Below are 57,671 nucleotides of genomic sequence, written 5' to 3' on the forward strand. Positions count from 1 at the left end.
AGCCCGTCGGTGTCGCGCGGGTAGATCGCCCCGGCCCGCTCCACCATGCCGTCGGAGGCGGAATCCACGGTTTCGACGATGTACAGCGCGGCCGTGAACAGCAGCATGATCGCCGCGGCCCGTGCCGGAGCGGGCGGGAGCACGCGCACGCGAGCACGGCCGGACGGGAGAGCGGTCATGGCCTCGACGGTACCGACGACGGGTGCGGCCGATCGGGCGAATCAGGCGTGCACCCGGCAACGCCGGGACGGTGCGTGACGACCCCGGGCCGGACGGGCTCCCCGGGGAGGAGGGCGGGCGCGATGGGATACGGCCTGGCCGTCGACATCGGTACGACCTGCACCACCGCCGCGGTGGAGCGGGACGGCCGGGTCGGGACGGCGACGCTGGGCGACCGGACCACGGCCGTGCCGTCGGTGGTGCTGCTGCGTCCCGACGGGACCGTCCTGACCGGTGACGCGGCCGAGCGCGGGGCCGCCGGTGCACCGGACCGGGTGGTCCGCGGGGTCGGGGCGCGGCTCGGCGACCCGGTCCCGGTGCTCGTCGGCGGTACCCCGCACCCGGTGCCGGAGCTGATGGCCCACCAGCTGCGCGACGTCCTCCGGATGGTGGGGACGCAGGAGGGCGCCGCCCCGGACACCGTCACCCTGACCCACCCGGCGGCCTGGGGCCCGTACGAGCGGGAGCGGTTCGGGCAGGTGCACCGGGCGGCCGGGATCGACGACGCCCGGGTGCTGACCGAGCCGGAGGCGGCCGTCGCGCACCTCGCCTCCACCGGCCGGGTGCCCGACGGTGCCCTCGTCGCCGTACACGACCTGGGCGGCGGGAGCGTCGACGCGACCGTGCTGCGGGTCGGCGGTGCCGGGGCCACCGTCCTCGGCGTGCCCGGGAGCGCACCGGGACTCGGCGGCGCGGGCCTCGACGACGTGGTGTTCGCGCACGTCGACCGGGCACTGGACGGTGCGGTCTCCGCGCACGATCCGGCCGACGCCCGGGCGGCCGCCGCCGTCGTCCGGCTCCGGCAGGACTGCGTCCTCGCGAAGGAGGCGCTCTCCACCGACACCGAGACGGTGATCCCGGTGGTACTGCCGTCGGTGCAGACCGCGGTCCTGCTGACCCGCGGCGAGCTGGAGGAGATGATCCGGCCCTGGGTCGGTGCGACGGTCGCGGTGCTGCGCCGCGCGCTCCGCTCGGCGGACGTGACCCCGGACGACCTGGACACGGTCCTGCTGACGGGTGGCTCCGCCCGGATCCCCGCGATGGCCGGGGCCGTGGCCGGGCTGGGCAGGCCACCCTCGGTGGGCAGGCACCCGGAGCACGCCGTCGCGCTCGGGGCCGCGTCGTGGGGCGCCGAGCGCACCGGTGCCCCGGGACGTGCCGGTGGCCCGGGGAGCGCCGATCGTCCGGGCGGTGCCGGCGGCCCGGGTGGTGCCGGTGGAACGAGGGATCCGGGTGAGGCCGGTGGAACGAGTGGTGCCGGGAGCGGGGCGGCCGCGCCGGACCGCCGTCGTCGCGGCCGGGTCGTCCTCGGCGCGGGCGTGCTCGTCGTGGCGGCCGCCGCCGGTGGCGGGCTGCTCTACGGCACCTCCGGCGGGACGCCGCCCGGCGCCGTCGTCGTCACGAGCGAGGCGCCCACCGTTCCGGAGGCCGGGATCCCCCCGGCCGGCGGGAGCCCTGCCGTCCCGGTGCCCGCCGTCCCGGCCGAGCCGGCCGCGCCCGGGTCCGACGGCGTCCGGCCCACCCCCGCAGCGCCGCTACCGGGCGCCCCGGCGGCGGTCCCGCCGCCGGCGCCGGGCGGTGCCGGGGCCGGACACGACCACCACTAGGGCGGCGGTCAGGCCCAGAGGTGCCCGTCGATGCCCTGCGCGGCCGAACCGAGGTCGCCCGAGTAGGCGCCGGTGGACAGGTACTTCCAGCCGCCGTCACAGATGACGATCACGACGTCGGCGCGTTCCCCGGCCTCGAGCGCCTTGTTCGCGACGCCGAGCGCGGCGTGCAGGATCGCCCCGGACGAGATGCCCGCGAAGATCCCCTCCTCCTCGACGAGCTGACGGGTGCGGCGCAGCGCGTCGTAGGAGCCGACCGAGAAGCGGCCGGTCAGGACGGTCTCGTCGTACAGCTCGGGGACGAAGCCCTCGGACAGGTTGCGCAGGCCGTAGACCAGCTCGCCGTAGCGCGGCTCGGCGGCGACGACCTGGACGTCGGGCTTCTGCTCGCGCAGGTAGCGACCGGCGCCGACGAGGGTCCCGGTGGTGCCGAGCCCGGCGACGAAGTGGGTGATCGAGGGCAGGTCACGCAGGATCTCCGGGCCGGTGCCGCGGTAGTGCGCGTCGGTGTTGGCCGGGTTGCCGTACTGGTAGAGCATCACCCAGTCGGTGTGCTCCGCGGCCAGCTGCTTGGCGACGGCGACGGCCTGGTTCGAACCGCCCGCCGCCGGCGACGAGATGATCTGCGCGCCGTACATGGCGAGCAGCTGCCTGCGCTCCTCGGAGGTGTTCTCCGGCATCACGCAGACGAGCTGGTAGCCCTTGAGCCTCGACGCCATCGCCAGCGAGATGCCGGTGTTGCCCGAGGTGGGCTCCAGGATGGTGCAGCCGGGGGTGAGCCGACCCTGCTTCTCCGCGTCCTCGATCATGGCCAGCGCGGGCCGGTCCTTGATCGAGCCGGTGGGGTTGCGGTCCTCCAGCTTGGCCCACAGCCGCACGTCCTCCGACGGCGACAGCGACGGCAGCCCGACGAGCGGGGTGTCGCCGACGGCGTCCAGCAGCGAGTCGTAACGCACTGACGATCTCCTCACGGGGCGGTGCCGGGCGGGCGTCGCCGCCCGGCACCCGCCGACGATGGGCTCAGCGACCGCCGGCGACGGCCGGGAGGATCGTGAGGGTCGAGGACTCCTTGACCGGGGCCTCGAGGCCACCGGCGAAGCGGACGTCCTCGTCGTCGACGTAGATGTTGACGAAGCGGTGCAGCTTGCCGTCGGTGATCAGGCGGCCCTTGATGCCGCTGTGCCGCGACTCCAGGTCGTCGATGACTCCTGCGACGGTGTCGCCCTTCGCCTCGACGGTCTTCTCGCCGCCGGTGTGCGTGCGAAGGATGGTGGGGATGGAGACGGAGACGGCCATCTCGGTGATCACTCCTGGGGGTTGCGTTGCCGTGGACGTTTCGTCACGCGACAACGCAACCGGAGTACGGCGACATTCCCGCGTGACCTCCGGCGCGGGTGCGCGGGAGGGTCGTTCAGGCCCGGTCGGGCACGTCGTCGGAACCGGTGTGGGAGAACATGTAGGACTCCACCACCTGCAGTGCGTCCTCCACGATCTCGCCACCGGCGAGGTGGTACGACCGCACCTCGGGCTCGCCGTCGGCCGTGGCCAGCCCGACGATCAGCCAGTGCTGGTCGGGGGTCCACTCCATCTGCGCGACGTCCTTGACCGAGGGGTACGCCTCGGGCAGTCCGGTGTCGGTCAGCGGACGGCGCGGGACACGGGTGTGCGAGTGGACGACGAGCATCCGGCGTTCCCCGGCGGCGTCGAGCGCGCGCTCCAGCCTGATGTCCTCGACGGGGGAGAACGCGAAGTCGCTCTCGATCTCGTCGGCGTTGGTCATCGGGACGTAGCGCTCGGCGTGCTCGCCGTGCTCCGGCCCCACGAGCTGACCGCACGCCTCCAGCGGGAAGTCCCGCCGGGCGTGCGCGACGATCTCGTCGACGAGGTCCGCTCGGATGGCCAGCACGCAGCCGAGGATACGGGCCCGGTCCGCGCCGTCGCACATCGCTCGGCGCGGCTCACAACGTTCATCCGCCGGACGCCCCCGTTCGTGACCCACGCCACGGTGCCGGCGGGCGCGCCGCGGCGATACTGCGCGGCGTGCCCGCCTCCTCCTCCCGCCGGACCGGCATCGTCCTGGCAGCGGTGTTCGCGTCGGTCCTCGCGGTGGCCGTCGCCGCCGAGTCCCGCACCCTGGCCGGCCGTCCGGACGCCGGTGGCGATCCCGGCACGGTCCGGGTCATCGCGTTCAACGACCTGCACGGCACCCTCGAGCCGCCGACGGGGTCCTCGGCCAGGGTGACCGGCGACGACGGCGCCGAGGTCGACGCCGGCGGCGCCGCCTACCTGGCCGCGCACGTGGAACGGCTGCGCGCCGAGGAGCCGGACTCGGTGCTGCTCTCGACCGGCGACAACATCGGCGCCTCCCCGCTGGCGTCGGCGCTGTTCCGCGACGAGCCGACGATCGAGGTGCTCGACGGGATGGGCGTGGCGGCCTCGGTGGCGGGCAACCACGAGTTCGACGAGGGCATCACCGAGCTGCGCCGCATCGCGGGTGGTGGCTGCCACCCGTCCGACGGCTGCCGGTTCACCCCGTCCTTCGACGGCGCGTCCTTCCCGGTCCTCGCCGCGAACGTCACCGAGGACGGCGGCGGCCCGGCGCTGCCGGCGACCCACGTCGTCGAGGCCGGTGGCACCCGGATCGGGATCATCGGCGCGACGCTCACCGAGCTGCCCGGGCTCGTCTCGCCGGACGGCCTGCGCGGCCTGGAGATCGGCGACGAGGTCGCCGCCGTGGACGCCGCGTCCCGCGACCTCACCGCGCAGGGGGTGCGGGCCCAGGTGCTGCTGCTGCACCAGGGCGACGACTCCGACGGCGGCCCGGACTCCTGTGCGCTGGAACCGGGCGGGCCGGGCTCGCGGATCGCCGCGGCCGTCTCCGCCGACGTCGACGCCGTCCTCTCCGCCCACTCGCACCAGCAGTACGTGTGCAGCGCCACCGACCCGGCCGGTGCACCGCGCCCGTTCGTGCAGGGCCTGTCGTTCGGCAGGCTGCTGTCCGTCCTCGACCTCACGATCACCGCCGACGGCGACGTCGACCGGGCCGCCACCACCGCCCGCAACGAGATCGTGTCCCACGACGTGGAGCCCGACCCGGCCGCGCAGGAGATCGTCGACCGGGCCGTTGCCGGGTCGGCCCCGCTCGCAGAGCGCCCGGTCGGCACCCTCGCCGGACCGCTCCCCCGGGCGGCGGCGCCGTCCGGGCTGTCCCCGCTCGGCACCGTGATCGCCGACGCGCACCTGGCCGCCTCCCGCGGCGACGGCGCGCAGCTCGCGCTCACCAACCCCGGCGGCGTCCGCGCCGACCTGGTCCCGGACGCGGAGGGACGGGTGACCTACGGGCAGGCCTACACCGTCCAGCCGTTCGGCAACGTCCTGCAGACGATGACGCTGACCGGCGCGCAGCTGCGGGCCGTGCTGGACCAGCAGTTCACGGTGGAGGACGGGCCGACGGTCCTGCAGACGTCGTCGAACGTCCGCTACGCCGTGGCCGGGGAGCGGGTGGGCCGCGTCGAGGTGGACGGCGTCCCGATCGCGGACGACCGCCCGTACCGGGTCGCGGTGAACAACTTCCTGTCCGCGGGCGGCGACGGATTCGACGCCTTCTCCGCGGGCACCGACCTGGTCGGCGGCCCGGTCGACCTGGACGCGCTCGTCGCCCACCTGGGGGCGGCGCCGCGGCTCACCGCACCGCCGACGGACCGGATCGGGCGCGGCTGACCCCCGGTCAGGCGCGGAGGCGCACCCGCACCAGGGAGTCCTGGACGAAGGTCAGCCAGTGGTAGACGCCCAGGTGCTGGCCCCGCGGGTCGTCGTCGGGCAGCTGGTCGGGCATGTCCTCGCTGACGTCGAGCGCGGTGCCCAGCGCGAGCCGGACGTCGTTGAGCGCCGCCAGCCAGGCGTCGGCCTGGTCGGGCGACAGCTCGAGCCGGCCGCCGGACTCGGGGAGGGTGTCCAGCACCGTCTCCGCCGCCTTGTCCTTGGCCTCGATCAGCTCCGGCTCGTGCAGCGAGCGCAGTCCGCCCGCGAGGTCCGAGTCCTCGGTGGTGAAGTCGGGCAGCAGCCGGGCCAGCACCCGGTCGGTGGGCCGGCTGGTGGGCCCGGTGCGGATGCCGGTGAGGGTGGCGAGCTCGTCCTCGGGGGCCAGCGAGGCCCGGTCGGCGAGCATCTGCCGGACCTCGGTGAACAGGCCGCGGAGCACCGCGGCCTCCTCCCCGGAGAAGCCGGAGGTGAACCGGACGCGGTCGCCGCGGCCGCTGCGCTTCCAGCCGTTCATGTGCGCTGCATGGTGGCCCACAGGCCGGCCGCGTGCAGCTTCGCCACGTGCACCTCGACGGTGTCCTTGTCACCGGAGGAGACGGCGGCCTTGCCCTTGTGGTGCACGTCGAGCATCAGCGCGTTCGCCGTCTGCTCGGGATAGTCGAAGACCTTCTGCAGGACGTACGTGACGTACGACATCAGGTTGACCGGATCGTTCCACACGATCGCCTGCCACGGGGTGTCAGGACTGGTGGCATCGTCCGTGTCCGGCGAGACCTGCTCGGTGGGCGACGGGGACGGCGCGGTCATGCGCACCATGGTGACACAGGCGGGCATAGGCTCCGTCCCATGACCGGCTCCGTCCCCCCGCCCGCCCCGGCACCGGGCACGGCACTGCTGACCGACCGCTACGAGCTGACGATGGTGGCCGCCGCGCTCGCCGACGGCACGGCCGACCGGCACTGCGTGTTCGAGCTCTTCGCCCGCCGCCTCCCGGACGGCCGCCGCTACGGCGTCGTCGCCGGGACCGGGCGGCTGCTCGAGGCCCTGCGCGGGTTCCGGTTCGGCCCCGCCGACCTGGAGACGCTGGCGACCGTCGTCGACGACGACACCCTGGGCTGGCTGCGCGACTACCGCTTCACCGGCGACGTCGACGGCTACCCCGAGGGGGAGCTCTACTTCCCCGGCTCCCCGGTCCTCACCGTCACCGGGACGTTCGCCGACGCCGTCCTCCTCGAGACCCTCGCGTTGTCGATCTTCAACCACGACAGCGCGATCGCCTCCGCCGCGGCCCGGATGGTCACGGCCGCGGCCGGACGCCCGCTGATCGAGATGGGGTCCCGGCGCACCCACGAGGAGGCGGCCGTGGCGGCCGCCCGGTCGGCGTACCTCGCCGGGTTCACCACGACGTCGAACCTCGCCGCCGGGCAGCGGTTCGGCATCCCGACCGCCGGCACCGCCGCGCACGCCTGGATCCTGCTGCACGACGACGAGCCCGCCGCGTTCCGCAGCCAGGTCGCGGCACTGGGGACGGGCACCACCCTGCTCGTCGACACCTTCGACATCCGCAAGGGCATCGCGAACGCCGTCGAGGCGGCCGGGACCGGTCTCGGCGCGGTCCGGATCGACTCCGGCGACCTCGGCGAGCTCGCGCGGCAGGCCCGGGACCAGCTCGACTCGCTCGGCGCGACCGGCACCCGGATCGTGCTCTCCGGTGATCTGGACGAGTACGCCATCGCGTCGCTGCGCGCCGAGCCCGTCGACTCCTACGGCGTCGGGACGTCGCTGGTCACCGGGTCCGGTGCCCCGACGGCGGGGATGGTCTACAAGCTCGTCGAGGTCGACGGGCGCCCGGTGAGCAAGCGGTCCAGCGCGAAGGAGTCGCGGGGCGGGCGGAAGTCGGCGCTGCGCCGGTTCAAGCCGACCGGCACCGCGGTGGAGGAGGTCGTGTTCCCGCACGGCTCCGAGCCCGAGCTCGGCGACCACGACCGCGTGCTGCCGGTGCCGCTCGTCCGCGGCGGTGAGCTGGTCGACGGGACGGGCTCGCTGCCCGACGCCCGCGAGCGGCTCCGCGCGGCGCTGGTGGCCGTACCGTGGGAGGGTCTGAAGCTCTCCCGCGGCGAGCCCGCGATCCCGACCAGCTTCGTCACGCCCGCCACGGAGGGGTGAGATGGCCCGAGCACTGATCGTCGTCGACGTCCAGAACGACTTCTGCGAGGGCGGGGCGCTGGCCGTGGCGGGTGGCGCCGCGGTCGCCGCCCGGATCGGGCGGCTCGCCGCCGAGGGCTCCTACGACCACGTCGTCGCCACCCGGGACGTGCACGTCGACCCGGGCCCGCACTTCTCCGACACCCCGGACTTCGTCGACTCGTGGCCGCCGCACTGCCGGGCCGGGACGCCCGGGGCGTCGTTCCACCCGGCGCTGGACGTCGCGCCGATCGAGTGCGTCTTCGACAAGGGCGCCTACTCCAGCGCGTACTCCGGGTTCGAGGGCGCGAGCGAGAACGAGTCGGGCCTGCCGCTGGCCGACTGGCTCGACGCCCGCGGAGTGGGCGAGGTCGACGTCGTCGGCCTGGCGACCGACCACTGCGTCCGGGCGACCGCGCTGGACGCGGCCCGGCTCGGCCTGACGACGACGGTGCTGCTCGAGCACTGCGCCGGGGTCGCGCAGGAGACGACCGGCCGGGCCCTCGCCCAGCTGCGCGAGGCCGGGGTGACCGTCACCGAGGTGTGACCGGCTCCACCGCGGGCGCCGGCTCGGCGGGCGGCGGCTCCGCCTGCGGTTCGGCGGGCACGGGTGGGGCCTCGTCGTCCGGGTCCGCGCCGTCCTCGCCGACCTCCTCGTCCTCGCCGCCCTCGGTGGTGAACGCGCCGACCTTCACGTAGAAGTCGTCGCCGTGCCTGTCGGTGGCCCAGTCCACCGCCTGCTCGATCACCTCGGTGGACTTGATGCTGCGGAGGACGACCCGGTCCCGCCGGACGTCGCGCAGCAGGGCCACGCAGAGCAGGACCATGATCACCACGAACGGCGCGGCCACCAGGATCGTGAGGTCCTGGATCCCGGAGAGCGCGTCCTCCCCTCCGGTGACCAGCATCAGCACCGCCACCGCGCCCGTCGCGGCTCCCCAGAAGACCACCACCCACCGGCTCGGCTCGATGGTCCCGCGCTGCGAGAGCGTCCCCATGACGATCGACGCCGCGTCCGCACCGGACACGAAGAAGATCGCGACCAGGACCATCACGAGCAACCCGGTCACCGTCGCCCACGGATAGGCCCCGAGCATCTCGAACAGCTGGACGTTCGCGTCGCCGGAGAACCGCGCGCCCGTCTGCGCCTGCTCGACCGCGGTACCGCCGAAGATGCAGAACCAGACCAGGGAGACCAGGCTCGGCGCGAGGATCACGCCGCCCACGAACTCCTTGATCGTGCGCCCGCGCGAGATCCGGGCCAGGAACATCCCGACGAACGGCGTCCAGGAGATCCACCAGGCCCAGTAGAAGACGGTCCAGCCGGACAGCCACTCGAGCATCGGCTCGCCGCCGACGGCCTCGGTGCGCGCCACCATGTCGAAGAACTGGGAGAAGTACGCGCCCAGCGACGTCGGGATCATGTCCAGCACGAGCACCGTCGGGCCGACGACGAACACGAACAGCGCCAGCGCGGCGGCCAGCACCATGTTCGTGTTCGACAGCCACTGGATGCCCCGGGCGACGCCGGAGACCGCGGACAGGACGAAGGCCGCGGTCAGCACGACGACGATCGCGGCCAGCACCGGGGCGCCGACGTCGCCGTCGACCCAGCCGACGGCCTGCATGCCGCCACCGATCTGGAAGGCACCGAGACCGAGCGAGGCGGCCGAGCCGAACAGCGTCGCGAAGATCGCCAGGATGTCGATCGTCCTGCCGACCGGACCCTCCGCGGCCCGGCGCCCGATCAGCGGGACGAACGCCTGGCTGATCAGCTGACGGCGCCCCCTGCGGAACGTCGAGTACGCGATGGCCAGCCCGACGACGGCGTAGATCGCCCACGGATGCAGCGTCCAGTGGAACAGCGAGGTCGCCATGGCCGTCTGCATCGCCTCGGTCGTCCCCGGTGCGGCGGACCCCGGGGGCGGCGACGCGTAGAACGACAGCGGCTCGGTGACGCCGAAGAACATCAGCCCGATGCCCATGCCGGCGGAGAACATCATCGCGATCCAGGACACCGTCCGGAACTCGGGCTGCTCGTCGTCGGCACCGAGCCTGATCCGGCCGAACCTGCTGAACGCGAGGAAGAGCGCGAACGCGACGAAGCCGGTCGCGGCGAGGATGAACCCCCAGCCCCCGGCCCGCATCAGGCCGTCGATCATGGTGCTCGCGGCGTCGCCGAGCCCCTGCGGGTCCGCGACGCCCCACACCACGAAGAGCAGCGCCAGGGCCGCGCCCACGCCGAAGACGGTCCGGTCGGTGCGGCCCGCGGTCTCCTGGCTCTCCGGACTCTCCGGGGGCTCCGGGGGCTCGGGGAGGTCCGCGGTCCGGGACCGCGGTTCGACGTCTGCCATGACGGTGTCCACCTCTGTTCGGGAATCCGGGCGGCGGATCGACGCTGATCGGGATCCGCGCGGAGCGGGGCGGGCGGTGTGTGCCGAGGGTCGTGCGGTGATCACCGGGGAGGGGCCACCTCACGGCGGCCATCAGATACTCGACTAATATATCTGGACAGACTAAGGTCCGGCACGAGCGCCGGTCAAGGTCGGCGCCCACCCCCCGACGCCGACGACCCGGGAGCCGCCACGTGTCCCGCACCGCCCTCGGGAAGTCCCGGCCCGATCTGCCACGACAGGTGCGACGACCTGCGGATCGTCGCCCGAATCGACTCTTGACAGGACCCCGGGGGTCGCGCTCCCATCATGGTGCACATTGAGCGACCGGTTGCTTGTCACGCAACGGTTGCCCTGTTTTTCCTTCTCATTTCTCGCGCACGCGGAGCACCGGCGTGCAGGTCCCGCACACCCGATCGACCTCTCCCCCGCCCCGGGCCCGAGCCGCGGGCACCCATGTCCTGCACGAGGAGCACTGCCATGACGACCGGTGAGCTGTCCCCCTCCACCCGCGGTCAGGCCCTGCCGGAGAGCCTGCGAGAGACCCTGGCAGGCCACTACTACACCGATCCGGACATCTTCCGGGCCGAGCAGGACAGCATCTTCCACACGGGATGGTTCTGCTCCGTCCTGAGCGCAGACCTCGACCGGCCCGGCCGGTTCGAGACCGTCCAGATCGGACGCGAGAGCGTCATCGTGACCCGCGGCCGTGACGGTGCGGTCCGGGCGTTCCTGAACGTGTGCCGGCACCGGGGCGCACGGCTGTGCACCGAGGAGAGCGGCGAGGTGAAGCGCTCCTTCCAGTGTCCGTACCACGCGTGGACCTACGGCCTGGACGGCAAGCTCGTCGCCGGGCCGAACCTGACCGCGATGCCGGACGTCGACAAGGTCGAGTACGGCCTGCACACGGTGCACGTCCGCGAGTGGCTGGGCTACGCCTGGCTGTGCCTGGCGGAGGACCCGCCGCCGTTCGAGGAGACGGTGATCGGCGACGTCACCGCCCGGCTCGGCTCGCCGGACGCGATCGTCGGCTACGACGTCGAGAACCTGAAGCTCGGCCGGCGCATCTCCTACGACGTCAAGGCGAACTGGAAGCAGATCGTCGAGAACTTCATGGAGTGCTACCACTGCGCGACGATCCACCCGGAGCTCACCGAGGTGCTGCCCGAGTTCGCCGACGGCCTCGCCGCGCAGTACTTCGTCGGCCACGGCGCCGAGTTCGGTGCGGAGGTCCAGGGCTTCACGGTCGACGGCTCGGCCGGGCTCGCCCCGATCCCGGGGGTCGGCGCCGACCAGGACCGCCGCTACTACGCGATCACCGTGCGGCCGCAGGTGTTCATCAACCTGGTCCCCGACCACGTGGTCTTCCACCGGATGTTCCCGCTGACGGCGGAGCGGACCATGGTCGTCTGCGACTGGCTCTACCTGCCCGAGGTCGTCGACTCCGGCGCCGACATCGACCGGTCCGTCGAGCTCTTCCACCGGGTCAACCTGCAGGACTTCGAGGCCTGTGAGCGCTGCCAGGTGGCGATGGACTCGCGCTCGTACCGCGACGGCGGCGTCCTGGTCCCGAGCGAGCACCACATCGGCGAGTTCCACGACTGGGTGCGCGAGCGCCTCGGCTGAGCACCCCCGAGGGCCCCGTCACCCGCCACCCCGGCGAGTGACGGGGCCGCCCCACGCCCAGTCCCACCGACCCACTCCCGCCCGCCCACCCCAGCTCACCTGCCTCCGCTCCCCAGGCTCCGCTCCGCAGCCGGCCGAGACGCTCACCGAACCCGCCGTCGCTCACGCGATCGTGCGAGCGCCAGCGGATCCCGCGAGCGCCCACAGATCGCGTGGGCGCCGACAGACCAGGTGAGCGCCGTCAGAACGCGTGCGAGCCAGCGGATCCGTGAGCACCAGCGGATCCGTGAGCGCCGGCGGATCCTCTGGGCGTCGGCAGGCCCGTCAGCACCACGGATCCGGCGAGACGCTCACCGAACCCGGCACTGCTCACGCAATCGGGCGAGCGTCCACGGATCCCGCGAGCGCCGACAGATCGCGTGCGCGTCGCCAGGCTCCGGGAGCGTCGACAGCCCCGTGAGCGTCGGCAGAACCCGCGGACGTGGGCAGGTCCCGTGGGGGCCCAAGCCCCTCCGCGCGTCAGAGGTCCCGTCGCACCCACGAATCCCGCAAGACGCTCACTGGATCCGCCACCGCTCACGCGATCGGGCGAGCGTCCACGGATCCCGCGAGCGCCGACAGATCGCGTGCGCGTCGCCAGGCCCCGGGAGCATCGGCAGCCCCGTGAGCGTCGGCAGAGCCCGCGGACGCGAGCAGGTCCCGTGGGGGCCCAAGCCCCTCCGCGCGTCAGAGGTCCCGTAGCACCCACGAATCCCGCAAGACGCTCACCGAACCCGGCACCGCTCACGCGATCGCGCGAGCGTCCACGGATCCCGTGAGCGCCCGCGGAACGCGTGAGCGCCCGCGGAACGCGTGAGCGCCGACAGGCTCTGTGAGCGTCCGGGAATCCGGTGCGCGTCGACGAGGCCCCGGAGCACCACGGATCCGGCGAGACGCTCACCGAACCCGGTATTGCTCACGCGATCGCGCGAGCGTCCACGGATCCCGTGAGCGCTAGCGGATCCCGTGAGCGTCAGCAGATCCCGTGAGCGTCCACGGATCCCGTGAGAGTCAGCGGATCCCGTGAGAGTCAGCGGATCCTGTGAGCGTCGGGTCAGCGGAAGACGACGGTGCTCGTCCCGGACAGCAGGACCCGGCGCTCGCAGTGCCAGCGCACCGCGCGGGACAGGGCCAGGGCCTCGGCGTCGCGGCCGACCATCTGCAGCGCCGTCGGGTGGTGACCGTGGTCGATCCGGATGACCTCCTGCTCGATGATCGGGCCCTCGTCGAGGTCGGGGGTCACGTAGTGCGCGGTGGCACCGACCAGCTTCACCCCGCGGTCGTAGGCCTGGTGGTAGGGCCGGGCGCCCTTGAAGCCGGGCAGGAACGAGTGGTGGATGTTGATGGCGCGGCCGTGCAGCGCCTTGCAGGTCTCGTCGGAGAGCACCTGCATGTAGCGGGCGAGTACGACGAGCTCGGCGTCGAACTCGTCGACCGTCCGCAGGAGTTGTGCCTCGGCCTCCGGCTTCGTCTCCGGCGTCACCGGGATGTGCACGAACGGCAGGCCGGCCGCCTCCGCCATCGGTCGCAGGTCGGGATGGTTCGACACGACGGCGACGATGTCGGCGCCCAGGTTGCCCGCCCGCCACCGGAAGATCAGGTCATTGAGGCAGTGGCCCAGCCGGGACACCATCACGAGGATCCGGGCCGGGGCGTCGCCGGAGAAGGCGTAGTCCATCCCGAACTCGGTCGCCACCGGCTCGAAGGCGCGGGCCACCGTGCCGAGGTCGACGCCCTCCGGGGCCACGACCTGGGTGCGGAGGAACAGCCGCTCGCGGATCGGGTCGTCGAACTGCTGATACTCCCCGATGTCGCAGCCGCGCTCGAACAGGAAGGCGCTCACCGCCCGCACGATGCCGGTGCGGTTGGCGCAGTTCAGGGTCAGGATGAACGAACGGGTCACGGTGTCTCCTCGGGCTTCCGCGTCCTCCGGGCGGGCCGTGGCGACAGGACCCGCCCGTGAGATGCTGCATTGATATATCAACTGTCGTCAAGAGTCGGCGGACTGACGGTGCACTGTCAGATCGGTGTGCGGGGTTACCATGCGGTAGTGACCGCTCTTCCCGATGTCAGTGAGCCGGAGTACGCCTCCCTGGCCGACAAGGCCTACACGGCGATCCGGGACCGACTGATCATGCTCGACATCCCGCCGATGACGGCGATCGACGACGTCGCGCTGGCCAAGGCGCTGGAGGTCGGCCGCACCCCCGTCCGGGAGGCGCTGAAGCGGCTCGAGATCGACCGTCTGGTGATCTCCTACCCGCGCCGCGGCACGTTCGCGACCGGCGTCGACATCACCGATCTCGCCTACATCTCCGAGATCCGGGTCCAGCTCGAGCCGCTCGCCGCCCGCCGGGCCGCCGAGTCGGCGGGCACCGCCGTGCTCGCCGACCTCGTGGAGCTGGCCGACACGATCGACGGTCTCGACGTGCGGACCCTCGACCGCGACTCCCTGATGCGCTGGGACCTCCATGTGCACCGCGCGATCTACGCGGCCGCGGCGAACCCGCACCTCGAGGACACGCTGATCCGTTACGACAACCTGGCGACCAGGATCTTCTGCCTGTTCCTGGACCGGATGTCGCACTTCGACCGGCACGTCGGCGAGCACACCGGCCTGCTCCGGGCGATCGGCGAGCGCAGGGCCGACGAGGCCGAGCAGCGGGCCCGCGACCACGTGATCGGGTTCGAGAAGGCGATCCGCGCGGTCGTCTGAGCCACCGCGCCCGACCGGGTCAGCCGTGCGCCCGGGCCGACCGCACGGTGTGGTCGAGGAGCAGCGCCGTCGTCACCGGGCCGACCCCGCCCGGCACGGGCGTGATCCCCCCGGCCCGGGTCGCGACGTCGGCGGCGTCGACGTCGCCGGCGAGGCTGCCGTCCGGGGCGGTGTTGGTCCCGACGTCGACGACGATCGCGCCCTCCGCGACGTGCTCGGCGCGCACCAGGCCGATCAGACCGACGGCCACGACCAGGACGTCGGCGTGGCGGGTGTGCTCGGCGAGGTCCTTGGTGTGCCGGTGGCAGATCGACACCGTGGCGTCGCGCTGCAGCAGCAGCTGCGCGGTGGGCTTCCCGACCACCAGCGACCGCCCGACGACGACCGCGCTGCGGCCGGCGAGCGCGATGCCGTGATGGTCGAGGAGCGCCAGGACGGCGGCCGCCGTCGCCGGCGGGTGGGCGGGCAGGCCCGCCGCGAGCCGGCCCACGGACAGCGGGTTGGCCCCGTCGACGTCCTTTTCGGGCACGATCTCCGCGGCGAGCTCGGAGACCCGCACCCCGTCGGGAAGCGGCGTCTGCAGGACGATCCCGTGCACCGTGTCGTCGGCGCTCAGCCCGGCCAGGGTGCGCCGGATCGTCCCGGCGTCGGCGTCCGGGGCGAGCGCGACGACGTCGCACACGATCCCTGCCCGGCGGGCCGCGCCGGACAGCGAACGGACGTACCAGCCTGCGCCCTCGTCGTCGGTGGCGACCACGACGGCGAGCCGGACCGGCACGCCCCGTCCGGCCGACTCGGCCGCACCGGCCGCGACCCGCGCGCGGATCTCCCGCGCGAGCCCGGTCCCGTCGAGGACGGCCGCGGCGGGCGCGGACGTGGACGTGGTGGTCATCGGCGGATCTGCTCCCGTACGTCGGCGGTGACCTTGTCGGCGCGGCGGAGGACGTCGTCGACCCCGTCGAGAGCCTCGGCGAGCTCCATCCGCGCGAGCGGGTCGGTGATGCCCGCGAGGTTGATCTCGACGTTGAGCCGGGCGGTGCTCGCCGCCGCGCGGGCGGCGTCGGCCGCGGCCCCGACGTCGGTGATCACGTTCGGGTTGCCGACGGGCCGCAGCCGTTCGGCGAGGTCGACCACCTGCCCGGCCTCCCGGACGACCCGGGCCGGGACGCGTCCCGCCTCGACCAGCGCCCACCCGATGGCCGACGACCGGGCCGCCTTCTCCTCCTCGGTGCCCCGGGGCAGGGCGTAGGCGGCGGTGACGGCGGCGAAGGCGCGGGCGTCGTCCTCGGCGAGCCCGATCCCGACGACGCGGAGCTCGTCGGCGCGGTTGCGCACGGACGAGATCGTGTCGGCGTCGCGGGCGTAGCGGTCGCCGTCGCTGTAGCGGGCGACCATGCCGAGCAGCGCGGCGGCCTGGGCGAGGTGCAGGCCGGCCGTCGCGCCACCGCCGGGGGCGGGGACGCGGGCGGCGAGGTCCCACAGGAACCTGTCGAGGGTGTCGGAGCGCATGGAGGTCCTTCTGTGCGGCTGTGCGGCTGTGCGGCTGTGCGGCTGTGCGGCTGTGCGGCTGTGCGGCTGTGCGGCTGTGCGGCTGTGCGGCTGTGCGGCTGTGCGGCTGTGCGGCGGGCAGGCGGTGCGGCGGGCAGGGTTCGGCGGGCAGGGTCCGGCGGGTCAGCGCCGGATGCGGGTCATCTCCGGGTCGACCAGCGGCTCGGCCGCGACCGACGCCGGGATCCGGCGGTCGAAGTACTGGATCTCGACGCCGGCCCCGACCGGCAGCCCGGCCGGCAGCCAGGCGTACGCCACCGGGGCGCCGAGCGTGTAGGCGTACGCGGCCGAGGTGACGTAACCGGCGGGCTCGCCGTCGACCAGCACGACCTCGTGGCCGAGGACGACGCTGCGGCCGTCGTCGACGGTCAGGCAGGTCAGCCGCCGGGTGACCGCCTCCGGGTCGAGCGCCTCCACCGCGGCGCGCCCGACGAAGTCGCCCTTGGTCTGCGGCCGTACCGCGAAACCCAGACCGGCCTCGTACGGGTCGTGCTCGGTGGTCATGTCCGCACCCCAGGAGCGGTAGCCCTTCTCCAGCCGGAGGCTGTTGAACGCGGCCCGCCCTGCTGCGACGACGCCGAGCGGGCGCCCCGCCGCGTACAGCACGTCCCACAGCTTCTGCCCGTACTCGGCGCCGGTGTAGATCTCCCAGCCGAGCTCGCCGACGTAGGACAGCCGCATCACGGTCACCGGGATCCCGGCGATGTGCGCGGCCCGTGCGCGGAAGAACTTCAGGCCCTCGTGCGAGAGGTCGTCGCCGGTCAGCGGCTGGACGAGGTCCCGCGCGAGCGGGCCCCACACCCCGATGCAGCAGGTCCCGCCGGTGATGTCCCGGACCCGGGCGCTCCCGTCGGCCGGGAGTGCCCGGCGCAGGTGGTCGAGATCGAGGTGGGAGTTCGCCCCGACCTGGAACAGCTGCTCGCCGAGCCGCGCGACGGTGAGATCGCTGCGGACACCACCCGCCTCGTCGAGCATGAGGGTGTAGGTCACCGAGCCGACCGACTTGTCCATCTTCCCGGTGACGAGCCCGTCGAGGAACGCGCAGGCGCCGGGCCCGGTGACCTCGAGCCGCTTGAGCGGGGTCATGTCGTACATCGCGACGGCGGTCCGGGTCTTCCACGCCTCGACCGCGACGACCGGCGAGTGGAACATCGCCGACCACGGGTCGCGCGACGGCGGACGCCAGTCGTGCGGCAGGTCCTTCACCAGGCCGGCGTTCGCCTCGTACCAGTGCGGGCGCTCCCAGGCGTGCGCCTGGAGGAAGAACGCGCCGAGCTCGCGCTGCCGGGCGTGGAACGGGCTGACCCGCACGTCGCGCGGGGACAGCTTGGGCTGCAGCGGGTGCAGGACGTCGTAGATCTCGGCGAAGTTCTGCTGGGAGGTCTCGTCGACGTAGGCGTCGGTGGTCTCGATCTCGTCGAACCGGTGCACGTCGCAGCCGTGCAGGTCGAGGTCGCTGCGGCCGTCGGTGAGCAGCTGGGCCACCGCCCTGGCGACACCGGACGAGTGCGTGACCCACACGGCCTCGGCGATCCAGAAGCCGGCGACCTCGGCCGACTCCCCGATCAGCGGGCCGCCGTCCGGGGTGAAGGAGAAGACGCCGTTGAACCCGGTCTCGACCTTCGCGGACCGCAGCGCGGGCAGGAGCGCGCGGCTCTGCTCCCACTGGGCTGCGAAGTCCTCCTCGGTGAAGGGCAGCATCGAGGGCTGGGCCGACTCGCTGACGTCGTCGCCGATCTCGGGCAGCTCGGCGATCGAGACGGGCATCGGACGGTGCGCGTAGGAGCCGATCCCGATGCAGTCGTTGTGCTCGCGGTAGTAGAGGTCGGCGTCCTGGTGGCGCAGGATCGGCATCCGGGCCTCGATCCGCTCGTCGTTGCGGCCGACGAGGTCCTCCACCTGCCCGGTGCGCGCGTACTGGTGGGCCAGCGGCAGCAGCGGCACCCGCATCCCGACGAGCTTCCCCAGCTCGCGGCCCCAGAACCCGGCGCAGGACACGACGACGTCGGCTGGGATCGTGTCCCCGGCGTCGGTCTCGACCCCGGTCACCCGGCCGCCGGCCTGCGCGATGCCGGTGACCCGGGTGGAGCCGCGGAACACCGCGCCGCGGGCCTGCGCCCGCCGGGTCAGGGCGACGACCGCGCGGGACGCCTTGGCGAGGCCGTCGGTCGGGGTGTGCAGCCCGCCGAGCACCCGGTCGCGGTCGAGGAGCGGGTGCAGCCGGGCGCACTCGTCCGGCCCGACGACGGTGGCCGGCACGCCCCGGGACACCGCCCAGCCCTGCTTGCGGTGCAGGTCGGCGAGGCGCTCCGGGGTGGTCGCGACCTCCAGGCCCCCGACCTGGTTGAAGCACCACCCGCCGTCGCCGTCGCCGGTGTCGAGGCCCGTCAGCTTCTCGACGGTGTAGGTCGCGAAGGCGGTCATGGTCTTCGAGCCGGTGGTCTGGAAGACCAGCCCGGGGGCGTGCGAGGTGGATCCGCCGGTCAGGGGCAGCGGCCCCTGGTCGACGACGGTGACGTCGGTCCAGCCGCGTGCGGTGAGCTCGTCCGCCAGGTTGGTCCCGACGATCCCGGCTCCGATGACGACGACACGGGAGGTCGTGTTCATGGTGGTCTCCTGTTCTTCACCGGGCCGCGCGGGCGGCGGGCGGCCCGGTGAGAGGTGGCGGGTCACCGCGCTGGGGCGGCCCGGAACTCGGTCGCCGCGTCGAGCAGCCGGTCGGCGAGGTGGCCGGCGAACGACGGGCGGACGTGCAGCAGGTAGTCGTCGGCGTGGCCGAGGGCCACCAGGATCACGCCGGTCTGCGCGACGACGGTCTGCGCGCAGCGGCCGGCCGGGAACTCGGACGGGTGCAGGTCGAGCGCGCACCCGAGGGCGAGCAGCTCGCGGGCGAGGCGGCCGCGGAGCCGCAGCACGACCCGCTGCCCGGACACGTCGACGGCCGACCCGCCGTGCTCGGCGACGACCGAGCGCAGCGACTCCTCCCCCGCGTGCGGGCGGGCGTGCCGGCTGGTGACGAGCCACTCGTCCGGGCCGAGCCAGACGATCTCGCCGTCGGACGTCGAGACCCAGGTGTTCGGCCGGGTCGGGATCTCCGCGCCGAGCAGCGCGGACGCCACGGCGCGGGTGCGGGACTCCGGGTCCAGCCGAAGGTTCGTGGCCAGCCCGACGTCCTCGACCTCGATCGTCAGGTCGCCGCCGGTCTCCCGGGCCAGCGCGGTGAACTCCGGCTCCCACGCCTCCAGGGGGCGGGCGGGTTCCAGCGGGCGGGTCTCAGCCGTCACGGCGGGCTCCTTCCGGGTCGACGAGGACGCTTCCGGTGATCTCCACCGGGACGAGCGCGCCGCGGTACGGGACGTGCACGACGTCGCCGATCCGGTCCCGGCCGCCCGCGACCAGTGCGAGCGCGAACGGCCGGGCCAGCTCGGCGCTGTGGTAGCTGGAGGTGACGTGGCCGAGCATCGGTACCGGGGGCGGCGGCAGGGCGCCGTCGGCGGCGAACTCGACGATCTGCGACCCCTCGGGCAGCCGGGTGGCGGAGTCGGTCGGGAGGAGGCCGACGAGCTGCTTGCGCAGCGGATCGAGGTTCTCGGCGCGGGTGAAGGACCGCTTCCCGACGAAGTCCTCCTTCTTCTTCGACACCGCCCAGCTCATGCCGAGGTCGTGCGGGGAGACCGTGCCGTCGGTGTCCTGGCCGATGATCGGGTAGCCCTTCTCGGCGCGGAGGACGTGCATCGTCTCGGTCCCGTACGGGGTGATCCCCCAGAGCGCCCCGACGGTGACGAGCCGCTCCCACAGCGCGAGGCCGTAGCGGGAGTCGACGTTCACCTCGTAGGCCAGCTCGCCGGAGAAGGAGATCCGGGCGAGCCGGACCGGGACCCCGTCGAGCGTGGTGTCCTGCCAGCTCATGAACCCGAAGGCGTCGTTCGAGACGTCGAGGTCGCGGAAGACCTCGGCGATCAGCTCCCGCGAGCGCGGGCCGACGACCGGGAACACCGACCAGTGCTCGGTGACCGACGCGAGGTGCACCCGCAGGTCCGGCCACTCGGTCTGGACCCAGTCCTCGAGGCTGTCGAGGACGGCGGCGGCGTTGCCGGTGGTAGTGGTGAGCAGGAACCGCTCCGGACCGATCCGCAGGACGGTGCCGTCGTCGACGACCATGCCGTCGTTGCCGCACATGACGCCGTAGCGCACCCGGCCGACCTTCAGGGTGCTCATCATGTTCGTGTAGACGCGGTCGAGCAGCTCGCCGGCGTCCGGGCCCTGCACGTCGATCTTGCCGAGGGTGGAGCCGTCGAGGATCCCGACGTCGCGCCGCACGGCCGCGCACTCGCGCAGCACCGCGGTGTCCATGTCCTCACCGGGGTGCGGGTAGTAGCGCGGGCGCTTCCACTGCCCGACGTCCTCGAACACCGCGCCGTGCGCGACGTGCCAGGGGTGCACGGCGGTCGTGCGGACCGGGTCGAACAGCACACCGCGCTCGCGTCCGGCCAGCGCGGCGAACGCGACCGGGGTGAACGGCGGGCGGAACGTCGTGGTCCCGAGGTCGCCGTCCGGGCGGCCGAGCAGCTCGGCGGTGATCCCCGAGGCGATCATCCCGGAGGTCCGGCCCTGGTCGTGTGCGGTGCCGATGGTGGTGTAGCGCTTCACGTGCTCGACCGACCGCATGCCGGCGCCGACGGCACGCTCGATGTCGGCGACGGTCGCGTCGCGCTGGAGGTCGACGAACTGGCGGGCCGGGTCGCCCGGAGTCCGCCACAGCACCGCGGTGGGCGTGCGGGGCGGCTCCGGCGGCACGCTCGGGGCGTCGCCCCCGGCACCCTCGAACAGGCATCCGGCCAGGTCGAGCGTGCCGTTCGCGGCGCCGACGACCTCGGTGCCGGCGAGCGCCGGGCCCGGCCGGAAGGCCCCGAGTGCCGGGTCGTACACGAGCTCACCGCGGACGTGGCTGAACAGGTGCGCGGACGGCGTCCAGCCACCGGAGACGAGCAGCAGGTCGCACGGGACCGTCCCGGCGCCGTCCGGGCCCGCCGTGTGCGCGGCGGTGACGGCACCGTCGGCGCCGCCGTCGGTGCCCACCACGACGGTGCCGGTGCGGACCTCGACACCGGCCTCGCGGCAGGTCGCGGCGCGCTCGGCGGGGGCGGTGCCGCGGGCGTCGAGCAGGGTGACCCGGGCCCCGGCACCGGCGAGGTCGGCGGCCGCGGCGTAGGCGGCGTCGTCGGTGGTGAAGACCGCGATCTCCTGCCCGGCGAGCACGCCGTAGCGGTGCAGGTACTCACGCGCCGCGGAGGCGAGCATGATCCCGGGGCGGTCGTTGTCGGCGAAGGCGACCGGGCGCTCGATCGCACCGGCCGCGACGACGACCCGCCCGGCCCGGATCCGGTGCACCCGTTGCCGGGACCGGTTCCGCGGTTCGTCGGTCCCCCGGTGCTCGGTGCTCGTTCCTGTCGTGCGCCGCTCCAGCGCCAGCACGAACCCGTCGTCGTAGTGGCCGAACGCGGTGGTGCGTTGCAGGTGCAGGACCTCGGGGTGCCGGTCGAGCTCGGCGACGACGTCGGCGACGAAGCGCAGGGTCGCCCGGCCGTCGATGCGGTCGGTCGGCGCCACGCTGCCGCCGGCCTCCGGGCGGTCGTCGACCAGGACGACGCGGTCACCCCGCCGCGCGGCGGTGCGGGCGGCGAGCAGCCCGGCCGGGCCCGCCCCGATCACGAGGGTGTCGCAGTGCGCGTGGCGGTGGTCGTAGCGGGCGGTGTCGGCGACGGCGGCGAGCCGGCCCCGGCCGTTCACCCCGCAGGCGACCAGGCCGTCGTGGATCTCGACCACCGCGGCCTGCAGCATCGGCTCGGGGAAGGGCTCCTCGATCTGCACGAGGCCGGTCGGGTCGTCGGTCCAGGCGGCACCGATCCCGCGCGGCCTGCCGAGCGTGACGCTGCTGCCGACGGCGCGGACACCGTGCGCGAGCAGCGCCGACGCGAGCGTGTCCCCGGGGTGGCCGGTGTAGGTGGTGCCGTCGAAGGTGAAGGCGACGGTGCGGGTGCGGTCGACGCGGCCGTAGCCGTGGACGCGGCTCATGTGGTGGCCCCCGGGATCTGCGGCTGGGCCTCGCCGATCCGGTAGACCGCGAGGAACTGGTAGGTACGGGTGTCGCGGACGGCGTTGAACCAGCGCCGGCATCCGGCGCCGTGCACCCAGCGCTCCGGGAAGGGCCCCTTCGGGTTGTCCCGGAAGAACACGAAGTGGGCCCACTGCTCGTCGGTCAGCTCCTGGGGGTCCTCCGGGTAGGCGACGTGGGCCTGGCCGCCGTAGTGGAACTCGAGCTCCTCGCGGGGCCCGCACCACGGGCAGGTGATCAGTTGCACGGTGGGCTCCTGTGTGGACGGTGCGGGGTCAGTGGGCGACGCCGGCGGCGCCGTGCTCGTCGACGAGCGCGCCGGTGACGAACCGGTCGAGGGCGAACGGGGCGATGTGGGGGTGCAGCTCGCCGGTGGCGATCGTGTGCGCGAGGCACCAGCCCAGGCCGGGGGTGACCTTGAAGCCACCGGTCCCCCAGCCGGAGTTGACCAGCACGTTCGCGTAGGGGGTCCGGCCGACGATCGGCGAGGCGTCCGGGGTGACGTCGACGATCCCGGCCCAGCTGCGCAGCAGGTGCGCCCTGGCGAAGACCGGGAACAGCTCGACGGCGGCGGCCATCTGCCGTTCGATGACGTGGAAGGCCCCGCGCTGCCCGTAGCCGTTGTAGGAGTCCACGCCGGCGCCCATCACCAGCTCGCCCTTGTGCGCCTGGGAGACGTACACGTGCACCGCGTTGGACATGACGATCGTCGGGTGCACCGGCTCGAGCAGCTCGGAGACCAGGGCCTGCAGCGGGTGCGACTGCAGCGGCGTGCGCACCCCGAGCCGGTCGAGCAGCGTGGAGGTGTGCCCGGCCGCGCAGAGCGCGACCTGCCCGCAGGCGATGTCGCCGCGGGACGTGCGGATGCCGGTGACCCGGGCGGTGCCGTCACCGACGTCGCCCTCGGTGAGGAAGTCCAGGACCTCGCAGTCCTGGATGAGGTCCACCCCCGCCTCGTCGACCCGGCGGCCGAAGCCCCAGGCCACGTAGTCGTGCTTGGCGATCCCGGCCCGCGGCTGGTAGGTCGCGCCGAGCACCGGGTAGCGGATGTCGTCGGAGACGTTCAGGATCGGGCAGATCTTCGCGACGTCGTCCGGGCCGAGGTACTCGGCGTCGATCCCGTTGAGCCTGTTCGCCTCGACCCGGCGGACCGAGTCGCGGACGTCCTGCTCGGTGTGGGCGAGGTTGAGCACCCCGCGCTGGGAGAACAGGATCGGGTAGTCGAGGTCCTCCTCCAGCCCCTCCCACAGCTTCAGGGCGTGCTCGTAGACGAACGCCGACTCGTCCAGGAGATAGTTGGACCGGATCAGGGTGGTGTTGCGGGCCATGTTCCCGCCGGCCAGCCAGCCCTTCTCCAGGACCGCCACGTTGGTGATCCCGTGGTTGCGCACCAGGTAGTGGGCGGTGGCCAGGCCGTGCCCGCCGCCGCCGACGATCACGACGTCGTAGGAGCGCTTCGGCTCCGGGTTGCGCCAGAGGAAGTCGGAGTGCTCGGGCAGGTCCGCGCCGGGAGGGTCGCCGGCGGTCGCGGTCGTGGTGCTCACGGCGTCAGAGCTCCGGGTAGAGGGGGTGGCGGTCGGCGAGTGCGGTGACGCGGCCGGACAGGACGTCCAGCTCGGACCCGGTGACGCCCGGGCGCAGCGTGCGGGCGATGACGTCGGCGACCTCGGCGAACTCGCCGGCGCCGAAGCCACGGGCGGCGAGGGCGGGGGTGCCGATCCGGAGGCCTGAGCTGACCATCGGCGGCCGGGGGTCGAACGGGACGGCGTTGCGGTTGACGGTGATCCCGACCCGGTGCAGCCGGTCCTCGGCCTGCTTGCCGTCGAGTTCGGACTCGCGCAGGTCGACCAGGACGAGGTGCACGTCGGTACCCCCGGAGACGACGCCGACGCCGGACTCGTCGAGCAACCGGGACGCGATGAGCTGCGCGCCGTCGAGCGTGCGCTGCTGGCGCTCGGCGAACGCGGGCGTCCCGGCGAGCCGGAACGCCACGGCCTTGGCGGCGATCACGTGCTCCAGCGGGCCGCCCTGCTGCCCCGGGAAGACCGTCGAGTTCAGCTTCTTCGCGAGCTCCGCCCTGGCGAGGATCACGCCCCCGCGCGGGCCGCCGAGGGTCTTGTGGGTGGTGCTGGTGACGACGTCGGCGTACGGCACCGGCGACGGGTGCAGCCCGGCGGCGACGAGCCCGGCGAAGTGCGCCATGTCGACCATCAGGTACGCGCCGACGGCGTCGGCGATCCGCCGGAACGCGGCGAAGTCGAGGTGCCGCGGGTACGCCGACCACCCGGCGACGATCAGCTTCGGCCGTCGCTCGTGGGCCAGGCGCTCGACCTCGTCCATGTCGACCCGGTGGTCGTCGGGGCGGACGTGGTACGCCGCGACGTCGTAGAGCCGGCCCGAGAAGTTCAGCCGCATCCCGTGTGTGAGGTGCCCGCCGTGGGCGAGGTCCAGGCCGAGGATCGTGTCGCCCGGGTCGAGCAGCGCGGCCATCGCTGCGGCGTTGGCCTGCGCCCCGGAGTGCGGCTGGACGTTCGCGAACCCGGCCCCGAAGAGCTCCGTCAACCGGTCGATCGCCAGCTGCTCGATCACGTCGACGTGCTCGCAGCCGCCGTAGTAGCGCCGGCCCGGGTAGCCCTCGGCGTACTTGTTGGTCAGGACCGACCCCTGCGCCTCCATGACCGCCTGCGGCGCGAAGTTCTCGCTGGCGATCATCTCCAGGGTCCGCCGCTGGCGGCCGAGCTCGGCGGCGACGGCGGCGTGCACCTCGGGGTCGGTGTGCTGCAGCGACCCGTCCAGCGGGCCGGTGGACGCACCCGGCCCGGTCCCGATCCGGTCCACGGCGGACGTCGTCATGGCCACCTCCACATATCTGAACGAGAGGATTGATATATCAACACGCACGAGACTGGCACGCCTGGTTCTGCACGGTCAAGAGGCCGTCAGGGGCGACTCGGACGCATCGCCGGGCGGCCTGCTGCGGGCCCCGGGCATGCGTGTGGTGCAGGCCCGCCGGGGACCTGCACCACACGCGCGACCACCGGCTACAGGCGTCCGGCCAGCTCCCGGCGCCACCGGCCGAACGGGCGGGGCCGGTCGATCCCGACGACGCCGACGGGCTCGCCCGCGGCGTCCAGGAAGAGCGCCAGGAGACCCGCCGCGGGCTCCGCGGGGTCGCCCTCCTCCACCCGGACCGTCCCGTCCGCCGCGCGGTGCCCGGCGAACTGGATCCGGTGGCCGTACTGGTCGGACCAGAAGTAGGGCACGGCGTGGTGCGACGGCAGCGTGTGCGTGGTCCCGAGCAGCGCCGCGATGGCGACCGCGGGTTGCTGCAGGGCGTTGGTCCAGTGCTCCAGCCGCAGCCGGCTCCCGGTGTAGTCGCGGTGCGTCCGGGCACAGTCCCCGACCGCGACGACCCCGGGCAGCGCCGTCATCCCGCGGGAGTCGGTGACGACCCCGTCGTCGAGCTCCAGCCCGGAACCCGCCAGCCACTCCACGTTGGGCGCGGCACCGATGCCGGCCACCACCACGTCGGCCGGGAGCTCCCGGCCGTCGTCGAGCCGGACGACGGTCACCCGGGGCGACCCGCCGAGCCCGGCGACGCCGGTCCCCCGGTGCAGGCGCACCCCGTTGTGCTCGTGCAGGAGGCCGCAGGCGGCCCCCAGCTCCGGACCGAGCGCGCGGTGCAGCGGGACCGGGGCGGCCTCGACGACGTCGACGTCGAGCCCGAGCCCGGCCGCGGTCGACGCGACCTCGGCGCCGACGAACCCGGCTCCGATCACGACCAGCCGCCTGCCCGGCACGAGATCGGCCCGCAGGGCGCGGGCGTCGTCGAGGGTGCGCAGGCTGTGCACCCCCCGGGGGAGCTCGCCCGGGAGGGTGCGGGCCCGGGCCCCCGTGGCGAGGACGACGGCGTCGGAGGCCAGGCGCTCACCGTCGTCGAGGGTGACGACCCGGCCCGGACCGTCGAGCGCGATCGCCGTGCGGCCGAGCCGCCACTCGGCCGCCGGCTCGGCGTCGTCCGGCCCGGCGAGCGCGATGTCCTCCTCGGACGCGGTGCCCGCGAGGAACTCCTTCGACAGCGGGGGCCGGTCGTACGGGGCGTGCTTCTCGTCGCCCACGACCACGATCCGGCCGTCGAAGCCCTGCTCGCGCAACGCCCGGACGGTCGCGAGCCCGGCGAGCGAGGCCCCGACCACGGTCACGTCGCGCATCAGGGCGCGACCCCGGTCGCCAGCCCGGCCGTCTCGGCTCCGGCCGGGACGGACTCGTCGACGAAGACCCGGCCGTCGTCGACGACCACGGCATGGGTGCGGACGGGTGTCTTGGCGGGCGGGCCGCTCGGCCGGCCGGTGCGGAGGTCGAAGCAGGCCGCGTGCAGCGGGCACTCGACCGCGCAGCCCTCGAGCCAGCCGTCGGACAGCGAGGCGTCCTGGTGGGTGCAGGTGTCGTCGATGGCGAAGAGCTCGCCGTCGACATTGAACACCGCGATCGCCACCGTCCCCAGGACACGAACGGACTCTCCGACCGGGATGTCGGACAGCTCGCCCACGAAGATCATGGTTCCTCCCGTGTTGCCTATCGCGAAACTCGCCATCTCATGCGCAACCGTAGGATGGGGCCGGCACTGCCGGTCGTCAACGAGTGATTTCGCCGCACGACCGGGTCCGGAGCAGCCGAAACACCGGCGTCACACGTCCGGAGCAGACCGGTGACACACGGGTCCCCCGCGTCGGCCGACTGTCCGGGCGCCCGGACGGCCGCACGGGGACCGCCCGGCGCACCGGATCGACTCCGGCTGTCGCACAAGGGGTCGGCCACCAGGGGATCCACTCGGGACACGGCTCACCAGCTCGCCATCGGACGACGACGGGGACGGACGGGGGATCACACGGCGCCACGGACCGCACGACCCCGCCGACCGGATGAAAGATATATCACTGATGGACCACGTACGACATGTCGGCCACGATGGCCGGGTTGCGACACTGCGCCGCGACGTGCCTCCAGCGCCGGAAGGGACCCCATGACCAGCAGCCCGCGGAGACGCCCGCGGGGCGGGCCCGCTCCCGCGGTCGAGGAGGAGCGCACGGTCCGCCGCGCGGCCACCGCGGCGTCGATCGGGAACGTGGCCGAGTGGTACGACTTCGGGCTCTTCTCCTACCTCGCCGCGGTCGTGCTGAACCGGGTGCTCTTCCCGGAGGCCGGCGAGTGGTCGGGCGTGCTGACCCTGGGCACGTTCGCGGCGGCCTTCGTCGTGCGCCCGCTGGGCGGGTTCGTGTTCGGCCCGCTCGGTGACCGGATCGGACGGACCCGGGTCCTCTCCTTCACCGTGCTGCTGATGACGGTGGCCACCCTCGCGCTGGGCCTGGTGCCGAGCCACGACACGATCGGGATCGCGGCGCCGCTGCTGGTGCTGTTCATCCGGATGCTGCAGGGCTTCTCGGCCGGCGGCGAGTACACCGGCGCGCTCACCCTCGTCGCCGAGTACGCACCGGACCGGCGGCGCGGGTTCTTCGGCAGCTGGCTGGAGTTCGGCACGATCACCGGCTACACACTCGGGGCCGGTGTCTGCGGCACGGTGGTCGCCGTGCTGCCCGAGGAGGACCTCCTCGCCTGGGGCTGGCGGATCCCCTTCGTCCTCGCCCTGCCGCTGGGCGTCGCCGGCATCTACCTGCGGATGCGCCTGGAGGACACCCCGGCCTTCCGCCAGCTCATGGACCGCTCCCCCGCCCTCTCGACGATGCCCTACCGGCGCGCGATGCAGATCCTGCTCACCCGGTACCGGGCCCCGGCACTGGTGGCCGGCGGCCTCGTCGTCGCGTGGAACGTCACCAACTACGTGCTCACCAACTACATGCCGACCTACCTGACGAGCACCCTGCCCCGCTACGGCGAGGACGGCGCGACCGGCGCCGCCGCCGGGGCCATGCAGGTGGCGGTGATGCTGTTCGTGCTCGGCATCGTCGTCCCGGTCGGCAGGCTGAGCGACCGGATCGGCCGCAGGCCGATCCTCATGACGGGCGGCCTCGCCCTGGTCGTGCTGGGCCTGCCCGCGGTGTGGCTGATGCGCGACGGCCTGCTCGGCCAGACGATCGGCCTGCTGATGGTGGGCACGATCCTGGCGTGCTTCGCCGCCGTCGCCCCCTCGACGCTGCCCGCGCAGTTCCCCACGATGGTCCGATACGGCGGCCTCGGTGTCGTCTTCAACCTGTTCGTCTCGATCTTCGCCGGTACCGCGCCCACGATCATCGAGACCGCCGTGACCACCACCGGTGATCTCGACTGGCCCGGCTACTACCTGGTCGGCGCGGGCGTGGTGGGCGTGGTCAGCGTGCTGTTCCTGCAGGAGTCCGCGGGCAGGCCGCTGGCGGGCGCGGCTCCGCTGACCTCCAGTGCGGACCTGCCACCGCCACCGCTCTCGGCGGACGGGATCCCGATGGAGCAGCCCCGCAGGCACCGCCCGCACTGACGCCGCCCCGGTGCTGGGCACACTCTTGGCAGGTTTGATATATCAATCTAGTATCTTCTGTACGTCCAGCGTCCGGCGGCGACGGGAGCCCTCGTGACCATCTCCGTGTTCGACATGTTCAAGGTCGGCATCGGGCCGTCGAGCTCGCACACCGTCGGGCCCATGCGGGCCGCCCAGCTGTTCGTCGGCCGGCTGGCCGCGTCCGATCTCCTGGCGCGGACCGCGTCGGTCCGGGTGGAGCTGTTCGGCTCCCTGGGCGCGACCGGGCACGGGCACGGCAGCGTCCCGGCGGTCGTCCTCGGGCTGGCCGGACACGAGCCGCACCTGGTCGACCCGGTCCGGGCCGGCCCGCTGGTCGACGCCGTCCGCGCGGACGGCCGGCTCCGGCTCGGCGGCTCCCACGAGATCGCCTTCGCGGTCGACGACGACGTCGTGCTGCACCGGAACCGGAGTCTCGACCTCCACCCGAACGGCATGCTGCTGCACGCCCGCGCCGCCGACGGCACGGTGCTCGAGCGCCGCGAGTACTACTCGGTGGGTGGCGGGTTCGTCCTCGACCCCGGCACGGCGGACGGCCCGGCCCTCGTCGAGGACGACACCCCGGTCGCGTACCCCTTCACCACCGGTGACGAGCTGCTCGGCCTGACCCGCACGCACGGCCTGCCGATCTCGCAGGTCATGCTCGCCAACGAGCTGTCCTGGCGGACCGAGGCGCAGGTCCGCGCGGAGCTGCTGCACATCTGGTCGGTGATGCAGGAGTGCGTCGAACGGGGCACGACGACGGGGGGCGTCCTCCCCGGCGGGCTGCGCGTGCGGCGCCGGGCCGCCGCGCTGCGCGCGCACCTGGAGGCGGCGACCGGCGAGCCGGACGCGTTGCACGCCATGGAGTGGGTGACCCTCTACGCGCTGGCCGTCAACGAGGAGAACGCCGCGGGCGGCCGCGTGGTCACCGCCCCGACCAACGGCGCCGCCGGCATCGTGCCCGCGGTGCTGCACTACGCGGCGAGGTTCGTCCCCGGTGTCGACGACGACGCCGTCGTCCGCTTCCTGCTCACCGCGGGCGCGGTGGGGGCGCTGTTCAAGGAGAACGCCTCGATCTCCGGGGCGGAGGTCGGCTGCCAGGGCGAGGTCGGCTCGGCCTGCGCGATGGCGGCGGCCGGGCTGGCCGAGATCATCGGCGCGACCCCGGAGAAGGTCGAGAACGCCGCCGAGATCGGCATCGAGCACAACCTGGGGCTGACCTGCGACCCCGTCGGCGGGCTGGTGCAGATCCCGTGCATCGAGCGCAACGCGGTGGCGTCGGTCAAGGCGATCACCGCGGCCCGGATGGCGCTGCACGGCGACGGCACGCACCACGTCTCACTGGACAAGGCGATCACGACCATGCGCGAGACCGGGGCGGACATGAAGGACAAGTACAAGGAGACCGCCCGCGGCGGGCTCGCGCTCACCATCGTGGAGTGCTGAGGTGACCGCGCTCCCCCACTCCGCGGCCCACCCCGACCTCCTCCTGGAGTTCGACACCCCGGTCTCGATGGCCGACCGCGCCTACGTCGCCCTCCGCGACCAGCTGATCATGCTCGTCATCCCGCCACTGGCCCCGATCGACGACGAGGGCGTCTCGGCCGTGCTCGGCCTCGGGCGCACCCCCGTGCGGGAGGCGATCAAGAGATTGCAGAGCGAGCGGCTCCTGGTCTCCTACCCGCGTCGCGGGACGTTCGCGACGGCCGTCGACATCTCGGACCTGCGCGACGTCTCCGACGTCCGCACCGCACTGGAGCCGCTGGCCGCGCGCCGGGCGGCGGAGTCCGCTCCGCCCGCCCGGCGCGCGGAGCTCCGCGCGCTGGCGGAGCGGATCCGGGCGCTCGACCCCGGACGGACGGGTCGCACCGAGCTGATGCGGTGGGACGTCGCGGTGCACCGGTCGATGTACCGGGCCGCGGGCAACCCCTACCTCGAGGACACGCTGACCCACCACCACAACCTCGCGACCCGGATCCACTGCCTGTTCCTGGAACGTCTCGACCACGTCGACCGGCACGTCGGCGAGCACGGGGACATGCTGACCGCGATCGCCGACGGCGACGCCGCACGGGCCGAGGCGATCTGCCGCGAGCACGTGACCGGGTTCGAGCGGGCCGTCCGCGCGGTGCTGTGACGGCCGTCGCTCGGGCACCGCACAGCGACCCGCCATGATCCGGAAATGGGACACTTCCGACGTGACTGCCACGCCTTCCCCGCACGGACCCGGCGACCTCCGTATCGACGAGGAGGAGACCGACCTCCGCATCGGCGCCCCCGCCGACCACGCAGCAGGGCTGAAAGCCGTGCGGGTGTCGATGTCCCGGGCGCTGCGCCAGATGGGCCCGGTCCGGACGGCGAAGAACCTGCTCACCCTCAACCAGGTCGACGGGTTCGACTGCATGTCGTGCGCCTGGCCCGACCCCCAGGGACACCGGCACACCGCCGAGTTCTGCGAGAACGGGGCGAAGGCCGTCTCCTGGGAGGGCCAGCGCGACACCGTCGGGCCGGAGTTCTTCGCCGAGCACCCGATCTCCGAGCTCGACGAGCGCACCGACTACTGGCTGGAGAGCCAGGGCAGGCTCACCCACCCGATGGTGCGCCGGGACGGCGCCGACCACTACGAGCCGATCTCCTGGGACGACGCGTTCGCCCTGGTCGGCAGGCACCTGCGGGAGTTGCCCTCACCCGACGCGGCGGCGTTCTACACCTCCGGGCGGGCGTCCAACGAGGCCGCGTTCGTCTACCAGCTGTTCGCGCGCGCCTACGGCACGAACAACCTGCCCGACTGCTCGAACATGTGCCACGAGTCCACCTCGGTCGGGCTCGGCCGGACCATCGGCGTCGGCAAGGGCACGGTCTCGCTGCAGGACATCCACGAGGCGGACCTGATCATCGTCTCCGGGCAGAACCCGGGCACCAACCACCCGCGGATGCTGTCCGCCCTGGAGATCGCGAAGCGCGACGGCGCGACGATCCTGGCGATCAACCCGCTGCGCGAGGCCGGGCTGCTGCGCTTCGACAACCCGCAGCGCCCCACCGGGCTCGCCGGCCGGGGCACCGAGCTGGCCGACCTGTTCCTGCAGATCCGCTCGAACGGGGACCTCGCGTTCTGGCAGGCGATCGGGCACCTGCTGCTCGCCGCCGAGGAGCGCGACCCCGGCAGCGTGATCGACCGGGAGTTCGTCGAGGGGCACACCGTCGGCTACGAGGCGTGGGCCGGGCACGTCCGCGACCTCGACTGGGACGCGGTCCTCGCCGCGACCGGGCTGACCCGCGCCGAGATCGAGGAGGCGGCCCGGCTCATCGCCTCGTCGAAGCGGACGGTGAACTGCTGGGCGATGGGGATCACCCAGCACCGCAACGGCGTCGCGACCGTCCAGGAGATCGTCAACGTGACGCTGGCCCGCGGCATGATCGGCAAGCCGGGCGCCGGCCTGTGCCCGGTGCGCGGCCACTCCAACGTGCAGGGCGACCGCACGATGGGCATCTGGGAGAAGGCGCCCGACGCGTTCCTCGACGCGCTCGGCACCGAGTTCGGCTTCGACCCGCCCCGCGAGCACGGTCACGACGCCGCGGCCACCGTCCGTGCGATGCGGGACGGCGACGTCCGCGTCTTCGTCGGGCTCGGCGGCAACTTCGCCGCGGCCATGTCGGACACCGGGGTCACCGAGGCCGCGCTGCGGTCCGCCGACCTCACCGTGCAGATCTCGACCAAGCTCAACCGCAGCCACCTGGCCGCCGGTCGCGACGCGCTCGTCCTCCCCGCCCTCGGCCGCACCGAGGCCGACCGCACCGGCGGGCTCGTGCAGCGGGTGACGGTGGAGGACTCGATGTCGGCGGTGCACGCCTCCCGCGGGAGGGCCACGCCGGCCGGGCCGCTGCTGCGCTCCGAGGTCGACATCCTCTGCGGTGTCGCACACGCCACGCTCGGCGACCGCCACGGCATCCCGTGGCGGGACTTCGCGTCCGACTACTCCCGTATCCGGGAGCGCATCGGTCGCGTCGTGCCCGGCTGCGAGGGCTACGAGGAGCGGATCAGCCGCCGCGGCGGCTTCACGATGCCGCACCCGCCGCGCGACTCCCGCACCTTCCCCACCGCGCAGGGCCGGGCGGTGTTCACCGTCAACCCGCTGGAGGTCGCGACGGTGCCCGAGGGACGGCTCGTGCTGCAGACGATCCGCAGCCACGACCAGTTCAACACCACGGTCTACGGCCTCGACGACCGCTACCGCGGCATCTACTCGGGCCGGCGCGTGCTGTTCGTGAACCCCGACGACCTGCGCGAGCTGGACCTGGCCGACGGCGACCACGTCGACATCGTGTCCGAGTGGGAGGACGGGATCGAGCGGTGTGCCCCGCGGTTCCGGCTCGTCTCCTACGACACCCCGAAGGGCTGTGTCGCCGGGTACTACCCGGAGACGAACCCGCTGGTGCCGCTGGACTCGCAGGCCCTCGAGTCGGGCACGCCCACCTCGAAGTGGGTCGTCGTGCGGCTGGTCCCGGCGGCCTGACGGAGCGGCCGCGTCGTGGAGCCGGTCCGGCTCCACGACGCGGGGTGGGTCGGTCCCTGCGGGGTGGGTCAGTCCCTGAAGCGGAACGGGGCCAGCGCCTCGGCCAGCCGCACCGGGTCGCCGTCCTCGCCGGGGGCGTGGTGGAAGCCCTCCGCCTCGGCGAGGCCGATCAGGCGGCGCTCGTCGAACAGCGCGCAGACGTAGCGGACGGTGTCCTCACCGATCTCGGAGACCGCGACCCGCAGCTGGTAGATGCCCGGGTAGTGCACCTCGTCGAGGTACTGCACCGACAGCGACGACGGCGAGAGGCCGTCCAGCGGTCCGCCCGCCGGGTAGCCGAGGACGTCGGAGTGCAGCTCCGCCAGGCCGTCGAGGTACCAGGAGGCCAGCGCGACGTTGTTGACGTGCCGGTTGGTGTCGAGATCGGTGAACCGGGTGCGGACGTCCCAGCGGAACGGGTAGTTCTCGCGGACCGCGCGGTCGTCCCCGCGCTCGGGGCGGGCCGGGGCCGGGGCGTCGATCCGCAGCGCGGCCAGCGCGTCGCGGACCTCGTCGGTCAGCGGGGCCGGCTTCTCACCGTCGGTGTGCACCGAGGTCGACTCGCCGGTGGCGACGCACTCGTCACCGGCGAACACGGCGTAGCGGTAGGAGAACGACGTCGTGCCGATGTGGGAGACGCCGACGCCGATCCGGTAGGAGCCCGTGACGCGCAGCGGGGCGAGCACGTCGACCCGGATCGCGGCCAGGAGCAGGCGGACCCGGGACTGCAGGCGGGCGACGAGGTCGGCGCCGAAGGTGTCGCGCTCGACGGCGACCCGGGCGTCCTCGAACCAGCGCACCAGCGCGTCGCGGCCGATCCGCCGGCTCGGGTCGAGGTCGGCGTAGCGCGCCTCGTGCTCGATCAGCACCGGGAACTCGCCCGGAAGCGGAACCGTCGGGTTCTCAGTCGTGGTTGCAGCTGTCACGCCCTCCATCGTGACGCTGTGTCTGCGCTCACCGGCCACCGGCTGCTCGGTATCACACGTGGTGAGCATCGCTGTGACACAGCGTGCGCGTGTCGGGTTCCCCCGTCCGACCGTGACCGTCGGGGGTGCTCGGTAACCTCCTCGTGTGCCCGCTCCCTTGCAGACCCGCGACCTGCCCGGCGTGCACGAGCTGTTGGAGACCGCCGTGTCCTCGGTGGGGGGTTCCCGCCGCGAGGGCCAGGACCGGATGGCCGACGCCGTGCGCCGGTCGCTGTCGTCCGGCGAGCACCTCGCCGTCCAGGCCGGGACCGGCACCGGCAAGTCGCTGGCCTACCTGGTGCCCGCGATCCGGCACGCGATCGCCCGCGACACCACGGTCGTCGTGTCCACGGCGACGATCGCGCTGCAGCGCCAGCTCGTCGACCGCGACCTGCCGCGAGTGGCGACGAGCCTGAAGAAGGTGCTCGGGCGGGAGCCGACGTTCGCGATCCTCAAGGGCCGCCGCAACTACCTGTGCCTCAACAAGCTCCACGGCGACATGGACGACGACCCCCTCGAGGACCAGCTCTTCGACGCGTTCGCGGTCTCCGCGCTGGGCCGCAACGTGAAGCGGCTGCACGACTGGGCCTCCGACACCGAGACCGGCGACCGCGACGAGCTCGTCCCCGGCGTCCCCGACACGGCGTGGCGGCAGGTCTCCGTCACCGCGCGGGAGTGCCTGGGCGCGAGCCGCTGCCCGGTCGGCGAGGACTGCTTCGCGGAGAAGGCGCGGGCCGAGGCGGGCCGGGCGGACATCGTCGTCACCAACCACGCGCTGCTCGCGATCGACGCCATGGGCGAGGCGCAGGTGCTGCCCGAGCACGACGTCGTGATCGTCGACGAGGCGCACGAGCTCGTCGACCGGGTCACCGGCGCCGCCACCGCCGAGCTCACCGCGGGCACCGTCGCGACCGCGGCGCGGCGCTGCGGCAAGCTCGTCGACCAGGAACTGGCCGACCGGCTCAGCGAGGCCGGCGAAGGGCTCGGCGCGGTCCTGGAGGATCTGCCGCCGGCCCGCTGGGAGTCGCTGCCGACCCCGGCGTCGGGAGCCCTGAACGCGATCCTCACCGCCGCCGCGGGCTGCCGGCAGGCGATGGGAGGCCAGCGCCGCGCCGACGACGCCGATCCCGACGGCGCCGCCGCCCGCAAGCTCGCCCTCGCCGTGCTCGACGAGGTGTCCGAGACCTGCGTCCGGCTGGTCGACACGTTCTCCGAGACGGATCCCGCGAAGCGGCGCGACGTCGTGTGGCTCGGCGAGCAGGGCCCCGACGGCAGCCGGTACAAGGTGGTCCGCGTCGCCCCGCTGTCGGTGGGCGGGCTCCTGCGGGAGCGCCTGTTCAACTCCCGGACGACGGTGCTGACCTCGGCCACCCTCGCCCTCGGCGGGTCGTTCGACGCGCTGGCCCGGCAGTGGGGCCTGCCCGCCTCGCAGCCGAAGGAGGCCGGCGACACGCCGCCCGGTGAGCCGGTGGGACACGGCCCGGTGCAGGATCCGGAGGCCCCGCGCTGGCAGGGCCTCGACGTCGGGTCCCCGTTCGCGCACGGGAAGTCGGGGATCCTCTACCTCGCGAAGCGCCTGCCCGCCCCGGGCCGCGACGGCCTGTCCCCGCAGACGCTCGACGAGATCGAGGGCCTCGTCCGGGCCGCCGGCGGCCGCACGCTGGGCCTGTTCTCCTCCACCCGGGCCGCGAAGCAGGCCACCGAGGCGTTGCGCGGCAAGCTCGACACCCCGCTGCTCTGCCAGGGCGACGACTCGACGATGCTGCTGGTCAAGCGGTTCGCCGAGGACGAGGAGACCTCGCTGTTCGGCACCCTGTCGCTGTGGCAGGGCGTCGACGTGCCCGGCCCGTCGCTCTCCTGCGTGATCATCGACCGGATCCCGTTCCCGCGCCCGGACGACCCGCTGGTCGCGGCCCGGCAGAAGGCCACCGACTCCCGGGGCGGCAACGGGTTCCTCTCGGTCTCGGCCACGCACGCCGCGCTGCTGCTGGCCCAGGGTGCGGGCCGGCTGCTGCGCTCCACCGACGACCGCGGCGTCGTCGCCATCCTGGACCCGCGGATCGCGACCGCCCGCTACGGCGGGTTCCTCCGGGCCAGCCTGCCGCCGTTCTGGGAGACCACCGACGTCGAGAAGGTGCACGGCGCCCTGAAGCGCCTGCGCGGCGCCTGACGCCGGCACCGGATCACCGCCGAGGTCCGCCCGGTCCGCCCGGTCCGGCCGGTCCGCCGGGTCCGCCTTCCCCGGGGCGGTACGGCCGGTCCCGGCCCAGCCGGAGCGCGGGGTCCGGGCCGGGGACCCCCGGCCGCCCGGGGCCGCGGGCCGGGGCGGCCGGGCCCCTCGCCCCCGCCGGTTCCGGGTGGCCGCGCTGCGCCACCGGGTCCCGGCCGGGTGCACCGGGGCGGTGCCGTCCGAGCGGGGGCGGGGAGGCGGCGTCGCCGGTCACCGCGCGCTGCACCCCGGCCCCGGTCAGCGCCCGGACCGACATCTGCGCGAAGCCCGCGGCGTCGGGCCGCTCGGCTCCCAGCACCGAGCCGAGGTAGCCCAGCAGGAAGCCCGCCGGTACGGAGACCAGGCCCGGGTTGCTCAGCGGGAACCACGCGAAGTCGAGATCGGGCAGCATCGATCCCGGCGTGCCCGACACCGCGGGCGAGAAGACGATCAGGGTCAGGGTGACCGTGAGTCCCCCGTAGATGCTCCACACCGCGCCGGTGGTGGTGAACCGCTTCCAGAACAGCGAGTACAGCAGGGTCGGCAGGTTCGCCGACGCGGCCATGGCGAACGTCAGGGCCGCCAGGAACGCGATGTTCTGGCCGTTGGCGAGGATCCCGCCCGCGATGCCGACCAGGCCGATGACCAGCGTGACCCGGCGCGCGACCCGGACCTCCTCCTCGGCGGTGGCCTTGCCGTTGCGGATCAGCTGCGCGTAGACGTCGTGCGCGAACGCCGCGGCCGCGGTGATCATGAGTCCGGCGACGACGGCGAGGATCGTCGCGAACGCCACCGCCGAGACCAGCGCGAGCAGCACCGGCCCGCCGATCTGCAGCGCCAGCAGTGGCGCGGCCGAGTTGACGCCGCCGGGCGCGGCCAGGATCGCCTGCGGGCCCACCAGCGCGGTGGCGCCGTAGCCGAGGACGAGCACCAGCAGGAAGAACGTGCCGATGATCCAGATCGCCGACACCACGGACCGCCGGGCCTGACGGGCGTCGGGAACCGTGTAGAAGCGCATCATGATGTGCGGGAGCCCGGCCACCCCGAGCACTCCCCCGAGCGCCAGTGACAGCAGGTCTAGGTTCGCGGTGAGGCTGCCGCCGTAGAGCAGCCCGGGCTGCAGGACCGCCTCGCCGCCGGGGTGGTTCTCGACCGCCGACGTGAGCAGGGCGGGCAGGCTCAGGCCGGAGGCTCCGAGCACGAACGCCGCCATCACCAGGCCGGTGACGAGCAGCAGGCAGGCCTTCACGATCTGGATCCAGGTCGCGCCGGCCATGCCGCCGACCAGGACGTAGCCGATCACGACCGCACCGACGCCGGCGATCACCGCGGACTGGGCGGCGCGGTCGGTGACGTTGAGCAGCAGCGCGATCAGACCGCCCGCGCCGGCGAGCTGCCCGAGCAGGTAGAGCGTCGAGATCACCACCGCCGAGGTGGCTGCCGCGGCCCGGACCGGCCGCTTCCGCAACCGGTACCCCAGGACGTCGGCCATCGTGTAGCGGCCGGTGTTGCGCAGCAGCTCGGCGACGAAGAACAGCGCCACCAGCCAGGCCACGAAGGCCACCACCGCGTAGATGTACCCGTCCGGGCCGGCGACGGCGACCGCGCCGACGATGCCCAGGAACGTCGCGGCCGAGAGGAAGTCGCCGGACAGGGCGAGCCCGTTCTCCGTCCCGGAGAACCGGCTCCCCGCGGTGTAGTAGTCCGAGGTCGCCACCCCCGACCGTCGCCGGACCCGCATCACGAGGACGAAGGCGAACAGGATGAACGCGGTGAACACGGCCATGTTCAGCACCGGGTCCCCCGGTGCGGGCACCGCCGCGGCGAGGATCGGGTCGCTCACGTGCGGACCCCCTCGAGCCGGCCGCGGATCTCGTCGGCGAGCGGGTCGAGCCGGCGGTTCGCGTACCGGACGTAGGCGGCGGTGAGCGCGAAGGTCGAGACGAACTGGGCGACGGCCAGCACCAGCACCAGCGTGAGGTCCCCGACGACCTTGGTGCCCATCAGCCCGGGGGCCCAGGCGTTGAGCCCGATGAAGACGAAGAACCAGAGCAGGAACCCGGCCGTCGCGGGGAGGACGAATCGCAGCAGGCGGCCGCGGAGCTCCTCGAACTGCGGGCTCTCGGCCGCCGCGACCCACACGTCCCGGCCGGCTCCCCCGAGACCCGGCGGGGTGGGGGGATACACCGGGGGCGGTGACAATTCACGGGGGTAGTTCATACTCTCCGTAACGAGAGACCTCTTTGCGGGTTATGTGGGTCACACAAGCACTACGGTGTCGCCCCGATATTCGCCGCTCTCGACACGGTCCGTGTCACTACGCAACGCCGCCGACGACGCCGTGCTGCGCGCCCCGGGTCCCCGCGTTAGGTTGTGCGCAATCGAAACCACGACACGAGGAGCAGAGCATGGCGGACGCGGTGTACACGACCGAGGCGATCTCGTCGGGCGGTGGCCGGGACGGCCGGATCCGCACCGATGACGGCTTCATCGACCAGGACCTGAAGATGCCCCCCGGCCTCGGCGGCCCCGGTGGCGCGACCAACCCCGAGCAGCTGTTCGCCGCCGCGTACGCGAGTTGCTTCCACGGTGCGCTGCGCCTCGTCGCGGGGAAGAAGAAGGTGGCGGTCCCGGACGGCGCCACCGTCACCGCGCAGGTGAGCCTCGCCCCGGACGACACCAGCTTCGCCGTCTCGGCGCAGATCACCGCGAACCTGCCGGGCCTCGACCAGGCCGACGCCGACGCGCTCGTCGAGGCCGCGCACCAGGTGTGCCCGTACTCGAAGGCCACCCGCGGCAACGTCGACGTCCAGCTGGCGACGACGGTCTGAGTCAGCCCGGGTGCTCGACCCCGAGGCACGTGACCGTGCCCGGGGCGACCTCGGTGAACCCGGCGTCCCGGACCGCGACGAGTCCGGGCCCGCCCCGCTCCAGCGCCGTGCGGTACCGCTCCCAGTCGGCGGGGCGGGGGGTCCGCACGGCGCACCGGGGCACGCCCGGCTCGTCGGCGACCGGCCAGCCGCCGACGGCTCCGAGGATCATCGTGGCGTGCCCCACCTGGGCCGCCGCCTTGCCGACGGACATCTCCACGTGCGGGTTCAGCAGCACCAGGGGCGTGTCCGCGGGCGGCGCACCGGGGTCGTCCGGCTCCAGCTCGGTCCCCCCGATCTGGAGCCGGGAGACGGTCTTCGGGACGTCGTCGACCGGGCCGGGGAGCAACGCCCGGGCCTCCGCTCCGCCGACCTCGACGGTCACGCCGGGCAGGTCCTGCACCGCCCGCCAGTGCGCCCCACGCGCCCGGCGGGCGATCTTGCGGATGCGGCCGTCGATCCAGGTCTCGACGGCGTCGTGCCACTCGCCACCCGGCTGGGCCCGCGGGTCCAGGCACACCGCCACCGCGGCGGTCGCGGCCGCCTCCAGGAGCGGGGTACGGCCCGGGAGCGGGTCGCGTTCGATGCGCAGGACCACCGGCATGGCGCGGACGACGCCGTCCGGCTCGGGCGGGATCTCCCGGCGGCGTGCTCCGGTGCCGTAGCGCTCGGCGAGCAGGCCGAGGACGGGGTCACCGACCACGTCGCTCACGCGATCGGGACCCGCCGCAGCACGCCCTCCTCGGCGTCCGCGGCCTCCACCTCGTCGCGGGTGATCCCCAGGACGAACAGCACGACGTCGAGGTAGGGCACCGTCACCGAGGTGTCCGCGACGTCGCGCAGCGCCTGCTTGGCGTTGAACGCGACGCCGAGCCCGGCGGTGGAGAGCATGTCGATGTCGTTGGCGCCGTCGCCGACCGCGACCGACTGCCCGATCGGGATCTCGTGGGCCTCGGCGAACCGGCGCAGCGCGACCGCCTTGCCGGGCCGGTCGACGACCTCGCCGGTGACCCGGCCGGTCAGCCTGCCGTCGACGATCTCCAGCTCGTTCGCGGCGACGAAGTCGAGCTTGAGCTCGTCGGCCAGGCCGGCGATCACCTGGGTGAACCCGCCGGACACGACGCCGCAGCGGTAGCCGAGGCGCTTCAGCGTGCGGATCGTCGTCCGCGCGCCCGGGGTGAGCTCGATCTCGGCCGCGACCTCGTCGACGACCGAGGCGGGCAGCCCCTTCAGGGCCGAGACCCGCGCCGCGAGCGACTCGGCGAAGTCCAGGTTCCCGGCCATCGCCTCCTCGGTGACCCGGCGGACCTCGGCCTCGACGTCCGCCCCGGCCCGCGCGGCCAGCATCTCGATGACCTCGCCCTGGATCAGGGTGGAGTCGACGTCGAAGACGATCAGCCGCTTGCTGCGGCGGGCGAGGCCGGCCCGCGCGACGGCGACGTCCACACCGGCCGACCGGGCGACCTCGACCAGGCGCTTGCGCAGCGTGCCGGGCGGGTAGGAGTCGGCGTCGCCGTCCGGGACCGGGGAGACCAGCAGCTCCAGCCCGGTGACGGGGTAGTCGGCGACCCGGCGGATGGCGTCGATGTTCGCACCCACCGCGGCGAGCTCCGCCGCGATCGCGCCGAACGCGCGGGCGGTGATCGGCCGCCCGAGCACCGTGACGACGTGGGTCGGCTGCGGACGGGGATCGGTGCGCCCGTCGCGCTGGATCTCGATGTGGACCGACATGTCGATCGAGTCCATGGCCTCGCCCACGGACTCCTGCAGGTCCTCGGGATCACCCTGCGGGACGACGAGCGCCCCGAGGGTCAGCCGCCCGTTGACGACCACCTGTTCCAGGTCGAGGAGCTCGACACCGGCGGCGGTGAGGGCGGCGAAGAGGACGGAGCTGACACCCGGACGGTCCGGCCCGGTCACCGTGACGAGCACGGTGGACGGGGCCGGACCGGGAGCGGCTACCGCCACCTCAGTTGGACTTGGGGTCGTCGTCCGGCCAGGACTCCTTGCCGACCTCCTTGGCCAGCACCTCCGTCGGGTGTGCGCGGCCACCGACGTGCGCCTCGGCGCGCGCCTTCTCGACCAGGTGCGGGTAGTGCAGGTCGAACGCCGGCCGCTCGGACCGGATCCGGGGCAGCTCGGTGAAGTTGTGCCGCGGCGGCGGGCAGGAGGTCGCCCACTCCAGCGAGTTGCCGAAGCCCCACGGGTCGTCCGACTGCACGACGCGACCGAACCGGTAGCTCTTGAACACGTTGTAGAAGAACGGCAGCGTCGACGCCCCGAGCACGAACGCACCGATCGAGGAGATCATGTTCAGCGTCGTGAAGCCGTCCATCGGCAGGTAGTCGGCGTACCGGCGCGGGTAGCCCTCGTTGCCCAGCCAGTGCTGCACCAGGAACGTCAGGTGGAACCCGACGAAGGTCAGCCAGAAGTGGATCTTGCCGAGGGTCTCGTCGAGGAACCGCCCGGTCATCTTCGGGAACCAGAAGTAGATCCCGCCGAACGTCGCGAACACGATCGTGCCGTAGAGCACGTAGTGGAAGTGCGCGACGACGAAGTACGTGTCCGACACGTGGAAGTCCACCGGCGGCATCGCGAGCAGGATGCCGGTCAGGCCACCGAAGAGGAACGTGACGAGGAAGCCGACCGAGAACAGCATCGGCGTCTCGTAGGTGATCTTGCCCTTCCACAGGGTCCCGATCCAGTTGACGAACTTGACGCCCGTCGGGATCGCGATCAGGAACGTGGTGAAGGAGAAGAACGCCAGCATGACCGCGCCGGTGGCGTACATGTGGTGCGCCCACACCGCGACCGACAGCGCCGCGATCGCGATCGTCGCGAAGACGAGGCCCTTGTAGCCGAACAGCGGCTTGCGCGAGAAGACCGGGAAGATCTCCGACACGATGCCGAAGAACGGCAGCGCGACGATGTAGACCTCGGGATGGCCGAAGAACCAGAACAGGTGCTGCCAGAGCACCACACCGCCGTGCTCCGGGTTGAACACGTTCGCACCGAGGTGCCGGTCCGCGGCCAGGCCCAGCAGGGCCGCGGTCAGGATCGGGAACGCGATCAGGATCAGCAGCGCGGTGATGAAGATGTTCCAGGTGAAGATCGGCAGCCGGAACATCGTCATGCCCGGCGCGCGCATGCAGACGATCGTGGTGATGAAGTTGACGCCACCCAGGATCGTGCCCAGGCCGGAGACGACCAGGCCCATGATCCACAGGTCGCCACCGACGCCCGGCGAGCGGATCGCGTCGGACAGCGGGGTGTAGGCGAACCAGCCGAAGTCCGCGGCGCCGCCCGGGGTCAGGAACCCGGAGACGACGATGATCCCGCCGAACAGGTAGAGCCAGTACGAGAACGAGTTCAACCGGGGGAACGCCACGTCGGGCGCGCCGATCTGCAGCGGCACGATGTAGTTGGCGAAGCCGAACAGGATCGGCGTCGCGAACAGCAGCAGCATGATCGTGCCGTGCATCGTGAACAGTTGGTTGTACTGCTCGGTGGACAGGAACTGCAGCTCCGGTCGCGCGAGCTCGGCGCGGATCAGCAGCGCCATCACGCCGCCGACCGCGAAGAACGCGAACGACGTGCAGAGGTACAGGATCGCGATGTCCTTCGGATCCGTCGTCCTCAGCATCCTGAGGAACGTGGATCCCTTGCCCTCCCGGCGCGCCGGATACGGGCGCGTCGAGATCGGCTTGGGCTCGACCGCTGTCACCTGGGCCTCCATGCACTTGCCTGACCTGAGCACGTCCTCGCGGACGGGAGGACCTTACTTCCCGACCGGCGAGTGCCGCCCGTCCGGTCGGTGAAGATCCACCCGGGGTCCCCCGACCGTTCGCGCGGCGCGCGCCGATTGTGCTCTACGAAGGGTAGAACCGACACCCCCCGGGCGCGCAGTCAGGGCCTCCTTCGGGGGTGTGGCAGGGCGCGGAGGGTGCCGCGCTTACCGTGTCGGGGTGGTCGTGCCGACTCCTCCAGAGCCCGGCCGGCCGGGGTCCCGGCGGCGGGAACCCGGCTGGGACGTGCTGCGCAGCGGGTTCGTCCTGCTGGTGGTGCTCTACCACGCCACGCACCTCGGGCCGGTGCTCCATCCGGAGCTCATCCCCCGCCGGCTCTCCTTCGACCACCAGGTCGGCGCGAGCCTGCTGCTGGTCGTCTCCGCCTACTTCGCGTGCGCCACCCTCGGCAGGCACTCCCCGGGCCGCTACTGGTGGGGCCGGGTGGCGCGGCTGCTGCCGGCCTTCCTCGTCGCCGTCCCGGTGGCCTGGGTGGCGCTGCGCTTCCTCTCCCCCGAGGACTGGGCGTCGCCCGACGCGCGCGAGGTCGTCGTCAACTGGCTGATGCTGGGGAACTGGGACACGGTCCGGTACCCGTGGCTCGACCCGGCCTTCTGGACGCTGCCCCTGCAGCTGATGGCCTTCACCGCCGCGGCGGTGCTCAGCACGACCCGGTGGGGCTTCGGCCCGCGGCTGCGGGTGCTGCTGTGGACGATGGTGCTCGTCCCGCTGCTGCTCTGGCCGCTGCGGGCCCGGCCGGACGACCCGGCCGACCCGCCCGAGTGGTACCGGATGATCGTCGACGGCTTCGGGTTCCACCGGCTGCACCTGTTCGTCGCCGGGATCGCCGTCTGGCTGTGGTCGACCCGACGGATGGGCAACGGGCACGCGCTCGCACTGCTGGCGTTCTGCGGGCTCGCGCAGTTCGTGCACGGCCTCATGCCCGGCCCGGACGGGGTGCTGCGGATCGATCTCGACCACATCGACGCGGTCGCCGCGGCACTCGTGTGCGTCGGCATCGCGCTGGTCGCGCTCGTCGCCCGGCTCCCCCGCCCCGGCGGCTGGATCCCGGCGCCGCTCGCGACCGCGTTCCGCAGGCTCGCCGGCATCTCCTACGGCGTCTACCTGATGCACCAGACCGTCGGCTACGTGGTGATGCGCCGGCTCCAGGACGTCGGCGTGGGGCCGCTGCTGCAGTCCGCGGCGATGCTGGTCGTCGCGGTACTGCTCGGCTGGCTGCTGACCCGGCTCGTCGAACGCCCCGCGCACGGGGTGCTCATGCGCAGCTGGGACCGGGTGGCCGCCCGCTAGCGCAGCGGCTCGAACACGTCGGTCCAGACGTCCGGCGCGGAGGCCGGGTTGGGCTGCACGTCGACGATGTAGAACTCGGTGCCCAGACCCATCGCGAACACCGGCTCGGGCATGGTCAGCATGAAGTGGTCCGGGCCCATCTGGCTGGCGTGCGCCCGCATCGAGGCGCGCTTGGTCTCGGCGTACTCGACGGCCTCCACCCGGTGTGTGATCTCCGACTCGGGCTTGCCGAACGAGCCGTCGTCGGGGAGCTCGGGCATCTGCCAGTCGCCGCCGCGCTCCTTCTGGAGGCCCCGCATCCCGCGCATCAGCCAGTCCCGGTTGGTGGTGTTCTGCGCGACCACCGGGACACCGGCGAGCTCGCCGGCGCGGGCGCCGACCCGGTGCACCTGGATGTGGTCGGGGTGGCCGTAGCCGCCGTTGTCGTCGTAGGTGGTGAGGACGTCCGCCTCCTCCTCCTCGCAGATCAGCGCGAGGCGCCGGGCGGCGTGCTCCACCGACGCCTGCCAGAAGCAGTACGGCGCGTCGTTCGTCGGGTCGCCCATCATCCCGGAGTCGACGTAGCCGAGGAACTCGACGCGCGCGACGCCGAGCACGCGGGCGGACTCGTGGCACTCCGCGGAGCGGCGCACCGGGAGCTGCTCGCCGTCGGCGAGGACGCCGGGCACCGGCTCGCCGAGCTCGCCGCGGGTGGCGAACACGAGCACGACGCGGTGTCCGAGCGCGGCGGCCTTGGCGAGCGTGCCGGCGGTGCCGATCGACTCGTCGTCGGGATGGGCGTGAAAGCTGACGAGGGTCCCCACGGCGGGCGAGCCTACGCAGCGGATCCTCAGCGGCCGGGGAGGGACTCCATGACGTCCCCGAGCAGCGTGATCACGGCCTCCCCCGTGACCGCGCGCTCCCGCACGGCGTCGAGCGTTCCGCGGAACCGGGTGACGACGTCCGGGTCGGTCAGGTGCCGGGTGCCGTCGGCGTCCTCCAGCAGGACCCGGTCGTCGAGCAGCTGGAAGCCCCGCAGGGTCGCGGTGGCGGCCGTGAACGGCTCGACGAGCAGCTCGACCGCGGGGAGGTCCGCGATCACCTGGAGGTAGCCGAGCTGCCGGCGCTGCACCTCGGCCGGGCCGTGGACGCTGCGCAACGCCCCCTCGCCCATCGCCAGGACGACCCGGCGCCCGGGCTCGTGCAGGATCGCCTGCCGCGCCGACCGCGCGGCGACGATCCCCTCGACGTCGACGTGCCCGGCCAGGCCGGGCCGGGCCGCCTGCGTCAGCCACGCCCTGGTGTAGGCGGGGGTCTGGGCGAGCCCCGGCACGAGGTGCGGCTGGTACTCCGCGACCAGGGTGGACGCCCGCTCGAGGTCGCGCAGGTCGTCCTGGAGCGACTCGAGGCCACCCGGCCGGCGGCCTGCGGCGGCGTTCGACACGGTGCTGACGTGCGCGCGGTCGAGGAGGTCGTGCAGGGCGGCGCGGGCCTCGTCGTCGGCACCGGCCGCCCGGGCCCAGCGGTCGAGGTCGCTACGGGTCGGGAGCTGTCGCCCGTGCTCGATCCGGGAGACCTTCGACTGCTGCCAGCCCAGGTGCCGCGCCAGTTCCGACCCCGACCTGAACGGGCCGGCACGCAGCTCACGAAGACGGTCACCGAGTGCGGTAGCGGGACGATCGGGGTCCGGACTCACCCGCCGGACTCTGCCGGAAGCGCTCCGCGAGCGGGCCCGATCGCCGGAACCGGTGCCCGCTCAGCCCAGGATCCGAGTCAGCGCCGGTCCGACCTGCGCCAGCCGTGACACGGTGTCGTACACACCCCCGCCGCGGGCTGCGAGCGCCCCGGCCGCCCGCAGCGCCGCCGGGTCGGGGTCGCCGGGCTGCGGCAGCAGCACGTGCAGCCGGTCGATCCCGGCGAGCGCGGTGAGCGGGTCGTCGCCGCTGGTGTGCAGGCAGTCCGACAGCAGCACGACGGTGCGCTCCTCGGCGACCGCCCCGGCGAGCTGCACCGAGGCGGCCCGCAGCGCGGCCGCGACGTCGGTGACCCCGTGGCCCCGGACGGCGACCAGCTCGCCGACGAGGTCGTCGGCCGGACGGGGCACGCCCTGCGTGGCGAGCGTCCGCACCTCCGAGCCGAAGACGAGCACGCCGGGGTCCTGCGGCCCGCCCGCGGTCCCGCCACTCGTGCAGGCCAGCACCACGCCCGCGGCGGCGACGGCGGCGAGCGACACCGCGTCGCCCTGCATCGACCCGGAGACGTCGACGGCCAGCACCACGGCCCTGCGGTGCGCCGTCCAGTCCCGGGTGACGACGTCGGCCGGTCCCGGCCGGCGCGCGTGCGGGCCCGGCTGCCAGCCGTCGAGCGTCCGGTCGAGGTCGAGGTCGCCCTGCCCGCCGGGCCGGGGCCCGAGCCGCCGGGTGCCGCGCGACCGGGCGGGCCCGACCCGGCCCAGCCGCAGGAACACCCGCCCGGCGAGGCGCCGGGCCCGGGCCCGCAGCTGCGCGTCGGTGGCGACCGCGAGATCGGCGAGCAACGCCGCGGCGGCCTCCGGGTCGGCGGCGAGCGCGTCGTCGAACGCGGCGTCGTCGAGCTCGCCGAGCTCCGGCGAGACCGCGGCGAAGCCCTCGTGCCGGGACGCGAGCTCGTCGCGGCCCAGCGTGCGGGGCCCGCGCGCGGGCCGGCCCCGGCGCGAGGTGTCCGGCGCCCCGTCAGCGGGGGCCGGACTCCCGGCTTTTCCCGGACCCTCACCGCCGTCCGCGGGAGGGTTCTCCTCGTCGCCGGGTGCGGGCGGCTCGGGTGGGGACTCGGCGTCGGGCGGCCAGACGTCGTCGAGGATCTCGTCGAGCACCGCCTCCGGGGTCCGGTCGACGCCGTCGGCGACGCGGATCCGGCCGGAGAGCGCCGCGTGCATGGCGTCGCGCGCGGTGTCCCGGCCGGTGGGGTCCTCGCCGCGCATCGCGGCCAGCCCGTCGACGACGTGCGCGAGGTCGATCGCGCCCCGCACCGAGGAGCCGGTGCGGACGTCGCGGTGCTCGCGGGTGCGCCGGGTCAGCGCCACGGCCAGCGCGACGGCCGCCGGGTCGCGCCCGGTCACGGCGCCGGTGATCCGCCGCTCGGCGGCCTCCGGCTGGTAGCCGAGGACGACCCGGCACATCCGGTCGGCGATGGCCTGGCTGACCCGGGCGGTGCCGACGGCGTCGAACGGGTTCATCGCCGCGATCAGCCGGAAGCCGGGCCCGGCGGGGACCGTGCCCAGCCGGGGCACGGTGATCTCGCCCTCGGTGAGGACCGTGATCAGGACGTTCAGCGTCTCCTCGGGGATCCGGTTCATCTCCTCGAGGTAGAGGAGCCCGGAGTCGCCGTCGCCGCGCAGCGCGGTGAGCAGCGGCCCGTCGACGAACGCGGCGGGGACATAGCCGTCGGTCAGGACCTGGGCCGGGTCGAAGGCGCCGACGAGCCGGGCCGGGGTCAGCTCGGCGTTGCCCTCCACGAACACCGTCCGGCGGCCGGACTCGCGCGCGATCGCGTGCAGCAGCGTCGACTTGCCGGTGCCCGGCGGGCCCTCCAGCACGACGTGGCGGCCGGTCGCCAGGGCGACCGTGAGCACCTCGCGCTGCCGGTCGAGCCCGACGAGCGGTACCGGTGACGCACCCGCGGCCTGCGTGACCTGCGGGGACGAGGGGACTGGGGACAACGCTGTCACCGCGGCGACCTCCTGGTGTCGACTGCCGATCAGCTCACCACACGGGCGCCGGGAACGCACCGGCGTCGATCTACGAACCGTTGACGGCACGTCCGATGTGTGTAGCATCACAGACTCCCGAACCGGCACAGGAGCCACCCACCATGGCCGATGTCGTCAACGCCGACGAGCCCGCCCGTTCCACCCCGATCCCGGCCCCCCGCGGCAGCGCGGACGCCTTCAACGCCGCCGCCCACCTCACGTCCGCGCGGGTCGCCGCGGGCGACGGCGGCCGGACCGCCGTGCGGTTCCCCGGCGGTGCGCTCACCTACGCCCAGCTGACCGACCGCGTCCGCGCGGTGGCCGGGGCGCTGCGCGCCGTGGGCGTGCGTCCCGAGCAGCGCGTCCTGATGGTGATGCCCGACGACGTCGAGCTCTTCACCGCGATCCTCGGCACCATGTGGGCCGGTGCCGTCGCGGTCCCGAGCTCGACCATGCTCACCGGTCGCGAGCTCGCCGTCCTCGTGCGGGACTCCCGCGCGACGACGGTGATCGGCGGCGAGGCGTTCGCCGCGCAGCTCGCCGAGGCCACGGCCGGGGCGCCGGACCTGGAGCGCGTCGTCACCACCGGCCCGGCGGCGCCGGCGACGCCGCCCGGGGTCGCCTCCCTGACCTGGGACGAGCTGCTCGCCGCCGGCGAGCCGATGCCGGAGCCCGCCCCGACCTGGGCGGAGTCGCAGGCGCTGTGGCTCTACACCTCGGGCACCACCGGGCGGCCCAAGGGCGCGATGCACCGGCACAGCGACATCCGGTTCGTCGGCGAGACCTACGGGGCCCAGGTGCTCGGCATCCGGCGCGACGACGTCTGCCTGTCGGTGGCGAAGCTGTTCTTCGCCTACGGCATCGGCAACTCGATGTTCTTCCCGCTGTCGGTGGGCGCCTGCGCGGTGCTGGAGCCCTCGCGGCCGGCCCCGGAGCTGTACTCGCGACTCGCCGAGGAGCACCGGGCGACGCTGTTCTTCGCCGTCCCCAGCTTCTGGGGCCCGATGATCGCCGCCGACCTGCCCCCGGAACGGTTCGCCACCGTGCGCCGGGGCGCCTCGGCCGGGGAGGCGCTCCCGGCCCGGATGTTCCACGGCGTCCGCGACCGCTACGGCTTCGAGGTGCTGGACGGCATCGGGTCCACCGAGGCCCTGCACATCTTCATCTCCAACCGGCCCGGCGAGGTCGTGCCCGGCAGCTCCGGGTTCCCGGTGCCCGGCTACGAGGTGGAGCTCCGCCGCCCGGACGGCAGCGTGATCACCGAGCCGGGCGAGCAGGGGATGCTCTTCGTCGCCGGCGACTCGGTCTGCACCGGCTACTGGTGCCGCACCGAGGTGAACCGGCTGGTGTTCCAGGGCCGCTGGATGCGCACGGGCGACCAGTACGTGCGCAACGCCGACGGGTCCTGGACCTGCCTGGGCCGCGCCGACGACGTCCTCAAGGTCGGTGGCATCTGGGTCTCCCCCGGCGAGGTGGAGACCCGGCTGCTGGAGCACCCCGGGCTGGCCGAGGCGGTCGTCGTCGGGGTGCCGGACGCCGACGGGCTCGACAAGCCGGTCGCGTTCGTGGTGCCGCGCGACGCCGCGGCCGCCCCGAGCTCCGACGAGCTCGTCGCGTTCTGCCGGGACGGGCTGGCGTCGTTCAAGCGTCCCCGGGTCGTCGTCGCGGTGACGGAGCTGCCCAAGACCCCCACCGGGAAGATCCAGCGGTACCGGCTGCGCGAGCAGGCGTCCGAGCTCCCCGGGGTGAGCGGGCAGCAGACCGAAGCGCAGACGGTCGTCTGAGGTCCGAGGTGTCGCAATCAGCGACGACCCCTGGCCCGATCCCGGTCGGGCGGGTTCACTCGCAGACGGCACCCGTCACCCGAGGAGCAGGAGGCCGGAGTGGACACCTGGGCATGGGTCGCGGAGACCCCGGCGAGCTGGGACGACCGCAAGCGGCAGGTGCTGGGGGGCCTGGATCCCGCACTGTTCGGGCTGGGCCGCCCGGAGTCCGGCGACCCGCTGGGCGACGAGTGGTGGCGGGTCGAGGACGGTGCGGGCCGGACCCTCGGCTACGGCCGCCTCGACGGGTCCTGGGGCGACGCGGAGATCCTCGTCCTGGTCCGCCCGGACGCCCGGGGCGGTGGGGTCGGCGCGTTCGTCCTCGCCCACCTGGAGGCCGAGGCGGGACGTCGCAGGCTCCACTACATCTACAACGTCGTGCCGCACGGTCACCCCGATCCCGAGCAGGTCACCGAGTGGCTGGCCGGGCACGGGTTCGTCCGCAACGACGTCGGCGAGCTGCGCAAGCAGGTCCCCGCGGGGGTCGTGCAGAACTCGGGCTGAGGCGACACTCCACAAACTTCCGTCGTCGCGTCGTCCTGTTGTAGCCTTTGAACCACCGCGACGACGCGAGGAGGCGCCCGTCCCATGAGCGATGCCGGCCCCACCACCGATGCCGGGTCCCCCGCCGTCGACTTCGACCGGGACCCGTCGACGTACCGGCACTGGCAGCTGGAGATCGACCCGGAGAACCCGGCCGTCGCCCGGGTGAAGCTCGACGTCGACGAGGACGGCGGTCTCGTCCCCGGCTACGAGCTGAAGATGAACTCGTACGACCTCGGCGTCGACATCGAGCTCTACGACATCACCCAGCGGCTCCGCTTCACCCACCCCGGTGTGAAGGCCGTGGTGCTGACCAGCGGACGCGACCGCAACTTCTGCGCCGGGGCGAACATCCGGATGCTCGCCGGGTCGCCGCACCCGTGGAAGGTGAACTTCTGCAAGTTCACCAACGAGACCCGCAACGGCATCGAGGACGCCACCGAGCACTCCGGCCAGCGCTGGATCGCCGCCCTCAACGGCACCGCCGCCGGTGGCGGCTACGAGATGGCACTGGCCTGCGAGGACATCCTGCTGATCGACGACAACTCGTCGACGGTCGCGCTGCCCGAGGTCCCGCTGCTCGGCGTGCTGCCCGGCACCGGCGGCCTGACCCGGGTCACCGACAAGCGGAAGGTCCGCAAGGACCGCGCCGACGTCTTCGCCACCAGGTCCGAGGGCTTCGGCGGGAAGCAGGCCGTCGAGTGGAAGCTCGTCGACGAGGTGATCCCGAAGCGGAAGTGGGACGAGACGGTCCGGGAGCGGGCCGACGCGGCCGCCGCGGCGTCGTCCCGGCTGCCCGGCGGCGCGGGGATCGAGCTGCCGCCGCTGCAGCGCACCGAGAACGACGAGGGGATCTTCTACCCGCACGTCCGAGCGGAGTTCGACCGCGACCGCGGGCTGGTCGAGATCACCGTCGACGGGCCGGACGGCGGCGTGCCGTCGTCGCTGGAGCGGGTCTACGAGCTGGGCGCGGACTTCTGGCCGCTGGCCGTGACCCGCCAGCTCGACGACCTGGTCCTCCGGCTGCGCAGCAACGAGCTGGAGCTGGGCACCTGGATCGTCCGGACCCGCGGCGACGTCGAGGACGCGCTGGCCTTCGAGAAGGTCATCGAGGAGCACTCGTCGTCGGACTGGCTGGTCAACGAGATCCGGCACTACTTCAAGCGCACCCTCAAGCGGCTCGACGTGACCTCGCGCTCGCTGATCGCGCTGATCGAGCCCGGCTCCTGCTTCGCCGGGGCGCTGCTGGAGCTGGCCCTGGCCTGCGACCGGCAGTACATGCTGGACGGCACGCTCGACGAGGACGACTCGGAGCAGCAGGACGAGGCCCAGATCATGCTCACGGCGTCGAACTTCGGGACGTTCCCGATGGGCAACGGCGTGACCCGGCTGGGCTCGCGGTTCCACGGCGACGACGACCACGTCGCCAAGCTCCGGCAGGAGGTGGGCCGGCGGATCGAGGCACGCGAGGCGCTGGAGCTCGGCCTGGTCACCGACGCCCCGGACGACATCGACTGGGACGACGAGGTCCGGATCATGCTCGAGGAGCGGGCCTCGCTGTCCCCCGACGCCCTGACGGGGATGGAGGCCAACCACCGCTTCGTCGGGCCGGAGACGATGGAGAGCCGCATCTTCGGACGGCTCACCGCCTGGCAGAACTGGATCTTCGTGCGCCCGAACGCCTCCGGACCGGAGGGCGCACTGCGCAAGTACGGGACGGGCCGCAGGGCCGACTTCGACCGCAAGCGGGTGTGAAGCAATGTCGATCGACTACACCGAGAAGATCCCGAACAACGTCGACCTCGCCGGCGACCGGAAGCTGCAGCGGGCGCTGGAGTCGTGGCAGCCGAACTTCATCAACTGGTGGAAGACGATGGGCCCGGCCGTGCCGACCCAGGACGTCTACCTGCGCACCGCCGTCGACGTCGGCAAGGAGGGCTGGGCGCAGTTCGGCCACGTCGCGATGGAGGAGTACCGCTGGGGCGTGTTCCTCGCCGAGCGCGGGGACGACCGGCGGATCGCGTTCGGCGAGAACCGCGGCGAGCCGGTGTGGCAGCAGGTGCCCGGCGAGTACCGCGCCGACCTGCAGCGGCTGATCGTCATCCAGGGCGACACCGAGCCGGCGTCGGTGGAGCAGCAGCGCCGCCTCGGGGAGACCGCGCCCAGCCTCTACGACCTGCGGAACCTGTTCCAGGTCAACGTCGAGGAGGGCCGGCACCTCTGGGCGATGGTGTACCTGCTGCACGCCTACTTCGGCCGCAACGGCCGCGAGGAGGCGGAGGCGCTGCTGCACCGCAACTCCGGCGACCTGGACAGCCCGCGGATCCTCGGCGCGTTCAACGAGGAGACGCCGGACTGGCTCAGCTTCTACATGTTCACCTACTTCACCGACCGGGACGGCAAGTACCAGCTCGGCACGCTGAAGGAGTCGGCGTTCGACCCGCTGTCGCGGACCTGCGAGTTCATGCTCAAGGAGGAGGCCCACCACATGTTCGTGGGCACCACCGGCATCGACCGCGTGATCCAGCGGACCTGCGAGCTGATGCGCGAGCACGACACCGCCGACATCGCCCCGCACGGCGGCGTCCCGCTGGACGTGATCCAGAAGTACATCAATTTCCACTACTCGGTGTCGCTGGACCTGTTCGGGTCCGAGCAGTCGACGAACGCGGCCAACTACTTCACCGCCGGACTCAAGGGCCGCTGGCAGGAGGAGCGCCGCCACGACGACCACCTCCTCACCGATGACGGCTACGACATGGAGCAGGTGCACGACGGCGCGGTGGTCACCGACCAGGTCCCGGCCCTGCTCGCGCTGAACCTGGACCTGCGCAACGAGTACGTGAAGGACTGCCGGTCCGGGCTGAAGCGCTGGAACCGGATCCTCGAGAAGAACGGCTTCGACGGGCGCGTGTACCTGCCGCACGTCGGCTTCAACCGCGAGGTCGGGCTGTTCTCCGGGCACCACGTGACGCCGAAGGGCGATCTCGTCAGCTCGGACGCGTGGGAGGCCCGCAAGGACGGCTGGCTGCCGACGGACGCCGACCGCACGCACGTCCAGAACCTGATGCGGCCCGTCTACGAGCCCGGGAAGATCGCCGGCTGGATCGCGCCGCCGTCGAACGGGATCAACGGGAAGCCGTTCGAGTACGAGTACGTGCACTTCGCCTGAGGTGCAGCAGGGCGACCCCGGCGGCGACGACGAGTGTCGTCGCCGCCCCGGGGACGCTCCCCCGCGCCAGCAGCACCGTCACCACCTCGCCGGCGGCGGCCGCCCCGGCCGTCGCCGTGCAGACCGTGAGGGACGCCGGCCGCCCGGCCGACGCCAGCAGCGCGTGCGCGAGGATCACCCCGCCCACCAGGGAGGTCACCGCGCCGAACGGGACCCCGGCCACGATCCCGGCGAGGACGACGGCGAACGCCGCGGTGGCGGGTGGTTCCCAGCGGTGCGCCGGGGTGTCGTCCGCGGTGCCGCCGTACCGGATCCGCGCCTGGCCCAGGCGGTCCGCCGAGTAGCGCCAGCGCGCCCACGGCGAGTCCGGCTTCGCGACCCGGGCGACGCCGACGATGCCGATCACCGAGACGACCGACAGCGGTGCGAGCAGGGCGATGCGGCGCTTGCCCTTGAGCCAGTGGACGGTGCCGACGGTCGTGACCAGGGTCAGCAGGGCCCCGGCCGGGACGAGGACGTCGTCGATCGGGTCGAGTCCGCCCGTCACGTCGCGCGCCGTCGTCGCATCGGTCCAGGATGCGGGTGATCCGGTGGCGCCGCGCGGCCACGGACCCGGGGCTCCGGGCCGGCGTCAGCCCCCGGCGGGTCCCGCCCCCGGGTCCGGCGGTGCCACGGCCGGGCACTGCACGTCCGACCGGTCCCCCGCCACCCGGTCCGGCAGGGCACCGGTGAGCAGGTAGTCGGCCACCCGGTCGTCCACACACGACACCCCGGACAGCGACGCCGAGTGGGTGTGCCCGCCGACGCCCTCGATCAGCGACGACCCGGGGAACGTCCGGCGCGCCTGCAGCGCACCCTCGTACGGGGTGGCGCCGTCGTAGGTCTCGGAGATCAGCAGCGGTCCCTGGTCGAGGGTCCCCTCGACCGTCGCGGCCGGTCCGGGCGGCACCGGCCAGTCCCGGCAGGGCGCGTTGTACCAGGCGTTGCCCCAGGTCTCGAACGGCGCCGTCGCGTCGGTCTCCGTGTTGTCGCGCCGCCAGGTGTCCCAGTCCTGCGGGAACGGGGCGTCGGTGCACTGGGTGGCGAGGTAGACGGCGTAGTTGTTGTCGTCGGTCGGCGACCCGGCCTGCCCGAAGGCGGCGGTGAGGGCCGCGGCGTCGCCACGGGTGCCTGCGACGAACGCCTCGGCGACCGTCGTGTACTCCCCGACGTTGTACCCGGCGCGCAGGAAGATGTCGGTCCACTCCGACGAGCCGATCCGCCCGCCGGCCGGCCTCGTCCGGAACTGCTCGCGCAGGTCGTAGTACCGCTTCTCGACGGCGTCGCCGGTGGTGCCGAGGTGGTAGGTGGCGTCGTTCTTCGCGACCCAGTCGAAGAACGCGCCGATGTTGCGCTCGAACGCGACGTCCTGGTTGAGGTTGCCCTGGTACCACCAGTCCCGCGGGTCGATGACGCCGTCGAGCACCATCCGGCGGACCCGGTCCGGGAACGTGCTCGCGTAGACCTGCCCGAGGTACGTGCCGTAGGAGAAGCCGTAGTAGTTGATCTGTTCGGCGCCGAGTGCCTGCCGGAGGAGGTCCATGTCACGCACCGTGTCCTCGGTGCGCAGGTGCTCCAGCAGCTCCCCGCCCTTCTCGGCGCAGGCCCGGGCGTACGCCTTCACCCGGGGCAGCCAGGCCGCCTCGGCACCGTGCTCGGGGCGGTAGTCGGGGCGGGCGTAGCCGCCGTAGCCGGGATCGCAGCTGAGCGCGGGCCTGCTCTCGCCGACGCCGCGCGGGTCGAAGCCGATCCAGTCGTAGGCGGGGCCGGCGTCCTTCGGGACGGCCGAGCCGAGCCGGCTCAGCCCGACCCCGGGCCCACCGGGTCCGCCGGGGTTCACGAGGACGACGCCCTGGTAGCGGTCCTGCGGCACGGTGTGCCGGACCCGGGAGACCGCGAGCTGGACCGTCTCCCCGCCGGGGTCGGCGTGGTCGAGCGGGACGGTCAGGAAGCCGCACTCGGCGCCGGCCGTCGTCAGGGACGGGGTGCTGCACGGGCCCCACGCGATGGCCGGTGCGGCCGGGGCCGCCGGGGCCGCGACCGCGGGCGTGGCGGTGCCGACGGCCACCCCCATCGCGACGACGAGTGACACGAGCGTCCTGCGCACCGACCCCACCTCTCCGGGCACCCGGTGCCCGTCCCCCGACCGAGAGCGGTGACGTTGCCATTCGCAACGCTCAGCTCACAATCACCACGCCGGGCGGCGACACGATCGGATGAGCGGGGTTGCCGTCAACGGCCGCAGAGGCCACCGGTGCAGCCGGCGCAGCGCGCCCGGGGCAGCAGCGACTCGATCACGTCGGCCGCCTGCGCCGCGCCGCCCGCGGCCCGGGCGACGGCCTTCTGCTCGGCGCAGCGCCGTGCCACGTCCTCCGACGACGACACCCGCAGCACCGCCTCCCGCAGGCTCTCCGGGGTGACCTCGCCGGCAGGCAGGTGCTCGCCGACGCCGAGCCCGGCGATCACGTCCGCGTTGCCGAACTGGTCGACGGCCTGCGGCACGGCGACCATCGGGACGCCGTGCCAGAGCCCCTCCGAGCAGCCGCCCATCCCGGCGTGCGTCACGAACGCCGACGCCTGCGCGAGCACCGCGAGCTGCGGCACCCACTCCCGGACGACGACGTCGCCGGGGATCTCGCCGAGGTCGGCGCGGTCGACGTGCGGGCCGGTCGCGAGCACCGTCGTCCACCCGGTCCCGTGCATCGCCGCGATGCAGTCCCGCCAGAACCGTGGCCGGTCGTTGTAGGCGGAGCCGAGCGAGACCAGCAGCAGCGGGTTCCGCGGCTTCGGCCAGAGCCCCTGGTGCGAGCGGTCGCCGATGACCGGCCCGACGAAGGTGTAGCGCTCCCGGTCGACGCGGTCCGCGTGCGGCTGCATGGCCTCCGGGATCAGCACGACCGACCGGTCCGGGCGGCCCAGGAACTCCCGGTTCCCGACGCCGGCGCCGACCTCGGCCAGCCAGGCGTCCAGCTCGGCACGCCACGCCAGCCCCTCGGGGGCGTCGAGGAACGCGAAGGCGTCGGCCATGTCCTCGGAGAACCCGTCCCAGGCGACCATGTGCGGGGCGAGCTCCACCCGGGGCAGCCCCCACACCCGGGAGAGCGCGTGCCCCGCCCATCCGCTGCCGTCGTAGCAGACGACGTCGGGGTGCTCGTACTGCAGCGCGTCGGCGATCTGCTCGTAGGCGGAGCGGGCCTCGCCGGAGAACAGCCGCATCGCCTCGACCCCGCCCTCGGGCCACTGCTCGCCGCGGGCCGGGTCGGGCAGGTCGGTGCGGATCCGCAGCGCGGTCGCGCCGGTGGCGGAGACCGCGTCGGCGAAACGCTCCGGGACCGGGTAGGTGACGCGGTGCCCGCGGGCGACCAGCTCCGCCATCACCGGCAGGTTGGGGTGGACGTGGCCGTGCGCGGCGACGGTGGACATCAGGACGTGGCTCATGGCGCCACCGATCCTCCCCCGCGCCGGTGCCGTCGCGCAGCCGGGTTCCTTGACCGCGCCGCCCGGCCCCGGCGAGGATCACCGCCCGTGGATCTCCTGCGCGGGCCGGCCCCGGCCCCGGCGGCCGGCGCGTAGTGGCCCGGCTGCGCTGCGACGTCGTCGCCGACTCCCTCGGTCTGGCCACGTCGATCACCGTCCTGCTGCCGCAGCCGTCGCGCACCCGGATCGGCGCCGGCGTCCGCGATCCCGGCGCGCCGCCCCCGGTGCTCTACCTGCTGCACGGACTGTCCGACGACGACACGGCGTGGACCCGCTACACCGCGATCGAGCGCTACGCCGACGAGCTCGGGCTGGCCGTCGTCATGCCGCAGGTGCACCGCAGCTTCTACACCGACCAGGCCTACGGCGGCCGGTACCGGACGTGGATCGAGCAGGAGCTCCCCGAGCTGGTCGGCCGGTTCTTCCGGGTGTCCGGCGACCCGGACCGGACGTTCGTGGCGGGCCTGTCGATGGGCGGCTACGGCGCGCTGGGCTGGGCGCTGCGCGATCCCGGCCGGT

At 73.5% G+C, this 57,671-nt stretch carries 47 protein-coding genes and 1 pseudogene (2 of these 48 running past the window's edge); 18 read left to right on the forward strand and 30 right to left on the reverse strand.

The window, feature by feature from the left end:
* Nucleotides 1–179, reverse strand: the 5' end (the start) of a protein-coding gene (locus tag PP1_RS10620) for a rhomboid family intramembrane serine protease (RefSeq protein WP_029239133.1). The gene continues 436 nt to the left of window position 1, outside the view; only the first 179 of its 615 coding nucleotides appear in the window; the start codon lies at nucleotides 177–179; its stop codon lies beyond the left edge, outside the window.
* 123 nt (nucleotides 180–302) lie between these two features.
* Here PP1_RS10620 and PP1_RS10625 point away from each other — a divergent pair, with 123 nt between their 5' ends.
* Nucleotides 303–1,826 (forward strand): Hsp70 family protein, encoded by a 1,524-nt coding sequence (locus PP1_RS10625; protein WP_075314009.1) that lies wholly within the window; start codon nucleotides 303–305, stop codon nucleotides 1,824–1,826.
* 8 nt (nucleotides 1,827–1,834) lie between these two features.
* On the opposite strand, the gene PP1_RS10630 is transcribed toward PP1_RS10625, so the two are convergent.
* The 3 genes from PP1_RS10630 to PP1_RS10640 form a co-directional block, all read right to left on the reverse strand.
* A complete protein-coding gene (locus tag PP1_RS10630) occupies nucleotides 1,835–2,782 on the reverse strand; it encodes a PLP-dependent cysteine synthase family protein (protein ID WP_010240810.1) in 948 nt (315 codons plus the stop codon).
* 64 nt (nucleotides 2,783–2,846) lie between these two features.
* Nucleotides 2,847–3,122 (reverse strand): MoaD/ThiS family protein, encoded by a 276-nt coding sequence (locus PP1_RS10635; protein WP_010240811.1) that lies wholly within the window; start codon nucleotides 3,120–3,122, stop codon nucleotides 2,847–2,849.
* Nucleotides 3,123–3,237: 115 nt separating this feature from the next.
* Complete coding sequence (locus PP1_RS10640) at nucleotides 3,238–3,732, reverse strand: Mov34/MPN/PAD-1 family protein (RefSeq protein WP_033200458.1); 495 nt, start codon at nucleotides 3,730–3,732, stop codon at nucleotides 3,238–3,240.
* A gap of 134 nt (nucleotides 3,733–3,866) precedes the next feature.
* Here PP1_RS10640 and PP1_RS10645 point away from each other — a divergent pair, with 134 nt between their 5' ends.
* Nucleotides 3,867–5,546: a bifunctional metallophosphatase/5'-nucleotidase gene (locus PP1_RS10645; RefSeq protein ID WP_010240813.1), complete on the forward strand. Its 1,680-nt coding sequence runs from the start codon at nucleotides 3,867–3,869 to the stop codon at nucleotides 5,544–5,546.
* A gap of 7 nt (nucleotides 5,547–5,553) precedes the next feature.
* Here PP1_RS10645 and PP1_RS10650 read toward each other — a convergent pair whose 3' ends face one another.
* Both PP1_RS10650 and clpS read right to left on the reverse strand, forming a co-directional pair.
* Nucleotides 5,554–6,102: a DUF2017 domain-containing protein gene (locus tag PP1_RS10650; protein WP_010240814.1), complete on the reverse strand. Its 549-nt coding sequence runs from the start codon at nucleotides 6,100–6,102 to the stop codon at nucleotides 5,554–5,556.
* Nucleotides 6,099–6,395, reverse strand: coding sequence for an ATP-dependent Clp protease adapter ClpS (gene clpS / locus PP1_RS10655; protein ID WP_029239928.1), 297 nt, complete (start codon nucleotides 6,393–6,395; stop codon nucleotides 6,099–6,101). The genes PP1_RS10650 and clpS overlap by 4 nt, the downstream gene beginning before the upstream one ends.
* A 39-nt stretch (nucleotides 6,396–6,434) precedes the next feature.
* On the opposite strand from clpS, the gene PP1_RS10660 reads away from it, so the two are divergent.
* Together PP1_RS10660 and PP1_RS10665 are read left to right on the forward strand one after the other, a co-directional pair.
* Nucleotides 6,435–7,754, forward strand: coding sequence for a nicotinate phosphoribosyltransferase (locus PP1_RS10660; RefSeq protein WP_010240816.1), 1,320 nt, complete (start codon nucleotides 6,435–6,437; stop codon nucleotides 7,752–7,754).
* Nucleotide 7,755: 1 nt separating this feature from the next.
* The gene (locus tag PP1_RS10665; protein WP_010240817.1) at nucleotides 7,756–8,319 is read left to right on the forward strand and encodes an isochorismatase family protein; all 564 of its coding nucleotides are present in this window, start codon (nucleotides 7,756–7,758) and stop codon (nucleotides 8,317–8,319) included.
* Here the strand turns inward: PP1_RS10665 and PP1_RS10670 are convergent.
* Nucleotides 8,306–10,126, reverse strand: a complete 1,821-nt coding sequence (locus PP1_RS10670) for a BCCT family transporter (protein WP_033200460.1) — start codon at nucleotides 10,124–10,126, stop codon at nucleotides 8,306–8,308. The two genes, PP1_RS10665 and PP1_RS10670, sit on opposite strands and share 14 nt — an antisense overlap.
* A gap of 519 nt (nucleotides 10,127–10,645) precedes the next feature.
* Between PP1_RS10670 and PP1_RS10675 the strand changes: the two genes are divergently transcribed.
* Complete coding sequence (locus tag PP1_RS10675) at nucleotides 10,646–11,791, forward strand: aromatic ring-hydroxylating oxygenase subunit alpha (RefSeq protein WP_010240821.1); 1,146 nt, start codon at nucleotides 10,646–10,648, stop codon at nucleotides 11,789–11,791.
* Between the two features lie 1,093 nt (nucleotides 11,792–12,884).
* Here PP1_RS10675 and purU read toward each other — a convergent pair.
* Nucleotides 12,885–13,733: a formyltetrahydrofolate deformylase gene (gene purU, locus PP1_RS10680; protein ID WP_010240823.1), complete on the reverse strand. Its 849-nt coding sequence runs from the start codon at nucleotides 13,731–13,733 to the stop codon at nucleotides 12,885–12,887.
* A 147-nt stretch (nucleotides 13,734–13,880) separates the two neighbouring features.
* Between purU and PP1_RS10685 the strand changes: the two genes are divergently transcribed.
* Nucleotides 13,881–14,546, forward strand: coding sequence for a GntR family transcriptional regulator (locus tag PP1_RS10685; protein ID WP_010240825.1), 666 nt, complete (start codon nucleotides 13,881–13,883; stop codon nucleotides 14,544–14,546).
* A gap of 19 nt (nucleotides 14,547–14,565) precedes the next feature.
* Here the strand turns inward: PP1_RS10685 and PP1_RS10690 are convergent, their stop codons facing one another.
* The 10 genes from PP1_RS10690 to PP1_RS10735 form a co-directional block, all read right to left on the reverse strand.
* On the reverse strand, nucleotides 14,566–15,438 hold the full coding sequence (locus PP1_RS10690; protein ID WP_010240828.1) for a bifunctional 5,10-methylenetetrahydrofolate dehydrogenase/5,10-methenyltetrahydrofolate cyclohydrolase: 873 nt from the start codon (nucleotides 15,436–15,438) through the stop codon (nucleotides 14,566–14,568).
* Entirely contained in the window at nucleotides 15,435–16,055 is a 621-nt protein-coding gene (locus tag PP1_RS10695) for a cyclodeaminase/cyclohydrolase family protein (protein ID WP_010240830.1), read from the reverse strand. Before PP1_RS10695 ends, PP1_RS10690 begins: the two co-directional genes overlap by 4 nt.
* 162 nt (nucleotides 16,056–16,217) lie before the next feature.
* The gene (locus tag PP1_RS10700; RefSeq protein WP_010240833.1) at nucleotides 16,218–18,701 is read right to left on the reverse strand and encodes a GcvT family protein; all 2,484 of its coding nucleotides are present in this window, start codon (nucleotides 18,699–18,701) and stop codon (nucleotides 16,218–16,220) included.
* Nucleotides 18,702–18,763: 62 nt separating this feature from the next.
* Nucleotides 18,764–19,378 (reverse strand): sarcosine oxidase subunit gamma, encoded by a 615-nt coding sequence (locus PP1_RS10705; RefSeq protein ID WP_010240836.1) that lies wholly within the window; start codon nucleotides 19,376–19,378, stop codon nucleotides 18,764–18,766.
* Entirely contained in the window at nucleotides 19,368–22,169 is a 2,802-nt protein-coding gene (locus PP1_RS10710; protein WP_075314008.1) for a 2Fe-2S iron-sulfur cluster-binding protein, read from the reverse strand. The genes PP1_RS10705 and PP1_RS10710 overlap by 11 nt, the downstream gene beginning before the upstream one ends.
* Complete coding sequence (locus PP1_RS10715; protein WP_010240838.1) at nucleotides 22,166–22,456, reverse strand: sarcosine oxidase subunit delta; 291 nt, start codon at nucleotides 22,454–22,456, stop codon at nucleotides 22,166–22,168. The genes PP1_RS10710 and PP1_RS10715 overlap by 4 nt, the downstream gene beginning before the upstream one ends.
* Before the next feature lie 28 nt (nucleotides 22,457–22,484).
* Nucleotides 22,485–23,753 carry a sarcosine oxidase subunit beta family protein gene (locus PP1_RS10720; protein ID WP_010240839.1) on the reverse strand — a complete coding sequence of 423 codons (1,269 nt, stop codon included), beginning with the start codon at nucleotides 23,751–23,753 and terminating at the stop codon, nucleotides 22,485–22,487.
* A gap of 4 nt (nucleotides 23,754–23,757) precedes the next feature.
* The gene (gene glyA / locus PP1_RS10725) at nucleotides 23,758–25,062 is read right to left on the reverse strand and encodes a serine hydroxymethyltransferase (RefSeq protein WP_082538351.1); all 1,305 of its coding nucleotides are present in this window, start codon (nucleotides 25,060–25,062) and stop codon (nucleotides 23,758–23,760) included.
* Nucleotides 25,063–25,250: 188 nt separating this feature from the next.
* Nucleotides 25,251–26,420 carry an NAD(P)/FAD-dependent oxidoreductase gene (locus PP1_RS10730; RefSeq protein WP_010240841.1) on the reverse strand — a complete coding sequence of 390 codons (1,170 nt, stop codon included), beginning with the start codon at nucleotides 26,418–26,420 and terminating at the stop codon, nucleotides 25,251–25,253.
* Nucleotides 26,420–26,767, reverse strand: a complete 348-nt coding sequence (locus PP1_RS10735; RefSeq protein ID WP_010240842.1) for a bifunctional 3-phenylpropionate/cinnamic acid dioxygenase ferredoxin subunit — start codon at nucleotides 26,765–26,767, stop codon at nucleotides 26,420–26,422. Before PP1_RS10735 ends, PP1_RS10730 begins: the two co-directional genes overlap by 1 nt.
* A 465-nt stretch (nucleotides 26,768–27,232) precedes the next feature.
* Between PP1_RS10735 and PP1_RS10740 the strand changes: the two genes are divergently transcribed.
* The 4 genes from PP1_RS10740 to PP1_RS10755 all read left to right on the forward strand — a co-directional run bounded on the left by PP1_RS10740 (nucleotide 27,233) and on the right by PP1_RS10755 (nucleotide 33,213).
* The gene (locus PP1_RS10740; protein ID WP_010240843.1) at nucleotides 27,233–28,678 is read left to right on the forward strand and encodes an MFS transporter; all 1,446 of its coding nucleotides are present in this window, start codon (nucleotides 27,233–27,235) and stop codon (nucleotides 28,676–28,678) included.
* A gap of 93 nt (nucleotides 28,679–28,771) precedes the next feature.
* Entirely contained in the window at nucleotides 28,772–30,145 is a 1,374-nt protein-coding gene (locus PP1_RS10745; RefSeq protein WP_010240844.1) for an L-serine ammonia-lyase, read from the forward strand.
* A gap of 1 nt (nucleotide 30,146) precedes the next feature.
* On the forward strand, nucleotides 30,147–30,836 hold the full coding sequence (locus tag PP1_RS10750; protein WP_010240846.1) for a GntR family transcriptional regulator: 690 nt from the start codon (nucleotides 30,147–30,149) through the stop codon (nucleotides 30,834–30,836).
* Between the two features lie 61 nt (nucleotides 30,837–30,897).
* Nucleotides 30,898–33,213, forward strand: a complete 2,316-nt coding sequence (locus PP1_RS10755) for an FdhF/YdeP family oxidoreductase (RefSeq protein ID WP_010240848.1) — start codon at nucleotides 30,898–30,900, stop codon at nucleotides 33,211–33,213.
* A 68-nt stretch (nucleotides 33,214–33,281) separates the two neighbouring features.
* Here PP1_RS10755 and PP1_RS10760 read toward each other — a convergent pair whose 3' ends face one another.
* Nucleotides 33,282–34,178 (reverse strand): thioesterase family protein, encoded by an 897-nt coding sequence (locus PP1_RS10760; protein WP_145984109.1) that lies wholly within the window; start codon nucleotides 34,176–34,178, stop codon nucleotides 33,282–33,284.
* Between the two features lie 145 nt (nucleotides 34,179–34,323).
* Between PP1_RS10760 and PP1_RS10765 the strand changes: the two genes are divergently transcribed.
* Nucleotides 34,324–36,387 carry an ATP-dependent DNA helicase gene (locus PP1_RS10765; protein WP_033200457.1) on the forward strand — a complete coding sequence of 688 codons (2,064 nt, stop codon included), beginning with the start codon at nucleotides 34,324–34,326 and terminating at the stop codon, nucleotides 36,385–36,387.
* Between the two features lie 271 nt (nucleotides 36,388–36,658).
* On the opposite strand, the pseudogene PP1_RS10770 reads toward PP1_RS10765, so the two are convergent.
* Together PP1_RS10770 and PP1_RS10775 are read right to left on the reverse strand one after the other, a co-directional pair.
* Nucleotides 36,659–38,212, reverse strand: a pseudogene (locus tag PP1_RS10770) (solute symporter family protein); the annotation flags it as partial.
* A 53-nt stretch (nucleotides 38,213–38,265) separates the two neighbouring features.
* Nucleotides 38,266–38,568 (reverse strand): DUF485 domain-containing protein, encoded by a 303-nt coding sequence (locus tag PP1_RS10775; protein WP_010231623.1) that lies wholly within the window; start codon nucleotides 38,566–38,568, stop codon nucleotides 38,266–38,268.
* A 266-nt stretch (nucleotides 38,569–38,834) separates the two neighbouring features.
* Between PP1_RS10775 and PP1_RS10780 the strand changes: the two genes are divergently transcribed.
* On the forward strand, nucleotides 38,835–39,257 hold the full coding sequence (locus PP1_RS10780) for an organic hydroperoxide resistance protein (RefSeq protein WP_010231624.1): 423 nt from the start codon (nucleotides 38,835–38,837) through the stop codon (nucleotides 39,255–39,257).
* A 1-nt stretch (nucleotide 39,258) separates the two neighbouring features.
* On the opposite strand, the gene PP1_RS10785 is transcribed toward PP1_RS10780, so the two are convergent.
* The 3 genes from PP1_RS10785 to ctaD are packed head-to-tail and all read right to left on the reverse strand — an operon-like array spanning nucleotide 39,259 to nucleotide 43,020.
* A complete protein-coding gene (locus tag PP1_RS10785) occupies nucleotides 39,259–40,008 on the reverse strand; it encodes a peptidyl-tRNA hydrolase (RefSeq protein WP_010231625.1) in 750 nt (249 codons plus the stop codon).
* Nucleotides 40,005–41,228: a phosphoserine phosphatase SerB gene (serB, locus tag PP1_RS10790; RefSeq protein ID WP_010231629.1), complete on the reverse strand. Its 1,224-nt coding sequence runs from the start codon at nucleotides 41,226–41,228 to the stop codon at nucleotides 40,005–40,007. The genes PP1_RS10785 and serB overlap by 4 nt, the downstream gene beginning before the upstream one ends.
* 37 nt (nucleotides 41,229–41,265) lie before the next feature.
* A complete protein-coding gene (gene ctaD / locus PP1_RS10795; RefSeq protein WP_010231630.1) occupies nucleotides 41,266–43,020 on the reverse strand; it encodes an aa3-type cytochrome oxidase subunit I in 1,755 nt (584 codons plus the stop codon).
* 241 nt (nucleotides 43,021–43,261) lie between these two features.
* On the opposite strand from ctaD, the gene PP1_RS10800 reads away from it, so the two are divergent.
* Nucleotides 43,262–44,392 (forward strand): acyltransferase family protein, encoded by a 1,131-nt coding sequence (locus PP1_RS10800; RefSeq protein ID WP_033199723.1) that lies wholly within the window; start codon nucleotides 43,262–43,264, stop codon nucleotides 44,390–44,392.
* Here PP1_RS10800 and PP1_RS10805 read toward each other — a convergent pair.
* The 3 genes from PP1_RS10805 to PP1_RS10815 are packed head-to-tail and all read right to left on the reverse strand — an operon-like array spanning nucleotide 44,389 to nucleotide 48,068.
* Complete coding sequence (locus PP1_RS10805; protein ID WP_010231632.1) at nucleotides 44,389–45,195, reverse strand: PIG-L family deacetylase; 807 nt, start codon at nucleotides 45,193–45,195, stop codon at nucleotides 44,389–44,391. The two genes, PP1_RS10800 and PP1_RS10805, sit on opposite strands and share 4 nt — an antisense overlap.
* 26 nt (nucleotides 45,196–45,221) lie before the next feature.
* A complete protein-coding gene (locus PP1_RS10810) occupies nucleotides 45,222–46,067 on the reverse strand; it encodes a helix-turn-helix domain-containing protein (RefSeq protein WP_010231633.1) in 846 nt (281 codons plus the stop codon).
* Between the two features lie 60 nt (nucleotides 46,068–46,127).
* Nucleotides 46,128–48,068, reverse strand: coding sequence for an AAA family ATPase (locus tag PP1_RS10815; RefSeq protein ID WP_249265942.1), 1,941 nt, complete (start codon nucleotides 48,066–48,068; stop codon nucleotides 46,128–46,130).
* A gap of 152 nt (nucleotides 48,069–48,220) precedes the next feature.
* On the opposite strand from PP1_RS10815, the gene PP1_RS10820 reads away from it, so the two are divergent.
* The 4 genes from PP1_RS10820 to boxB all read left to right on the forward strand — a co-directional run bounded on the left by PP1_RS10820 (nucleotide 48,221) and on the right by boxB (nucleotide 53,636).
* The gene (locus PP1_RS10820) at nucleotides 48,221–49,882 is read left to right on the forward strand and encodes a benzoate-CoA ligase family protein (protein WP_083697039.1); all 1,662 of its coding nucleotides are present in this window, start codon (nucleotides 48,221–48,223) and stop codon (nucleotides 49,880–49,882) included.
* A 99-nt stretch (nucleotides 49,883–49,981) separates the two neighbouring features.
* Nucleotides 49,982–50,425, forward strand: a complete 444-nt coding sequence (locus tag PP1_RS10825; RefSeq protein ID WP_010225249.1) for a GNAT family N-acetyltransferase — start codon at nucleotides 49,982–49,984, stop codon at nucleotides 50,423–50,425.
* Nucleotides 50,426–50,509: 84 nt separating this feature from the next.
* Nucleotides 50,510–52,219, forward strand: a complete 1,710-nt coding sequence (boxC, locus tag PP1_RS10830) for a 2,3-epoxybenzoyl-CoA dihydrolase (protein ID WP_010225251.1) — start codon at nucleotides 50,510–50,512, stop codon at nucleotides 52,217–52,219.
* Nucleotides 52,220–52,223: 4 nt separating this feature from the next.
* On the forward strand, nucleotides 52,224–53,636 hold the full coding sequence (gene boxB, locus PP1_RS10835) for a benzoyl-CoA 2,3-epoxidase subunit BoxB (protein ID WP_010225253.1): 1,413 nt from the start codon (nucleotides 52,224–52,226) through the stop codon (nucleotides 53,634–53,636).
* Here boxB and PP1_RS10840 read toward each other — a convergent pair.
* From PP1_RS10840 to PP1_RS10850, 3 genes are all read right to left on the reverse strand, one after another.
* Nucleotides 53,593–54,183 carry a hypothetical protein gene (locus tag PP1_RS10840; protein ID WP_010225255.1) on the reverse strand — a complete coding sequence of 197 codons (591 nt, stop codon included), beginning with the start codon at nucleotides 54,181–54,183 and terminating at the stop codon, nucleotides 53,593–53,595. The genes boxB and PP1_RS10840 overlap by 44 nt on opposite strands.
* Before the next feature lie 84 nt (nucleotides 54,184–54,267).
* Nucleotides 54,268–55,782 (reverse strand): alpha/beta hydrolase, encoded by a 1,515-nt coding sequence (locus PP1_RS10845; RefSeq protein ID WP_249265941.1) that lies wholly within the window; start codon nucleotides 55,780–55,782, stop codon nucleotides 54,268–54,270.
* Nucleotides 55,783–55,907: 125 nt separating this feature from the next.
* Nucleotides 55,908–57,113 (reverse strand): macrolide family glycosyltransferase, encoded by a 1,206-nt coding sequence (locus PP1_RS10850; RefSeq protein WP_010225259.1) that lies wholly within the window; start codon nucleotides 57,111–57,113, stop codon nucleotides 55,908–55,910.
* A gap of 134 nt (nucleotides 57,114–57,247) precedes the next feature.
* Here PP1_RS10850 and PP1_RS10855 point away from each other — a divergent pair, with 134 nt between their 5' ends.
* Nucleotides 57,248–57,671 carry the 5' portion of an alpha/beta hydrolase gene (locus tag PP1_RS10855; RefSeq protein WP_010225261.1) on the forward strand. It continues 350 nt past the right edge of the window, so the window shows 424 of its 774 coding nt (coding positions 1–424); the start codon lies at nucleotides 57,248–57,250; the stop codon falls past the right edge of the window.

Source organism: Pseudonocardia sp. P1 (genome assembly GCF_000178675.2).
GTDB lineage: Bacteria > Actinomycetota > Actinomycetes > Mycobacteriales > Pseudonocardiaceae > Pseudonocardia.

Excerpts from the sequence above, each read along its gene's own strand:
- PP1_RS10850 (WP_010225259.1), bottom strand. The coding sequence starts at position 57,113 with ATGAGCCACGTCCTGATGTCCACCGTCGCCGCGCACGGCCACGTCCAC.
- PP1_RS10695 (WP_010240830.1), bottom strand. The coding sequence starts at position 16,055 with ATGCGCTCCGACACCCTCGACAGGTTCCTGTGGGACCTCGCCGCCCGC.
- PP1_RS10710 (WP_075314008.1), bottom strand. The coding sequence starts at position 22,169 with ATGAGCCGCGTCCACGGCTACGGCCGCGTCGACCGCACCCGCACCGTC.
- PP1_RS10820 (WP_083697039.1), top strand. The coding sequence starts at position 48,221 with ATGGCCGATGTCGTCAACGCCGACGAGCCCGCCCGTTCCACCCCGATC.
- PP1_RS10635 (WP_010240811.1), bottom strand. The coding sequence starts at position 3,122 with ATGGCCGTCTCCGTCTCCATCCCCACCATCCTTCGCACGCACACCGGC.
- PP1_RS10735 (WP_010240842.1), bottom strand. The coding sequence starts at position 26,767 with ATGATCTTCGTGGGCGAGCTGTCCGACATCCCGGTCGGAGAGTCCGTT.
- glyA (WP_082538351.1), bottom strand. The coding sequence starts at position 25,062 with ATGACGACGTCCGCCGTGGACCGGATCGGGACCGGGCCGGGTGCGTCC.
- PP1_RS10650 (WP_010240814.1), bottom strand. The coding sequence starts at position 6,102 with ATGAACGGCTGGAAGCGCAGCGGCCGCGGCGACCGCGTCCGGTTCACC.
- boxC (WP_010225251.1), top strand. The coding sequence starts at position 50,510 with ATGAGCGATGCCGGCCCCACCACCGATGCCGGGTCCCCCGCCGTCGAC.
- PP1_RS10665 (WP_010240817.1), top strand. The coding sequence starts at position 7,756 with ATGGCCCGAGCACTGATCGTCGTCGACGTCCAGAACGACTTCTGCGAG.
- boxB (WP_010225253.1), top strand. The coding sequence starts at position 52,224 with ATGTCGATCGACTACACCGAGAAGATCCCGAACAACGTCGACCTCGCC.
- PP1_RS10690 (WP_010240828.1), bottom strand. The coding sequence starts at position 15,438 with ATGACCACCACGTCCACGTCCGCGCCCGCCGCGGCCGTCCTCGACGGG.
- PP1_RS10670 (WP_033200460.1), bottom strand. The coding sequence starts at position 10,126 with ATGGCAGACGTCGAACCGCGGTCCCGGACCGCGGACCTCCCCGAGCCC.
- PP1_RS10780 (WP_010231624.1), top strand. The coding sequence starts at position 38,835 with ATGGCGGACGCGGTGTACACGACCGAGGCGATCTCGTCGGGCGGTGGC.
- PP1_RS10700 (WP_010240833.1), bottom strand. The coding sequence starts at position 18,701 with ATGAACACGACCTCCCGTGTCGTCGTCATCGGAGCCGGGATCGTCGGG.
- PP1_RS10625 (WP_075314009.1), top strand. The coding sequence starts at position 303 with ATGGGATACGGCCTGGCCGTCGACATCGGTACGACCTGCACCACCGCC.
- PP1_RS10675 (WP_010240821.1), top strand. The coding sequence starts at position 10,646 with ATGACGACCGGTGAGCTGTCCCCCTCCACCCGCGGTCAGGCCCTGCCG.
- clpS (WP_029239928.1), bottom strand. The coding sequence starts at position 6,395 with ATGACCGCGCCGTCCCCGTCGCCCACCGAGCAGGTCTCGCCGGACACG.
- PP1_RS10730 (WP_010240841.1), bottom strand. The coding sequence starts at position 26,420 with ATGCGCGACGTGACCGTGGTCGGGGCCTCGCTCGCCGGGCTCGCGACC.
- PP1_RS10740 (WP_010240843.1), top strand. The coding sequence starts at position 27,233 with ATGACCAGCAGCCCGCGGAGACGCCCGCGGGGCGGGCCCGCTCCCGCG.
- PP1_RS10660 (WP_010240816.1), top strand. The coding sequence starts at position 6,435 with ATGACCGGCTCCGTCCCCCCGCCCGCCCCGGCACCGGGCACGGCACTG.